Annotated in this window: 52 protein-coding genes, 4 tRNA genes and 1 other RNA gene (1 of these 57 cut by a window edge); 42 read left to right on the top strand and 15 right to left on the bottom strand. The window is 58.9% G+C overall.

Annotation, left to right across the window (positions count from 1 at the left end; genetic code table 11):
• The 9 genes from wzxE to C1Y43_RS18680 all read left to right on the top strand — a co-directional run.
• On the top strand, positions 1-804 hold the 3' portion of the coding sequence (gene wzxE, locus C1Y43_RS18720; protein WP_058758104.1) for a lipid III flippase WzxE. It extends 450 nt beyond the left edge of the window; only the last 804 of its 1,254 coding nucleotides appear in the window; its start codon lies off the left edge, out of view; it ends in the stop codon at positions 802-804.
• Entirely contained in the window at positions 801-1,871 is a 1,071-nt protein-coding gene (locus C1Y43_RS18715) for a TDP-N-acetylfucosamine:lipid II N-acetylfucosaminyltransferase (protein ID WP_104189207.1), read from the top strand. The genes wzxE and C1Y43_RS18715 overlap by 4 nt, the downstream gene beginning before the upstream one ends.
• Positions 1,868-3,211, top strand: a complete 1,344-nt coding sequence (gene wzyE / locus C1Y43_RS18710) for an ECA oligosaccharide polymerase (protein WP_104189206.1) — start codon at positions 1,868-1,870, stop codon at positions 3,209-3,211. Before C1Y43_RS18715 ends, wzyE begins: the two co-directional genes overlap by 4 nt.
• 28 nt (positions 3,212-3,239) lie before the next feature.
• On the top strand, positions 3,240-3,974 hold the full coding sequence (gene wecG / locus C1Y43_RS18705) for a lipopolysaccharide N-acetylmannosaminouronosyltransferase (RefSeq protein WP_021506979.1): 735 nt from the start codon (positions 3,240-3,242) through the stop codon (positions 3,972-3,974).
• 159 nt (positions 3,975-4,133) lie between these two features.
• Positions 4,134-4,210: transfer RNA gene (locus C1Y43_RS18700), tRNA-Arg, on the top strand.
• A gap of 90 nt (positions 4,211-4,300) precedes the next feature.
• A tRNA-His gene (locus tag C1Y43_RS18695) sits at positions 4,301-4,376 on the top strand.
• Between the two features lie 16 nt (positions 4,377-4,392).
• Positions 4,393-4,479: transfer RNA gene (locus C1Y43_RS18690), tRNA-Leu, on the top strand.
• Between the two features lie 36 nt (positions 4,480-4,515).
• Positions 4,516-4,592, top strand: a tRNA-Pro gene (locus tag C1Y43_RS18685).
• Between the two features lie 35 nt (positions 4,593-4,627).
• Positions 4,628-4,757: non-coding RNA, RtT sRNA (locus C1Y43_RS18680), on the top strand.
• A gap of 607 nt (positions 4,758-5,364) precedes the next feature.
• On the opposite strand, the gene hemY is transcribed toward C1Y43_RS18680, so the two are convergent.
• The 4 genes from hemY to hemC are packed head-to-tail and all read right to left on the bottom strand — an operon-like array spanning position 5,365 to position 9,396.
• Complete coding sequence (gene hemY / locus C1Y43_RS18675) at positions 5,365-6,561, bottom strand: protoheme IX biogenesis protein HemY (RefSeq protein ID WP_021506978.1); 1,197 nt, start codon at positions 6,559-6,561, stop codon at positions 5,365-5,367.
• 2 nt (positions 6,562-6,563) lie between these two features.
• Positions 6,564-7,694, bottom strand: a complete 1,131-nt coding sequence (gene hemX / locus C1Y43_RS18670; protein ID WP_104189204.1) for a uroporphyrinogen-III C-methyltransferase — start codon at positions 7,692-7,694, stop codon at positions 6,564-6,566.
• Positions 7,695-7,717: 23 nt separating this feature from the next.
• Entirely contained in the window at positions 7,718-8,458 is a 741-nt protein-coding gene (gene hemD, locus C1Y43_RS18665; RefSeq protein ID WP_058758110.1) for a uroporphyrinogen-III synthase, read from the bottom strand.
• The gene (hemC, locus tag C1Y43_RS18660) at positions 8,455-9,396 is read right to left on the bottom strand and encodes a hydroxymethylbilane synthase (protein WP_104189301.1); all 942 of its coding nucleotides are present in this window, start codon (positions 9,394-9,396) and stop codon (positions 8,455-8,457) included. Before hemC ends, hemD begins: the two co-directional genes overlap by 4 nt.
• A 316-nt stretch (positions 9,397-9,712) precedes the next feature.
• Here hemC and C1Y43_RS18655 point away from each other — a divergent pair, with 316 nt between their 5' ends.
• From C1Y43_RS18655 to C1Y43_RS18615, 9 genes are all read left to right on the top strand, one after another.
• Positions 9,713-12,271 carry a class I adenylate cyclase gene (locus tag C1Y43_RS18655; protein ID WP_021506974.1) on the top strand — a complete coding sequence of 853 codons (2,559 nt, stop codon included), beginning with the start codon at positions 9,713-9,715 and terminating at the stop codon, positions 12,269-12,271.
• 125 nt (positions 12,272-12,396) lie between these two features.
• Positions 12,397-12,603, top strand: a complete 207-nt coding sequence (locus tag C1Y43_RS18650) for a lipoprotein (protein WP_022548017.1) — start codon at positions 12,397-12,399, stop codon at positions 12,601-12,603.
• Positions 12,604-12,632: 29 nt separating this feature from the next.
• Positions 12,633-13,457 (top strand): diaminopimelate epimerase, encoded by an 825-nt coding sequence (dapF, locus tag C1Y43_RS18645; RefSeq protein ID WP_104189299.1) that lies wholly within the window; start codon positions 12,633-12,635, stop codon positions 13,455-13,457.
• Positions 13,454-14,158 (top strand): DUF484 domain-containing protein, encoded by a 705-nt coding sequence (locus tag C1Y43_RS18640; RefSeq protein WP_021506972.1) that lies wholly within the window; start codon positions 13,454-13,456, stop codon positions 14,156-14,158. The genes dapF and C1Y43_RS18640 overlap by 4 nt, the downstream gene beginning before the upstream one ends.
• Positions 14,155-15,066, top strand: a complete 912-nt coding sequence (gene xerC / locus C1Y43_RS18635) for a tyrosine recombinase XerC (RefSeq protein ID WP_104189202.1) — start codon at positions 14,155-14,157, stop codon at positions 15,064-15,066. The genes C1Y43_RS18640 and xerC overlap by 4 nt, the downstream gene beginning before the upstream one ends.
• Positions 15,063-15,779: a 5-amino-6-(5-phospho-D-ribitylamino)uracil phosphatase YigB gene (gene yigB, locus C1Y43_RS18630; RefSeq protein ID WP_104189200.1), complete on the top strand. Its 717-nt coding sequence runs from the start codon at positions 15,063-15,065 to the stop codon at positions 15,777-15,779. Before xerC ends, yigB begins: the two co-directional genes overlap by 4 nt.
• 173 nt (positions 15,780-15,952) lie before the next feature.
• On the top strand, positions 15,953-18,115 hold the full coding sequence (gene uvrD, locus C1Y43_RS18625) for a DNA helicase II (RefSeq protein ID WP_021506969.1): 2,163 nt from the start codon (positions 15,953-15,955) through the stop codon (positions 18,113-18,115).
• 321 nt (positions 18,116-18,436) lie between these two features.
• The gene (gene corA, locus C1Y43_RS18620; protein WP_010617090.1) at positions 18,437-19,390 is read left to right on the top strand and encodes a magnesium/cobalt transporter CorA; all 954 of its coding nucleotides are present in this window, start codon (positions 18,437-18,439) and stop codon (positions 19,388-19,390) included.
• A gap of 231 nt (positions 19,391-19,621) precedes the next feature.
• On the top strand, positions 19,622-20,674 hold the full coding sequence (locus C1Y43_RS18615) for an AbrB family transcriptional regulator (protein WP_104189198.1): 1,053 nt from the start codon (positions 19,622-19,624) through the stop codon (positions 20,672-20,674).
• Here the strand turns inward: C1Y43_RS18615 and rarD are convergent.
• Both rarD and C1Y43_RS18605 read right to left on the bottom strand, forming a co-directional pair.
• Complete coding sequence (gene rarD / locus C1Y43_RS18610) at positions 20,645-21,544, bottom strand: EamA family transporter RarD (protein WP_104189196.1); 900 nt, start codon at positions 21,542-21,544, stop codon at positions 20,645-20,647. The two genes, C1Y43_RS18615 and rarD, sit on opposite strands and share 30 nt — an antisense overlap.
• Before the next feature lie 43 nt (positions 21,545-21,587).
• Complete coding sequence (locus C1Y43_RS18605) at positions 21,588-22,058, bottom strand: thioesterase family protein (RefSeq protein WP_031279610.1); 471 nt, start codon at positions 22,056-22,058, stop codon at positions 21,588-21,590.
• Between the two features lie 164 nt (positions 22,059-22,222).
• Here C1Y43_RS18605 and pldA point away from each other — a divergent pair, with 164 nt between their 5' ends.
• From pldA to rhtC, 3 genes are read left to right on the top strand one after another with little or no spacing between them, the layout of a single operon-like run.
• The gene (gene pldA, locus C1Y43_RS18600) at positions 22,223-23,101 is read left to right on the top strand and encodes a phospholipase A (protein ID WP_021506965.1); all 879 of its coding nucleotides are present in this window, start codon (positions 22,223-22,225) and stop codon (positions 23,099-23,101) included.
• Between the two features lie 20 nt (positions 23,102-23,121).
• A complete protein-coding gene (recQ, locus tag C1Y43_RS18595) occupies positions 23,122-24,945 on the top strand; it encodes an ATP-dependent DNA helicase RecQ (protein ID WP_104189194.1) in 1,824 nt (607 codons plus the stop codon).
• Positions 24,946-24,957: 12 nt separating this feature from the next.
• Positions 24,958-25,581, top strand: coding sequence for a threonine export protein RhtC (gene rhtC, locus C1Y43_RS18590; protein WP_021506963.1), 624 nt, complete (start codon positions 24,958-24,960; stop codon positions 25,579-25,581).
• A gap of 81 nt (positions 25,582-25,662) precedes the next feature.
• Here rhtC and rhtB read toward each other — a convergent pair whose 3' ends face one another.
• On the bottom strand, positions 25,663-26,286 hold the full coding sequence (gene rhtB, locus C1Y43_RS18585; protein WP_021506962.1) for a homoserine/homoserine lactone efflux protein: 624 nt from the start codon (positions 26,284-26,286) through the stop codon (positions 25,663-25,665).
• A gap of 103 nt (positions 26,287-26,389) precedes the next feature.
• On the opposite strand from rhtB, the gene pldB reads away from it, so the two are divergent.
• Both pldB and yigL read left to right on the top strand, forming a co-directional pair.
• Positions 26,390-27,385, top strand: coding sequence for a lysophospholipase L2 (gene pldB / locus C1Y43_RS18580; RefSeq protein WP_058771070.1), 996 nt, complete (start codon positions 26,390-26,392; stop codon positions 27,383-27,385).
• Positions 27,386-27,417: 32 nt separating this feature from the next.
• Positions 27,418-28,218 (top strand): sugar/pyridoxal phosphate phosphatase YigL, encoded by an 801-nt coding sequence (gene yigL / locus C1Y43_RS18575; RefSeq protein ID WP_058758117.1) that lies wholly within the window; start codon positions 27,418-27,420, stop codon positions 28,216-28,218.
• Positions 28,219-28,252: 34 nt separating this feature from the next.
• Here yigL and glpT read toward each other — a convergent pair whose 3' ends face one another.
• The gene (glpT, locus tag C1Y43_RS18570; RefSeq protein ID WP_021506959.1) at positions 28,253-29,593 is read right to left on the bottom strand and encodes a glycerol-3-phosphate transporter; all 1,341 of its coding nucleotides are present in this window, start codon (positions 29,591-29,593) and stop codon (positions 28,253-28,255) included.
• 404 nt (positions 29,594-29,997) lie between these two features.
• Between glpT and C1Y43_RS18565 the strand changes: the two genes are divergently transcribed.
• Positions 29,998-30,876 (top strand): carboxylate/amino acid/amine transporter, encoded by an 879-nt coding sequence (locus tag C1Y43_RS18565; RefSeq protein WP_088516577.1) that lies wholly within the window; start codon positions 29,998-30,000, stop codon positions 30,874-30,876.
• On the opposite strand, the gene C1Y43_RS18560 is transcribed toward C1Y43_RS18565, so the two are convergent.
• Complete coding sequence (locus tag C1Y43_RS18560) at positions 30,873-31,355, bottom strand: DUF1456 family protein (RefSeq protein ID WP_021506956.1); 483 nt, start codon at positions 31,353-31,355, stop codon at positions 30,873-30,875. The genes C1Y43_RS18565 and C1Y43_RS18560 overlap by 4 nt on opposite strands.
• Positions 31,356-31,445: 90 nt before the next feature.
• Positions 31,446-32,378, bottom strand: a complete 933-nt coding sequence (gene metR, locus C1Y43_RS18555; protein WP_021506955.1) for an HTH-type transcriptional regulator MetR — start codon at positions 32,376-32,378, stop codon at positions 31,446-31,448.
• A 226-nt stretch (positions 32,379-32,604) separates the two neighbouring features.
• On the opposite strand from metR, the gene metE reads away from it, so the two are divergent.
• Complete coding sequence (gene metE, locus C1Y43_RS18550) at positions 32,605-34,875, top strand: 5-methyltetrahydropteroyltriglutamate--homocysteine S-methyltransferase (protein WP_104189192.1); 2,271 nt, start codon at positions 32,605-32,607, stop codon at positions 34,873-34,875.
• Positions 34,876-34,928: 53 nt separating this feature from the next.
• Here the strand turns inward: metE and C1Y43_RS18545 are convergent, their stop codons facing one another.
• Positions 34,929-35,768 carry a dienelactone hydrolase family protein gene (locus C1Y43_RS18545; protein ID WP_021506953.1) on the bottom strand — a complete coding sequence of 280 codons (840 nt, stop codon included), beginning with the start codon at positions 35,766-35,768 and terminating at the stop codon, positions 34,929-34,931.
• Positions 35,769-36,068: 300 nt separating this feature from the next.
• On the opposite strand from C1Y43_RS18545, the gene udp reads away from it, so the two are divergent.
• The 10 genes from udp to tatD all read left to right on the top strand — a co-directional run bounded on the left by udp (position 36,069) and on the right by tatD (position 45,461).
• Complete coding sequence (gene udp, locus C1Y43_RS18540) at positions 36,069-36,830, top strand: uridine phosphorylase (protein WP_021506952.1); 762 nt, start codon at positions 36,069-36,071, stop codon at positions 36,828-36,830.
• 100 nt (positions 36,831-36,930) lie between these two features.
• Positions 36,931-38,202: a hypothetical protein gene (locus C1Y43_RS18535; protein ID WP_104189298.1), complete on the top strand. Its 1,272-nt coding sequence runs from the start codon at positions 36,931-36,933 to the stop codon at positions 38,200-38,202.
• Positions 38,203-38,319: 117 nt separating this feature from the next.
• Positions 38,320-39,831 carry a DNA recombination protein RmuC gene (gene rmuC, locus C1Y43_RS18530; RefSeq protein ID WP_104189190.1) on the top strand — a complete coding sequence of 504 codons (1,512 nt, stop codon included), beginning with the start codon at positions 38,320-38,322 and terminating at the stop codon, positions 39,829-39,831.
• Between the two features lie 75 nt (positions 39,832-39,906).
• The gene (ubiE, locus tag C1Y43_RS18525) at positions 39,907-40,665 is read left to right on the top strand and encodes a bifunctional demethylmenaquinone methyltransferase/2-methoxy-6-polyprenyl-1,4-benzoquinol methylase UbiE (protein ID WP_021506949.1); all 759 of its coding nucleotides are present in this window, start codon (positions 39,907-39,909) and stop codon (positions 40,663-40,665) included.
• Positions 40,666-40,671: 6 nt separating this feature from the next.
• Positions 40,672-41,277: an SCP2 domain-containing protein gene (locus C1Y43_RS18520; RefSeq protein WP_058758122.1), complete on the top strand. Its 606-nt coding sequence runs from the start codon at positions 40,672-40,674 to the stop codon at positions 41,275-41,277.
• A complete protein-coding gene (ubiB, locus tag C1Y43_RS18515) occupies positions 41,274-42,911 on the top strand; it encodes a ubiquinone biosynthesis regulatory protein kinase UbiB (RefSeq protein ID WP_021506947.1) in 1,638 nt (545 codons plus the stop codon). Before C1Y43_RS18520 ends, ubiB begins: the two co-directional genes overlap by 4 nt.
• Positions 42,912-43,021: 110 nt before the next feature.
• Positions 43,022-43,264: a twin-arginine translocase TatA/TatE family subunit gene (gene tatA, locus C1Y43_RS18510; RefSeq protein WP_104189189.1), complete on the top strand. Its 243-nt coding sequence runs from the start codon at positions 43,022-43,024 to the stop codon at positions 43,262-43,264.
• A gap of 9 nt (positions 43,265-43,273) precedes the next feature.
• Positions 43,274-43,807: a Sec-independent protein translocase protein TatB gene (gene tatB / locus C1Y43_RS18505; protein WP_104189187.1), complete on the top strand. Its 534-nt coding sequence runs from the start codon at positions 43,274-43,276 to the stop codon at positions 43,805-43,807.
• A gap of 2 nt (positions 43,808-43,809) precedes the next feature.
• Positions 43,810-44,571 carry a Sec-independent protein translocase subunit TatC gene (gene tatC, locus C1Y43_RS18500; RefSeq protein ID WP_021506945.1) on the top strand — a complete coding sequence of 254 codons (762 nt, stop codon included), beginning with the start codon at positions 43,810-43,812 and terminating at the stop codon, positions 44,569-44,571.
• A gap of 107 nt (positions 44,572-44,678) precedes the next feature.
• Positions 44,679-45,461 carry a 3'-5' ssDNA/RNA exonuclease TatD gene (gene tatD / locus C1Y43_RS18495; protein WP_058758125.1) on the top strand — a complete coding sequence of 261 codons (783 nt, stop codon included), beginning with the start codon at positions 44,679-44,681 and terminating at the stop codon, positions 45,459-45,461.
• On the opposite strand, the gene rfaH is transcribed toward tatD, so the two are convergent.
• Entirely contained in the window at positions 45,458-45,946 is a 489-nt protein-coding gene (gene rfaH / locus C1Y43_RS18490) for a transcription/translation regulatory transformer protein RfaH (RefSeq protein ID WP_031279607.1), read from the bottom strand. The genes tatD and rfaH overlap by 4 nt on opposite strands.
• A gap of 209 nt (positions 45,947-46,155) precedes the next feature.
• On the opposite strand from rfaH, the gene pepE reads away from it, so the two are divergent.
• From pepE to fre, 3 genes are all read left to right on the top strand, one after another.
• Positions 46,156-46,887: a dipeptidase PepE gene (pepE, locus tag C1Y43_RS18485; protein ID WP_104189185.1), complete on the top strand. Its 732-nt coding sequence runs from the start codon at positions 46,156-46,158 to the stop codon at positions 46,885-46,887.
• A 73-nt stretch (positions 46,888-46,960) separates the two neighbouring features.
• A complete protein-coding gene (ubiD, locus tag C1Y43_RS18480; protein WP_021506941.1) occupies positions 46,961-48,445 on the top strand; it encodes a 4-hydroxy-3-polyprenylbenzoate decarboxylase in 1,485 nt (494 codons plus the stop codon).
• A 31-nt stretch (positions 48,446-48,476) separates the two neighbouring features.
• On the top strand, positions 48,477-49,178 hold the full coding sequence (gene fre, locus C1Y43_RS18475) for an NAD(P)H-flavin reductase (protein ID WP_021506940.1): 702 nt from the start codon (positions 48,477-48,479) through the stop codon (positions 49,176-49,178).
• Between the two features lie 88 nt (positions 49,179-49,266).
• On the opposite strand, the gene fadA is transcribed toward fre, so the two are convergent.
• Both fadA and fadB read right to left on the bottom strand, forming a co-directional pair.
• Positions 49,267-50,430, bottom strand: a complete 1,164-nt coding sequence (gene fadA, locus C1Y43_RS18470) for an acetyl-CoA C-acyltransferase FadA (protein WP_031279606.1) — start codon at positions 50,428-50,430, stop codon at positions 49,267-49,269.
• Positions 50,431-50,440: 10 nt separating this feature from the next.
• On the bottom strand, positions 50,441-52,624 hold the full coding sequence (gene fadB, locus C1Y43_RS18465; protein WP_104189183.1) for a fatty acid oxidation complex subunit alpha FadB: 2,184 nt from the start codon (positions 52,622-52,624) through the stop codon (positions 50,441-50,443).
• A 185-nt stretch (positions 52,625-52,809) separates the two neighbouring features.
• Here fadB and pepQ point away from each other — a divergent pair, with 185 nt between their 5' ends.
• The 4 genes from pepQ to hemG are packed head-to-tail and all read left to right on the top strand — an operon-like array spanning position 52,810 to position 56,803.
• The gene (gene pepQ / locus C1Y43_RS18460) at positions 52,810-54,141 is read left to right on the top strand and encodes a Xaa-Pro dipeptidase (protein ID WP_104189181.1); all 1,332 of its coding nucleotides are present in this window, start codon (positions 52,810-52,812) and stop codon (positions 54,139-54,141) included.
• Positions 54,141-54,758 carry an IMPACT family protein gene (locus C1Y43_RS18455; RefSeq protein WP_058758129.1) on the top strand — a complete coding sequence of 206 codons (618 nt, stop codon included), beginning with the start codon at positions 54,141-54,143 and terminating at the stop codon, positions 54,756-54,758. Before pepQ ends, C1Y43_RS18455 begins: the two co-directional genes overlap by 1 nt.
• A 27-nt stretch (positions 54,759-54,785) precedes the next feature.
• Positions 54,786-56,237 (top strand): Trk system potassium transporter TrkH, encoded by a 1,452-nt coding sequence (gene trkH / locus C1Y43_RS18450; RefSeq protein ID WP_021506935.1) that lies wholly within the window; start codon positions 54,786-54,788, stop codon positions 56,235-56,237.
• Positions 56,238-56,254: 17 nt separating this feature from the next.
• Entirely contained in the window at positions 56,255-56,803 is a 549-nt protein-coding gene (hemG, locus tag C1Y43_RS18445; RefSeq protein WP_104189179.1) for a menaquinone-dependent protoporphyrinogen IX dehydrogenase, read from the top strand.
• Positions 56,804-56,812: 9 nt separating this feature from the next.
• Here hemG and C1Y43_RS24165 read toward each other — a convergent pair.
• Positions 56,813-56,992 (bottom strand): hypothetical protein (locus C1Y43_RS24165; RefSeq protein WP_211077186.1); only part of this gene is annotated, 180 nt, incomplete at its 5' end.

Genomic DNA, 56,992 nt, shown 5'->3' with positions numbered 1-56,992 from the left:
GCGCTGATTGCCGGCAGCCTGATCGGCGTGGTGGGTTATGTGCTGTGCTGGTGGCTGGGTGGCTATGCCGGTGCGCTGGTCGGGCTGGCGCTGGTGCCGGCGCTGCTGGTCGGGCCGGCGCTGTGGATGCTGCGACGCCACCGCGAGGAACTGCCGCTGCGCTGGCTGATGCCGCAGTGGCAGCCGGCGCTGGCGCGTAATCTGGCCAAATTTACCCTGATGGCGCTGATGACGGCCGTGACCCTGCCGGTAGCCTGGGTGATGATGCGTAATCTGCTGGCGCAACAGCAGGGCTGGGCGCAGGTCGGGCTGTGGCAGGGCGTCACCAGCATCTCCGATGCGTATCTGCAATTTATCACCGCCACGTTCAGCGTCTGGCTGCTGCCAACGCTGGCGCGGCTGGAGCATAAAGCCGACATCGCGCGCGAAATTGGCCGTGCGCTGCGCTTTGTGTTGCCGGCGGTGGCGGCGGCCAGCTTTTGTGTCTGGCTGCTGCGCGATGTCGCCATCTGGCTGCTGTTTTCCCCGCAGTTCAGCGCCATGCGCGATCTTTTTGTCTGGCAGTTGTGCGGTGACGTCTTTAAAGTAGGCGCCTATGTTTTCGGATACCTGGTGATCGCCAAAGCCTCACTGCGCTTTTATATTCTCACGGAAATCAGCCAGTTTGTGCTGCTGACCGCCTTTGCGCACTGGCTGATCCCACTGCACGGAACGGCGGGCGCGGCGCAGGCTTATATGGCGACCTACGTGCTCTACTTTGCCCTTTGCTGTGGGGCTTTCTTGATTTATTGCCGGAAAAAATGACGCTATTTCACGTGCTGGGCTCCGATATCCCGCATCACAATCACACGCTGCTGCGCTTCTTTAACGACGTCATGAGCGTTGAATCGCCAGCCGACGCGCCGCGTCAGTTTATGGTGGTATCGGCCGCGCCGGATACCCTGCTGGCCTATCCTCAACTGCAGATCGACGTGTATCCCAGCAAGCGCGCGCTGGCGCAGGCGGTGATCGCACGCGCCGCCGATCGCCGTCAGCGCTTCTTCTTTCACGGCCAGTTCAATCCGCGCCTGTGGCTGGCGCTGCTCAGCGGCAAGCTGCGGCGACAGCAGGCGTTCTGGCACGTCTGGGGCGCCGATCTCTATGAAGAGGGCGCCGGGCTGAAGTACCGCTTGTTTTATCTGCTGCGGCGTATCGCCCAGGGGCGCATGGCGCAGGTGTTTGCCACGCGCGGCGATCTGCACTTTTTCCAGCAGCGCCATCCGCGCGTACCCACTTCGCTGCTCTATTTCCCAACGCGTATGCCGGAGGCCGCGATACCCGCACCTGCCGCCAGCGAAAGCTTTACCATTTTGCTCGGCAACTCGGGCGATCGCAGCAACCGGCACATTGAAGGATTGCAGGCGATTCGCCGCCAGTTTGGTGAGCAGGTTAACGTGGTGATCCCGCTCGGTTATCCGGCCAGCAACTATGAGTACATCGATGAGATTGATGCTGCCGCGCAGCGCCTGTTTCCGCGCGGCCAGGTGACGCTGCTGCGCGACAAAATCGACTTCACTGCCTATCTGCAATTGCTGAGTCGCTGTCAGCTCGGTTATTTTATGTTCGAACGTCAGCAGGGCATCGGTACGCTGTGCCTGCTGATTCAGGCCGGCATTCCGTTTGTGGTCAACCGTAAGAATCCGTTCTGGCGTGACCTGAGCGAGCAGGGGCTGCCGGTGTTATTTAGCGCTGATGCGCTGGATCGCACGCGCGTGGCGGAGGCGCAGCGTCAGCTGGCGCAGTGCGATCGTTCCGCTATCGCCTTTTTTGCCCCGGGCTATCTGGCGGGATGGCGCCACGCCCTGGTGGAGAGTGAAAGGGAGTCAACATGAGCCTGCTGCAGTTTAGTGGTCTGCTGGTGGTGTATCTGTTTTCGCTGGGCTTCATTCTGACGCTGACCTGGCGCGAATTTAAACGGGTGCGTTTTAATTTCCACCTGTTCTTTACCCTGCTGTTTTTACTGACCTTTTACTTTGGCTTTCCGCTGACCAGCGTGCTGGTGTTCCGCTTTAACGTCAGCGTGGTGCCGGCAGACTATCTGCTGCAGGCACTGCTGGCCGCTACCAGTTTCTACGCCATCTATTACGTCAGCTACAAAGTGCGGCTGCGGCCTGCGCAGGCGGCGCCGCGCAAACCCTGGCTGACGATGAACCGGGTGGAAACCCATCTGACCTGCCTGCTGCTGGCGCTGGTGGCGGTGGGAACCGTCACGGTGTTCTTTATGCATAACGGCCTGCTGCTGTTCCGGCTGTCGGCCTATAACCAGATCTTCTCCAGCGAAGTGTCCGGCGTGGCGCTCAAGCGTTTTTTCTACTTCTTCATTCCGGCGATGCTGATCCGCTATTTCCTTAATCCTACCCAGCGCCAGTGGCTGCTGTTTTTGCTGATCACGGTGGCGTTTGGTCTGCTTACCTATGCGCTGGTGGGCGGGACGCGCGCCAATATCATCATCGCCTTTGCGCTGTTCCTGTTCATCGGCATTACGCGCGGCTGGATTACGCTGTGGATGCTGGTGGGGGCCGGCGTGATGGCGATTGGCGGCATGTTCTGGCTGGCGCTGCGTCGTTACAATCTCGACGTGGTGGGTGATGAAGCGTTTTACACATTTCTCTATCTGACGCGCGACACCTTTTCGCCGTGGGAAAACCTTGCGCTGCTGCTGCAGAATTACGACAAAATCGATTTTCAGGGGCTGGCACCGATCTGGCGTGATTTCTACGTGTTTATCCCGGGCTGGCTGTGGCCGGATCGGCCATCGATGGTGCTCAACAGCGCCAACTATTTCACCTGGGAAGTGCTGAATAACCACTCCGGGCTGGCGATTTCGCCCACGTTGCTCGGTTCGCTGCTGATCATGGGTGGCGCAGGCTTTATTCCCCTTGGGGCGATAGCGGTCGGGCTGTTGATGAAAGTGTTTGATTCTCTCTACCAGCAGGGGCGCGAAGCCGGCAACCGCTACAGCGGTGCCATTTTGCAAAGCTTCTGCTTTGGCGCGGTGTTCAATATGATCGTGCTGGCGCGCGAAGGGCTGGATGCATTCGGCTCGCGCGTGGTGTTCTTTTGCCTGATTTTCGCCGCCTGCGTTGGGCTGGCGAAGTTACTTTTCTGGCTGTTAGCGCGTGCCGGGCTGATTCGCCCGCGCGCGGAGCCAGTTTTATCGCGCTCTGCTTAACCTCCGGGCCTGACGGGAAATACCGACCATGGAAACCGATCATCCGCGTTATACCCTGCGCGGCATCGATTTACACGCTTTCGCCGATATGGCGAGCTTTCTTCATTTTCTGCTGCCGGACGGCAAGCCGCGCAGCGGCACGCTGGTGGCGATCAACGCCGAAAAGATGCTGACGCTGGAAGAGGATGCCCAGCTGCGCGCGCTGATCGCCGCCGCGGAGATTAAATACCCGGACGGCATCAGCATTGTGCGTTCGCTGCGTAAAAAATACCCGCAGCTAACGGTGAACCGCATCGCCGGCGCCGATCTGTGGGAAGCGCTGATGGAACAGGCGGGCCGCAGCGGTATTCCGGTATTTTTAATCGGCGGGCGTGAGCAGGTGCTGCAGGAAACCTGCGATAAATTACGCCGTCAGTGGAACGTCAACATCGTGGGCAGCCAGAACGGCTACTTCGCCCCTGCCGAACGCGAGGCGCTATTTGCGCGCATTGCCGCCAGCGGGGCGCAGATTGTGACCGTGGCGCAGGGATCGCCGCGCCAGGAGCTGCTGATGCGCGACTGCCGCGAACACTGGCCGCACGCGCTATATATGGGGGTCGGCGGCACCTATGATGTCTTTACCGGCCACGTCACGCGTGCGCCACGCATCTGGCAGCAATTAGGGCTGGAGTGGCTGTATCGCCTGATACGCCAGCCATCACGCTGGCGCCGTCAGTTAAAACTGCTGAAATATTTACGCTATCACTGGCGCGGCGATCTGTAACGCGGCAGGAATAGTGCTGTAATTCCGGCAGGTTAAGCAGGCAGATTGCGTTATTTATCGACGGAATGCACAAAGCGTAAGCAAACGCGATTTTTTTATGAAAAAGCACTGGACAGCCTGGAGTCAAATACGTAGTATGCCCATCCGCAACGGCGCTACGCGCCCGTAGCTCAGCTGGATAGAGCGCTGCCCTCCGGAGGCAGAGGTCTCAGGTTCGAATCCTGTCGGGCGCGCCATTTAGTTTGTGCGCAAGAGCTTCGGTGGTTGGTTTAACCGCGTTATGCAGTGCATTAAGTAAGCGGTTACGCTTACGCACCAGAATTATGGTGGCTATAGCTCAGTTGGTAGAGCCCTGGATTGTGATTCCAGTTGTCGTGGGTTCGAGTCCCATTAGCCACCCCAGATTTTGCTGGGACATGCGAAGGTGGCGGAATTGGTAGACGCGCTAGCTTCAGGTGTTAGTGTTCTTACGGACGTGAGGGTTCAAGTCCCTCTCTTCGCACCAGGCAAAACAAGTAAGCAGTAACAGGCAGTACAAAATCGGCGAGTAGCGCAGCTTGGTAGCGCAACTGGTTTGGGACCAGTGGGTCGGAGGTTCGAATCCTCTCTCGCCGACCATATTCGAAAAGCCCGCTTTGCAAAAAGCGGGCTTTTTTCGTTCGTAGCAAAAGAGGATGAGAACCTCCGCAGGAGGTTTGAGCCGAGCGAAGCGAGACAACGTTGCGTCAGCAACGGCCCGCAGGGCGCTTCTCGCAGAGAAGCGTAATCCTCTCTCGCCGACCATCATTTAAGAAACCTGCTTTGCAAAAAGCAGGTTTTTTTCGTCTGTAGCAAAAGAGGATGAGAACCTCCGAAGGAGGTTTGCGACGGGCGTAGCGATTGTCGCTATTACACGACATATAACCTGCTGATTTTTAACAGCCTTACCTTTCCTTGCACAGCCTGTCGCTCAGCGGAGACAGCTTTAAACCGGTCTGTCGCGTTTTCACGACATCGTAACCGCTGTTAGCAGGCAGGGATTATCTAACTGACTGATATAAAATAACTTCCCGTGACTCATGCCATTCTGGCACGCTTTGTGCAATAATCTCAGCGTAGATGCTCATTCCACCTCTTATGTTTGCGGATGCAACATAAACCTGGGAATGATGCAGAGCCCCTTACGGTATCCGTTGTCCAGCTGGCAGTAACGTGCACGCGCTACTGCAGTAAGAAGGACATTACGTTGAGTCGGATACCATCAGTTGTCTTACCGACCTGATCTTACACCTGCTTCTGGCAGGTGTTTTTTTATCTGCCGTTTACGGATTGATGCCGTATTCCCTGCACTTTCTTTCAGGCAAAAAAAGCCGGGACTGGCCCGGCGTGCACAAAAATAACAACTGTAAAATCAGGCGCCAGGATTGTTCTTCAGCGTCAGTAACAGACCTTCGCGACGCATTTTAGCCGCGTCTTCCGGGCGATGCAGGCGATCGTAAACGTCCGCCAGCCAGGCGTAGTCAAAGCCATCCGGACGCTGTGCGAGCGCCTGCTGGAAGGCTTCTGCGGCCTGCTGCCATTCACCGTGACGCATCAGCAGCTGGCCGAGCGTGCTGTGCAACAGCGGCGTGGCGCCGTGCTGCTTAATCTGCTGACGCAGCGCTTTCTCCAGCGCCTGCGGGTCACCGCTTTTGATGCGCGGCATCAGCAGCACCAGCCGATCGTCATACTGACGCTTCAGCCCTTCCAGCACGATGCTTTGCGCGGTGTCCGGATCGTCGCACTCGATCAAATGCTCAGCCATCGCCACCTGCAGCGGGGTCTCCTGGCGGGTTTTGCGACTCTGGTTCTGCCACCATTTTTTCAGGCCTTCGCTGCCCTGATCGGCCATGGCCTGATTCATCAGACCCAGCCATGCCTGCTGCTGCAGCGCGTTACGCTGGTTCTCATCGTTAATCTGCGCCTTCTGCATAGAGGGCAGGATATCCAGCAGTGCGCCCCAGGCGCCGGTGCGGATATAAGCCTGCTCGGCCAGACGCAGCACTTCCGGATGGCGCGGCGCCACTTCCAGCAGGCGATCGATACCGTGACGTGCGGCGTGATCTTCGTTACGCGCCAGCTGCAGGCGCACGCGGGTGATCTCAACCGGAATGGTATCGTTCTCGGAAAGCTCAGAGGCGCGCTCCAGATGCTGGTTAGCACGGATTTCATCGCCACGCTGCTGCGCTGCTTCCGCCGCCAGCAGATAGTTCGCCACCGGCTGATCGGCGTGATCTGCATTCTTTGACAGCAGCTTTTCTACCTGACGATAATCGCCTTCCGCCAGCTTCATCAGCGCGCTTTGCGTGTGACGCTGGGCGCTGCGACGTTTCCGCCCGGTGAACCAGCCGCGGGTGCGGGCGCCGGTGCGGAACAGGCGACGCAGAATCCACTCGACCAGCAGAATCACCAGCAGGCTGAGAATCAGGATGATGGCCAGACCGGTGACGCTGGTCTCAATGTTCCAGTTATCGGTCTGGATCAGCACGTAGCCCTGATGGCCGGCAACCATCGGCCCCAGCACAATGCCGGCAATCAGCAGCAGGAAAAGCACCAATACTTTCAGCATGGTTAGCCTCCCTGTTGATCAGCCGCAGCCGATGGCTGCGCCAGCAGATTGCGCACGCGCGTTTGCATCAGTTTTTCCAGCAGCGCCTGGCTCTCCAGCGTGTCTGGCACTTCCATCGAAATACTCTGCTGACTCAGCTCGTCGAGCTGGGCGAGGAAGGCTTTGGTCGCCGCATCGTTAGTGTCATACCAGGCACGCACCCAGGTGGATACCGCATCGATAGACTGTTTGTAGATCTCATCCTGATGGCGCGGCACCGCCTGCGCGGCAATCAGCAGACGTGAACGGATGTTTTCGCGCAGATAAACATCCTGATTCGGTGCCAGCAGCGGCTGCGCGGTATTATCGCGGCGGCGGATGGTGATGAAATCATCCATGAAGTTGTGCCAGCTCTTCACCAGATTCTGACGCCATTCGTGCAGCGAGCTGGAGAGCTCACCGCTGTCGGCATCCATCGGCGATTCATCGCTGTCGTTATCGGCCAGACGCAGATTATCCACGCCGTTCGACAACTGGTTCAGCTTGAGGATGATGCCGTCGTAGTCGACCTGGCTGACCGCCGCCAGTGAACTGATATCCTGGGTCAGCGCGCGGCGCACGTTCATGATGCTGGGATCGTTCATCTCCGCCAGGCTGGTGTCCGCGCTTTTCAGCAGCGCTGCCGCGGTGGTGACGTCCTGATCGCTCCACAGTTTGCGACCCGCCAGTTTGACGAGGTAGTCGGCCTGCGCCAGCAGCCAGGTGCGGGTATCGTTGCCGGAAATAGTGGCCACTTTTTCACGCAGCGTCTCCAGCTCTTTCGCGCTGTTATCCTGCTGGCTGCGCGCTTCCTGCAGCGCGGTGTTGGCATCCGCCAGCTGCTGCGAGAGCTGTTGTTTATCGCTGCCCAGTTGCTGCTGCAGGGCGCTCAGCTGCTCGCTCAGGTTCTGGTTAGTCTGAGCCTGTAAGTCGGCCTGGTGTTTCCCATTCAGGTAAAGTCCCGCGCCAATCGCCAGTGCAATGACAATTGCCACCGCGCTCAGCACCTTGCCGTCGCTCTTTTTCGCGCGAGGCGGCTGGCTGGCTGGCGTCGGGGAAGTGTCCGCAGGGGTGGTTTCTTCAACCATGGCGGAGGAGTCTTTTTGTTCCGTCATTGTGGCTCATCCCAATGTTAAGTTCAGCGTAACGCACGCAGCAGCGCGTCGTTATCCGCACCATCGGCTACCTCAATCTCCTGCCAGCCTAATTCGGCGGCCTGGGTAGCCAAACGTTCACTGACGACCAGTAGTCGACAGTGCAGCAGCCATTCCCGCCGATCGATTGGCGGAAACAGCGCAAACAGTTGTTGTAACATTTCACCGCTGGTCACCACCAGCGTGGTAATACCGCGATCGCGCCAGCGACGGCCTTCAATCGCGCCGTCGTACTGCTTTTCACAGCGCTGATAGCACTCACAGTATTGCACGTCCGCGCCGCGGGCGATCAGCGTCTCCGCCAGCAGTTCACGGCCCGGACTGCCGCGCAGAATCAGCGCACGCTTGCCGCTGACCTGCTGCAGGCGATTCAGCCGCACCAGCTCTTCGCTGGTTTCCCGCGCATGCGGATAGTCAACTTTCAGATTACTGACGGTGTGCAGCGCCAGCGCGGTGCTGCGACCAATGGCATAATAGTCGAGAAATGCCGGCCACGCGCTGCGCTGCTGCTGTAAAGCGGGCTGGGCAAAGTGCACCACCTGCTGCGACAGCAGAAATACCAGGTCACCAGGCTGCAGGGCGGCCAGCTTTAGCGGCAGTTGGGGGAGATCGCGACCCGGCGTGAATTCAATCAGCGGAAACGACCACGCCAGTTTGCCCTGGCTGCGCAGGCGCGCGACCAGTTCGCTGGCGGCGGGTTCCGGACGGGTCACGAGGATAGTCATGCGGGCGGCTGTCCCTGATAAACTTCACGCAGAATGTCGCGCGCGCCGCCGTCCAGCAGCTCTTCGGCCAGTGAAATCCCCATCTGTTCGGCCTGTTCACGCGGGCCGCGACGTTCGCCCACCACCATCTGGCTGCCATCCGGCGCACCGACCAGGCCGCGCAGCCACAGCTGATCGTCTTCCAGCACGGCAAAACTGCCGATCGGCACCTGACAGCCGCCTTCGAGACGGGTATTCATGGCGCGCTCGGCGCGCACGCAGACGGCTGTGTCACTGTGGTTCAGCGCCTGCAGCAGCGTAATTAACGGCTGATCGTCGAGGCGGCATTCAATGCCGACCGCGCCCTGGCCCACCGCCGGCAGGGAAAACTCCGCCGGCAGCGCCTGGCGAATGCGATCTTCCAGTCCAAGGCGTTTCAGCCCGGCGGCAGCAAGAATGATGGCGTCATACTCGCCGGCGTCCAGTTTGCTGAGACGCGTACCGACGTTACCGCGCAGCGAGCGGATCACCAGATCCGGGCGCCGTGCGCTAATCTGGCACTGGCGGCGCAGGCTGGACGTGCCGACCACCGCGCCCTGCGGCAGCGCGTCGATCGAGGAATAATGATTCGAGACGAACGCGTCGCGCGGATCTTCGCGCTCGCAGATGGTCACCAGTCCCAGACCGTCGGGAAAATCGACCGGCACATCTTTCATGGAATGCACCGCCATATCGGCACGGTTTTCCAGCATCGCCAGCTCAAGCTCTTTGACAAACAGTCCCTTGCCACCTACTTTCGCCAGCGGCGTATCAAGGATGACATCGCCTTTGGTGATCATCGGCACCAGCTCAACCTGCAAGCCGGGATGCGCAGCCATCAGGCGCTGTTGGACATATTGTGCCTGCCACAAGGCAAGCGGACTTTGCCTGGTAGCAATTCTGAAAATTTTGTTTAACATGCTGTTAACCATTTTGATCGTTCATCGATTATCCTATCATTGATAGGGGAATGCTGTCAGTTTCAACGGATTGACCAGGCTGCAATCTCAGACCGGAGCCCGCTTTTACGGCGTCAGATTCTGAGGCTGGAGTCCGAAAATGCAGGGCTACGTTTGGAACGTGCTAAACTGTCAGGTAGCGCAACTTTCTTTACGGTCAATCTTCCAGGTGTTAGATTGATCACGTTTCCAGCAATAATTTGCCCGACATCTTTATTATTAAGCGGCAGATTTTGGAAACAGGGTGCTTAACACTGGGACAATCAGGCGAAACGTCTTGTACCTCTACATTGAGACACTGAAACAGAGACTGGATGCGATAAACCAGCTGCGTGTAGATCGCGCACTGGCTGCCATGGGACCTGCTTTCCAGCACGTCTACAGTCTGCTGCCAACATTACTGCATTATCATCATCCGCTGATGCCGGGTTACCTTGAAGGTAGCGTTCCCCATGGCGTCAGCTTCTTTGCGCCTGATGAAAACCAGCAGCAGCTGCTGCAACAGTTAGCGGGCGACCATCCGCTCGACCTCAGCAGCGCGGTGAAGGGTGAACTGCCTATCACCGGCATCTACTCGATGGGCAGCACCTCGTCCGTCGGCCAGAACAGCGTCTCCGATCTCGACATCTGGGTATGCCATCAGTCATGGCTGGATAACGAAGAGCGTCTCAATCTGCAGCGCAAGTGTACGCTCCTGCAAAAATGGTGTGTGTCGCTGGGTGTGGAAGTCAGCTTCTTCCTGATCGACGAAAACCGCTTCCGCCATAACGAGAGCGGCAGCCTCGGCGGTGAGGACTGCGGTTCCACTCAACATATTTTACTGCTGGATGAGTTCTACCGTACCGCCGTGCGCATGGCGGGCAAACGCATCCTGTGGAACATGGTGCCCGGTGAAGAGGAGCACCATTACGACGATTACGTGATGTCGCTCTATTCACAGGGCGTGCTGACGCCGAATGAGTGGCTGGATCTCGGCGGTCTCGGCACGCTGTCGGCGGAAGAGTATTTCGGTGCCAGCCTGTGGCAGCTGTATAAAAGTATCGATTCGCCGTACAAAGCGGTGCTGAAAACCCTGCTGCTGGAAGCTTACAGCTGGGAATACCCGAACACGCAGCTGCTGGCGATGGATATCAAACAGCGGCTGCACGACGGCGAAATTGTCTGCTTCGGTCTCGATCCCTACTGCATGATGCTGGAGCGCGTGACGCGCTATCTGACCAGCGTCGATGACACCGCGCGCCTCGACCTGGTGCGCCGCTGTTTTTACCTCAAAGTGTGCGAAAAACTCTCCAGCGAGGAGCAGCATCCGCGCGCGGGCTGGCGGCGTGAAATCCTGTCGCAGCTGGTGAAAGAGTGGGGCTGGGACGATGAGAAGCTGGCGGTGCTGGATAATCGCGCGCAGTGGAAAATCGAACGGGTGCGCGAGGCGCACAATGAGCTGCTGGATGCGATGATGCAGAGCTATCGCAACCTGATCCGTTTTGCCCGTCGCAACAATTTAAGCGTCAGCGCCAGCCCGCAGGACATCGGCGTGCTGACGCGTAAATTGTACGCCGCGTTTGAAGCGCTGCCGGGCAAAGTCACGCTGGTGAACCCGCAAATCTCGCCCGATCTGTCGGAAGAGAATCTGACCTTTATTCATGTGCCGGCCGGGCGCGCCAACCGTGCCGGCTGGTATCTGTATAACCAGTCGCCAGACATGAGCTCAATCATCAGCCATCAGCCGCTGGAATATAACCGCTATCTCAACAAGTTAGTGGCATGGGCGTGGTTTAACGGATTGCTGACGCGCAAAACCCGTCTGCACATCAAAGGCAACGAGTTCTGCGATCTGCCTCGCCTGCAGGAGCTGGTCAACGATGTCTCCAGCCACTTCCCGCTGCGCCTGCCGGCACCGACGCCGAAAGCGCTCTACAGCCCGTGCGAAATCCGGCATCTGGCGATCATCGTTAACCTCGAACACGATCCGACCTCAGCGTTCCGCAATCAGGTAGTGCACTTCGACTTCCGTAAGCTGGATGTGTTTAGCTTTGGTCAGCAGCAGCAGTGCCTGATCGGCAGCATCGATCTGCTGTACCGCAACTCATGGAACGAAGTGCGTACGCTGCACTTCAGCGGCGAGCAGGCGATGATTGAAGCGCTGAAAACCATTCTGGGCAAAATGCATCAGGACGCTGCACCGCCGGACACGGTAGAAGTATTCTGCTACAGCCAGCATCTGCGCGGTCTGATTCGCACCCGCGTGCAGCAGCTGGTGTCGGAATGCATTGAGCTGCGCCTGTCGAGCACGCGTCAGGAGCCGGGCCGCTTTAAAGCGCTGCGCATGGCCGGTCAGACCTGGGGGCTGTTTTTCGAGCGCATGAGCGTCTCGGTGCAGAAGCTGGAAAACGCAGTCGAATTTTACGGCGCGATTTCCAACAACAAGCTGCACGGTTTGTCGATTAAAGTTGAATCGAACCAGACGCCGCTGCCACCGGTGGTCAACGGCTACGCCAGCGAAGGCATCATTCAGTTCTTCTTTGAAGACACCAGTGACGATCGCGGCTTCAACATCTATATCCTTGATGAAAGCAACCGGGTGGAGGTGTATCACCATTGCGAAGGCAGCAAAGAGGAGCTGGTACGTGACGTCAGCCGCTTCTATTCGTCGTCGCACGATCGCTTTACCTACGGCTCGAGCTTTATCAATTTCAACCTGCCGCAGTTCTATCAGATTGTGCACGCCGGCGATCGCTTCCAGGTGATTCCGTTCCGCAGCCAGACGCTGACGCAGCTGTGCGCCACCCAGCCGGACAACGACAACGGCGACTTCCAGCCGCGCTACCAGATGCACTAAAGCCGCTGCGCTGTACGCAGTGGCCTGCCCCCGTTTCTGAACCTTCTGCCGGATATTTCCTGTTGCTTTTACAACGTCAACTGCGATGATAAGCAGCTGGGATTTGGATAAAAAGAGCAGACAGAATGATACGAGTGATGAGCCAGCTGGGTATGGCGCTGGCACTGGTCAGCCTGGTAGGCTGTGGCCTGAAAGGACCGCTGTATTTCCCGCCCAACGATCGGCCGCAACAGAAAAATCAGCCGGTGACTGAGCAGCAGCAGAAAGCGGCACAGGATGCGGATACCAGCGGCCTGGTCACCAGCAAACCGGCTGGCGTGCAGGCGAATTAAACCCGATGAGTCATCCGGCGGAGCAGAAAATGCAGTTCTCGAAAATGCACGGTCTCGGTAACGACTTTATGGTCGTCGATGCCGTGACGCAAAACGTCTTTTTTTCGCCGGAACTGATTCGCCGCCTGGCGGATCGGCATCTGGGGATCGGCTTCGATCAGTTGCTGATCGTCGAGCCACCTTACGATCCGGATCTCGATTTCCACTACCGCATCTTCAACGCTGACGGCAGCGAAGTGGCACAGTGCGGCAACGGCGCGCGCTGTTTTGCCCGCTTTGTTCGCCTCAAAGGGCTGACCAATAAAAGCGACATTCGCGTCAGCACTCAGACCGGCCGCATGGTACTGAGCGTCACCAGCGATGAGCTGGTACGCGTTAACATGGGCGAGCCCAACTTTGACCCGCAGCAGGTGCCGCTGCGCGCTAACAAGGCGGAAAACCTCTATCTGCAGCGCGTGGCCGAGCAGACCGTGATGTTTGGCGCGGTATCAATGGGCAATCCACACTGCGTGACTCAGGTTGAAAGCGTGAAAACCGCCGCGGTGGAGACGCTCGGTCCGGCACTGGAGAGCCATGAGCGCTTTCCCGAGCGCGTGAACGTCGGCTTTATGGAAGTGGTCAATCCGGAACACATCCGTCTGCGCGTGTATGAACGCGGCGCGGGCGAAACCCAGGCGTGCGGCAGCGGCGCCTGCGCCGCAGTGGCCTGCGGCATTCAGCAGGGCATTCTGGCGGAGAAAGTGCGCGTCGATCTGCCCGGCGGCACGCTGCATATCGCCTGGAAAGGGGCCGGTCAGCCGCTGTTTATGACCGGGCCAGCCACACACGTCTATGATGGGTTTATTCATCTATGAAAAATATCGAAGAGCAGACCGACAGCGCGGTTTTGCTGGACGATCAGGCGGTGAGCGCCTGGCTGCGTCACAACCCCGATTTCTTTATTCGCAATGCGCGCCAGGTTGAGCAAATGATGGTGCCGCATCCGGTGCGCGGCAGCGTATCGCTGGTGGAGTGGCATATGGCGCGTCAGCGCAACCACATCCAGCAGCTGGAAGAGGAGATTACGCTGCTGATGGAGCAGGCAACCGCCAATCATCAGCTGTTCGATCGCCTGCTGGCGTTGCAGAGCCATCTCGCGGCGGCCGATAGCCTGCAGGAGATGCTGACGCGCCTGCATCGCTGGGCGCGCGAGCTTGGCCTGGCGGGCGCTAATGTGCGGCTGTTCAGCGACCGCTGGCGCATCGGCGCACCCTCCGATTTCACCCAGCTTGGTCTGTCACGCCAGGCGTTTGAGCCGCTGCGCATCCAGCGCTTTGGTCAGCAGCATCACTACCTTGGCAGCCTGAACGGACCGGAGCTGCTGCTGCTGCTGCCGCAGGCGAAAGCCGTCGGATCGGTGGCGATGTCGCTGATGGGCGAGCAGGGCGATCTCGGCGTACTGATCTTCAGCAGCCGCGACAACCAGCACTATCAGGCGGGCATGGGCACGCTGCTGCTGCAGCACCTGGCACAAATGCTGCCCGACCTGCTGTCTCGCTGGGTGGAGCGCGCATGAGCAGCGCCAGCCCGCTGTTGCCGGCCGTTGAGGGCTTTCTGCGCTATCTGAAAGTCGAACGCCAGCTCAGCCCGCTGACGCAAAAGAATTACCAGCGCCAGCTGCAGGCGCTTATCGCCATGGCGGATGACATGCACATTACCGCCTGGTCGCAGCTGGAACCGGCACAGGTGCGCAGTCTGGCGGCGCGCAGCCGGCGCGGCGGTCTCGGTGCCAGCAGCCTGGCCCTGCGCATGTCGGCGCTGCGCAGCTTTCTCGACTGGCAGGTCAGCCAGGGCATGCTGAGCGCCAATCCGGCGAAAGGCATCGCCACGCCGCGCAACGCACGGCATCTGCCAAAAAATATGGATGTCGACGAAGTCAGCCAGCTGCTGGAGATCGACCTCGACGATTCGCTGGCGGTGCGCGACCGCGCCATGCTGGAAACCATGTACGGCGGCGGTTTACGTCTCGCTGAGCTGGTGGGCATCGACTGCCGTCATCTGGACCTGGAGAGCGGTGAAGTCTGGGTGCGCGGTAAAGGCAGTAAAGAGCGCCGCGTGCCGATTGGCGGCACCGCCGTCACCTGGCTGCAGCACTGGCTGCCGTTACGCAACAGCTTCGCGCCGCAGGATGATGCAGTTTTTGTGTCGACGCGCGGCAGCCGTATTTCGGCGCGCAATGTGCAGAAACGCTTCGCCGAATGGGGCATTAAGCAGGGCGTCGCCAGCCATATCCACCCGCATAAGCTGCGCCACTCGTTTGCTACCCATCTGCTGGAATCGAGCGGCGATCTGCGCGCGGTGCAGGAGCTGCTCGGCCACGCCAACCTCTCGACCACGCAAATCTATACCCACCTGGATTTCCAGCATCTGGCGTCGGTATACGATGCGGCACACCCGCGTGCCAAACGAGGAAAGTCTGAATGAAGTTTTATCGCCCGCTGGGCCCGATCAAAGCCATCACCTTCGATCTTGACGATACGCTGTATGACAACTATCCGGTGATCCGCAAAACCACGGCGGAATCGCACGCTGCGCTGCAGGCGTATCACCCGGCGCTGCACGAGTTTACGCCGGAAGATTATCAGGCGCTGCGCGATGAACTGCTGCTGCGTGAGCCGGAAATTTATCACGATGTCTCTGAGTGGCGTCGCCGCTCGGTAGAGCTGGCGCTGCTCAACGCCGGACTGCCGGCCGCGCAAGCCAGCGCAGGTGCCCGCGACGTGATGAGCGTGTTTCATCAGTGGCGCAGTGCGGTGGAGATGCCAGAAGAGACGCATCAGACGCTGGCCTGGCTCGGCGAGCGCGTGCCGCTGGTGGCGATCACCAATGGCAACGCCGACCCGCAAAAGCTCGGCATTGATCACTACTTCCAGTTCGCGCTGCGCGCCGGTCCGCACGGGCGCGCCAAGCCGTGGCAGGATATGTACCATCTGGCCGCCGAACGGTTGGGCATTGCGCCGCAGCATATTCTGCACGTCGGCGATGACCTGACCACCGACGTCGCCGGTGCGCTGCGCGCCGGTCTGCAGGCGTGCTGGATCAACCTGCGTGACGGCAATCTGATGAAGATTGATGACGCGCGCCTGTTGCCACACGTGGAAATTCATCAGTTGGCATCGCTGACCTCGCTGCTATAATGGCTGTAAATTTATCCAGTCGTATTCTGTATTCTGCAACGCGCGGCCGTGCAGGCTGTGTGTCACCAGCCTGATCGCTTAGCTGATTACGCCCTCGCAGATATCTGCCCTTGCCGCCAGGCGGCAACGCGAACGGTGCAGGATACGCATCCTACTTGCTTAAAACGGTGCTTATGGACGTTTCCGATCTGCTTAACGGCTTGAATGACAAACAGCGCGAAGCGGTCGCCGCGCCGCGCAGCAATCTGCTGGTGCTGGCCGGAGCAGGCAGCGGTAAAACCCGCGTGCTGGTGCATCGCATCGCCTGGCTGTTGTCGGTAGAGAACTGCTCGCCTTACTCAATCATGGCGGTGACCTTCACCAACAAGGCGGCGGCGGAGATGCGCCACCGTATCGACCAGCTGATCGGTACCAGCCAGGGCGGCATGTGGATTGGTACCTTCCACGGCCTGGCGCACCGTTTACTGCGCGCGCACCACCTGGATGCCGGGCTGCCGCAGGATTTCCAAATCCTCGACAGCGAAGATCAGTTGCGTCTGCTCAAGCGCCTGATCAAAGCCATGAACCTCGACGAGAAACAGTGGCCGGCGCGTCAGGGCATGTGGTACATCAACGGCAAAAAGGACGAAGGGCTGCGGCCTAAGCACATCGAAAGCTACGGCAACCCGGTGGAGCAGACGTGGCTGCGTATCTATCAGGCGTACCAGGAAGCCTGCGATCGCGCCGGGCTGGTCGACTTCGCCGAACTGCTGCTGCGGGCGCATGAGTTGTGGCTCAACAAGCCGCAGATTCTCAATCACTACCGTGAGCGCTTCAGCAATATTCTGGTGGACGAATTCCAGGACACCAACAACATTCAGTACGCGTGGATTCGCATGCTGGCAGGCGACAGCGGCCGGGTCATCATCGTTGGCGATGACGATCAGTCCATTTACGGCTGGCGCGGCGCGCAGGTGGAGAACATCCAGCGTTTCCTGCAGGATTTTCCTGGCGCGGAAACCATCCGTCTTGAGCAGAACTATCGCTCCACCAATAACATTCTGAAAGCAGCCAACGCCCTGATTGCCAACAACAATGGCCGTCTGGGGAAAGAGCTGTGGACCGACGGCAGCGACGGCGAAAAGATTTCGCTGTATTGCGCGTTCAACGAGCTGGATGAAGCGCGTTTTGTCGTCAATCGCATCAAAACCTGGCATGAAAACGGCAACGCGCTGCAGGATTGCGCCATTCTCTACCGCAGCAACGCCCAGTCGCGCGTGCTGGAAGAGGCGCTGCTGCAGGGCAGTATGCCGTACCGCATTTACGGCGGCATGCGCTTCTTCGAGCGCCAGGAGATCAAAGATGCGCTGGCCTATCTGCGGCTGCTGGCCAACCGCAACGACGATGCGGCATTCGAGCGCGTGGTCAACACGCCGGTGCGCGGCGTTGGCGATCGCACGCTCGATGTGGTGCGCCAGACCGCGCGTGAGCAGCAGCTGACGCTGTGGCAGGCCACGCGCGCACTGCTGCAATCCAAAGCGCTGGCTGGCCGTGCCGCCTCGGCGCTGCAGCGCTTCTGCGAGCTGGTGGATGCGCTGGCGACGGAAACCGCTGAGCTGCCGCTGCACGTACAGACCGATCGGGTGATTAAAGACTCCGGCCTGTGGCTGATGTACGAGCAGGAAAAGGGCGAAAAAGGCCAGGCGCGTATCGAAAACTTAGAGGAACTGGTCACTGCCACGCGCCAGTTCAGCTATCAGGACGAAGACGAAGATCTGATGCCGCTGCAGGCGTTTCTGTCGCACGCGGCGCTGGAAGCTGGCGAAGGCCAGGCGGACAAGTGGCAGGATGCAGTGCAGCTGATGACGCTGCACTCGGCGAAAGGGCTGGAGTTCAGCCAGGTGTTTATCGTCGGCATGGAAGAGGGCATGTTCCCGAGCCAGATGTCGCTGGACGAAGGCGGCCGGCTGGAGGAGGAGCGTCGCCTGGCGTATGTCGGCGTGACGCGTGCGATGGAGAAGCTGACGCTCACCTACGCCGAAACCCGCCGGCTTTATGGTAAGGAAGTGTATCACCGGCCATCGCGTTTCATTGGTGAACTGCCGGAAGAGTGCGTGGAAGAGGTGCGGCTGCGCGCCAGCGTGAGCCGGCCGGTGAGTCATCAGCGCATGGGCACACCAGTGGCGAAGAGCGACAGCGGCTTCGCGCTCGGGCAGCGCGTGCGCCACGCTAAGTTCGGCGAAGGCACCATTATCAATCTGGAAGGCAGCGGCGAGCACAGCCGTCTGCAGGTGGCCTTCCAGGGCCAGGGCATCAAGTGGCTGGTGGCGGCTTACGCCCGGCTGGAAACCGTGTAGCGCGGTTGCGCTACCTTGACGACTTTTTCGTCTCAGCGTAACATGCGCGCACTATTATCATGAGAGGACAATGCCTTGGACGCGCCCAGTCGATGCTGGCTCTATACCCTGGTTAACAGGGACAATTTCTAAGGCTACCTCTTTAACGCGGGTAGCCTTAGCGGTTATCAGCGACCTCCCTTTTTGATCCCGTCGCACGAGTCAGCACTGATTTACCCTTGAAGCGAAAGTTTCCGCGTTCAGGCTTTGCCGTGCCCGTGGTGCCAGCAGCACTGCGGTTCACCGCCTTGTCCCATGTCGTCTGCAATGGGGAGTATTGCTATGCTGAGCGCATTTAAACTGGAGCGCGATCGCCTGACGCGCATCGAGCTGGAAGACAACAACGACAAACTCAACACCTCGGTGTGGGTCGATCTGATCGAGCCGGACGACAGCGAGCGTGAGCGCGTGCAGTCGGAACTGGGGCAGAGCCTGGCAACGCGCCCCGAGCTGGAGGACATTGAGGCCTCGGCGCGTTTCTTCGAGGACGAAGACGGCCTGCACATCCACTCCTTTTTCTTTTTTGAAGATGCTGAAGATCACGCCGGCAACTCCACCGTGGCGTTTACCATCCGCGAAGATCGCCTGTACACACTGCGCGAGCGTGAGCTGCCGGCGTTCCGCCTGTACCGCATGCGCGCGCGCAATCAGCAGCTGACCGACGGCAACGCCTACGAACTGCTGCTCGATCTGTTCGAAACCAAAATCGAGCAACTGGCGGATGAGATCGAGAACATCTATAGCGCGCTGGAAAAACTCAGCCGCGTGATCATGGAAGGGCAGCAGGGCGAAGAGTACGACGACGCGCTGTCGCGCCTGGCGGAGCTGGAAGATATCGGCTGGAAAGTACGCCTGTGTCTGATGGATACCCAGCGTGCGCTGAACTTCCTGGTGCGTAAAGCGCGGCTGCCGGGCAATCAGCTGGAGCAGGCGCGCGAGATCCTGCGCGACATCGAATCGCTGCTGCCGCACAACGAATCGCTGTTCCAGAAGGTTAACTTCCTGATGCAGGCGGCGATGGGCTTTATTAACATCGAGCAGAACCGCATCATCAAAATCTTCTCGGTGGTGTCCGTGGTGTTCCTGCCGCCGACGCTGGTGGCCTCCAGCTACGGCATGAACTTTGAGTTTATGCCGGAGCTGAAGTGGAGCTTTGGTTATCCCGGCGCGATTGGCCTGATGATTCTCGCCGGGCTGGCGCCGTATCTCTATTTCAAACGGAAGAACTGGCTGTAATCGCACAGCATTGCATCATCGCACAGAACCGTAGCGGCGCGATTCATCGCGCTTTGTCTAACGGATGCTCAGCATATTGCGCCGTGGCATTCGCGTTATTAATACGCAAACCTGAGCGCAATAAATTGCGCCGCTACAACAGCGTGCGGTCTTTTGCTGGCGCCTTACCCCTGACGCGCCAGCGCTAATCTGCTAACCTGTTGCCTCAACTCACTTTCTGATTTCCACCTTATGGCGCGTTTCTCTTTGCGGCAGCAGTGGGCGCTGCTGCTGACGGCTTCGCTGGTGCTGGGCTGCCTGCTGCAGCTATTGCACCTGCCGGCTGCACTGCTGCTCGGTCCGATGATTGTCGGTACCATTATGGGTCTGAGCGGCGCAACTGTGCGCATCGACAAACGGCTGTTCGTGCTGGCACAGGCGGTGCTGGGCTGCATGATCGGCCAGAGCCTGTCGCCTGCGATCCTCTCGCCGCTGCTCGATGACTGGCCGGTGGTGCTGGCGGTGCTGCTGCTGACGCTGGCGGCCAGCGGGCTGTCCGGTTTTCTGCTGGTGCGCTTTAGCTCGCTGCCGGGACCCACCGGCGCGTGGGGATCGTCGCCGGGCGGCGCGTCCGCAATGGTGGCGATGGCGGGCGATTTTGGCGCTGACGTGCGGCTGGTGGCGTTTATGCAATATCTGCGCGTACTGTTTGTTGCTACCGCCGCGGCCGTGGTGGCCCGCATCGGCCTCGGCAACAGCGGTGCCGCCGCCCACATTGTCTGGCTGCCGCCGCTGCACAGTGGCTTCGCGCTGACGCTGCTGGTGATGGTGGCGGGCGCGTGGCTGGGGCAGAAACTGCGTATTCCGTCCGGCGCGCTGCTGCTGCCGGCGCTGATGGGTGCCACGCTGCACGGAACAGGTGTCGCGACGCTGCAGGTGCCGGAGTGGCTGCTGGCACTGGCCTATGCGCTGATCGGCTGGAGCGTTGGCCTGCGCTTTACCCGGCCGATCTTTTTGCTGGCGCTGCGCACGCTACCGCAAATGATCGCCTCGATTATCGGCCTGATGCTGTTGTGCGGGGGGCTGGCGTGGATGCTGACGCGCGTGCTGCACGTCGATCTGATGACCGCTTATCTGGCAACCAGCCCGGGCGGGCTGGATACGGTGGCGATTATTGCTGCTGGCAGCCGGGTCGATATCGCGTTTGTTATGGCGCTGCAGACGCTGCGTCTGTTTACCATTCTGCTCACTGGCCCGGCGATGGCCCGTTTTATCTCACGCTATGCGTACGCGCGTGCGGGCTGAAAACAGCAGCGCGTCCAGAATGAAGATCGCCAGCGCCAGCCAGATGAAGCCGAAGGTCACCATTTTATCCGGCGTCAGGCTCTCACCGTAAAACAGCACCGCCAGCAGGAACATCAGCGTCGGCCCGAGGTACTGAAAGAAACCGACCGTCGACAGGCGCAGGCGCGCGCAGGCGGCGGCAAACAGCATCAGCGGAATGGTGGTAATGATGCCGGCGGCGATCAGCTTGAGGTTCAGGCTGAGCGGATTGGCGCTGAGGTGGCTGGTGGTGCTGTCAGCAAAGCCAAACAGATAGATGGCCGCCAGCGGGAACAGCCACGCGGTTTCAATCAGCATACCGCTCTGTGCATCAACCTGAATCTTCTTGCGCACCAGCCCGTACAGCGCGAAGCTCAGCGCCAGGCCGAGACCGATGATCGGCAGCGAACCGAACTGCCACAGCTGCACCAGCACGCCGGTGGCCGCCAGCAGCACCGCCAGCCACTGCAGACGACGGAAGCGCTCGCGCAGAAACAGCATGCCAAACACCACGTTAATCAGTGGGTTGATAAAGTAGCCGAGGCTGGCCTCCAGCATATGCTGATTATTCACCGCCCAGATAAACAGCAGCCAGTTGCCGCCGATAGTCAGTGCGGTCAGCGCCAGCAGCAGCACTTTTTTCGGCTGGGCCAGCACGCTGCGTACCTGACGCCAGCTGCGGCTCAGGGTAATCAGTCCCAGCATAAACAGGGCCGACCAAATCACACGGTGGGTCATAATTTCCGTCGGTGGCACCTCTTTGACCAGCTTGAAATAGGCCGGCGCGATGCCCCAGATAAAGTAAGCGCCCAGCGCATAAAAAATGCCCTGACGCGTTTGTTGCGTATCCATCATCTATTCCAGAAAAGCGGCGAGTGTCGCAGGCCGCGCGAAGTTAACCAATAAGATAGGTCGCAGTCGCAGTGGCGATGTAATCGCCCTGCTGATTGTGCAATTCGACGCGCGCTACTGCGACTTTATTCCCGGCGCGCAGCAGACTGCTGGTGGCGACAAAGCGCTCGCCGCGGCCCGGGCGCAGGTAGTCGACGCGCATATCAATGGTGCCCATGCGCGACAGGCGCTGACGCAGCTCCTCTTCGCTGATGCTCTGCTGGCGCGACAGCGCATGGCTGACGCACACCAGCCCGGCGGCAACATCCAGCACTGAGGCAATCACGCCACCGTGCAGAATCTGCTGCGCGGCGTTACCCACCAGCATGGTTTTATTGGCAAAGCCGAGTTCGGCGTAATCGGCTTCAAGGCGATCCAGCTCAAGGCCCAGTGCCTGATTAAACGGCATGTGATAGACAAAAATTTCGCCAATCAGCCGGCGCGCTTCCTGCTGTGTCAGCATCGGGGATGACATTTTTCCTGCCTTAAGATGTTAAAGAATTGTGTATATTATGCCGCGTTCGCGCCGCTTTCCAGTTTCAGAAATCCGCGCTAATCAACCACCGGGTTTGCGTGTAGAATGGCGTGCTTTTTGAACCGTCGCCCGACGATAACTTTTGCAGCGCTCTGGAGAATTCTATGCGTAAGCAGTACGCCTTGCTGGCCGCGGCATTTATGGTTCCTGCGCTGGCGCAGGCCGATGAAGCCACCGTGAAAGAGGTTCATGACGCACCAGCAGTGAAGGGCAGTATTATCGCTAACCTGCTGGAAAAACACGATAACCCATTCGTGCTTTATCCCTATGAAAATAACTATCTGCTTTACACCTACACCAGCGACATGAATAAAGAGGCGATTTCCTCTTACAACTGGGCAGACAAAGCGAAAAAGGATGAAGTAAAATTCCAGCTCAGCCTGGCGTTTCCGCTGTGGCGCGGCATTTTGGGTGACAACTCGGTGCTGGCCGCGTCGTATACTCAGCGCTCCTGGTGGCAGCTGTCGAACCGGGGGGCTTCATCACCGTTTCGTGAAACCAACTATGAGCCGCAGATTTTTCTCGGCTGGGCCACCGACTATTCGCTGGGCGGCTGGACATTACGCGACGTCGAGCTGGGTCTGAATCATCAGTCAAATGGCCGCAGCGATCCCACGTCACGCAGCTGGAACCGCGCTTACGCCCGTCTGATGGCGGAGAACGGCAACTTCCTGGCGGAAATCAAACCCTGGTATCGTCTGCCGGAAAGTGCCAGCAACGACGATAACCCGGACATCACCAAGTACATGGGCTACTACCGCGCGAAGCTGGGCTATATGCTCGGCGACAGCATTTTCAGCGTGGAAGGCAACTACAACTGGAATAGCGGCTACGGCGGTGCAACCTTCGCGTGGAGCTATCCGATTTCTGAACACGTGCGCTTTTACACGCAGCTGTTCAGCGGTTATGGTGAATCCCTTATTGACTATAACCATCGCCAGACGCGTCTTGGCGTCGGCGTAACGCTTAACGATCTGTTCTAACCAGTCAAAACAGGATTACCGTGGCAACATCGGCAGTGCTTAATCAGGAAATGCTGGCGCAGCAGGTATTACAGGATACCTTCGGCTATCAGCAGTTCCGTCCGGGTCAGCAAACCATCATCGAAACCGCGCTGTCAGGGCGTGACTGCCTGGTGGTGATGCCGACCGGCGGCGGCAAATCGCTGTGCTATCAAATCCCGGCGCTGGTGCGCGACGGGCTGACGCTGGTGGTTTCGCCGCTGATTTCACTGATGAAAGATCAGGTCGATCAGCTGCTGGCGAATGGCGTGGCGGCGGCGTGCCTTAACTCGACGCAGACGCGTGAGCAGCAGCAGCAGGTGTTTGCGGACTGCCGCAGCGGCAAACTGCGGCTGCTGTACATCGCGCCGGAACGTCTGATGATGGATAACTTCCTCGACACCCTGCAGCACTGGAATCCGGTGATGCTGGCCGTCGATGAAGCGCACTGTATTTCGCAGTGGGGCCACGATTTCCGTCCGGAATATGGCGCGCTCGGTCAGCTGCGCCAGCGCATTCCGCAGCTGCCGGTGATGGCGCTGACCGCCACCGCCGATGAAGCCACGCGTAACGACATCGTGCATCTGCTGCAGATGCACGATCCGCTGATTCAGATCAGCAGTTTTGACCGTCCCAACATTCGCTACACGCTGGTGGAGAAGTTTAAGCCTACCGAGCAGCTGCTGCGCTATGTGCAGGATCAGCGCGGCAAAAGCGGCATCATCTACTGTAACAGCCGCGCCAAAGTGGAAGACACCGCTGCGCGTCTGCAGAGTCGCGGCATCAGCGTTGGCGCTTATCATGCCGGCATCGACAGCGAGCAGCGCGCACGCGTGCAGGAAGCCTTTCAGCGTGACGATTTGCAAATCGTGGTCGCGACCGTGGCGTTCGGCATGGGCATCAACAAGCCCAACGTGCGTTTTGTGGTGCACTTCGACATTCCGCGCAATATCGAATCCTACTATCAGGAGACCGGCCGCGCCGGGCGTGATGGCCTGCCGGCAGAAGCGATGATGCTGTACGACCCGGCCGACATGGCGTGGCTGCGTAAGTGTCTGGAAGAGAAAGCGCCCGGGCCGCTGCAGGATATTGAACGCCACAAACTCAACGCCATGGGCGCGTTTGCCGAGGCGCAAACCTGCCGTCGTCTGGTCTTGCTTAACTACTTTGGTGAAGGTCGCCAGCAGCCGTGCGGCAACTGCGATATCTGCCTCGATCCGCCGCGTCGCTATGACGGCCTGGTCGAAGCGCAAAAAGCGCTGTCGGGCATTTATCGTACCGGGCAGCGTTTTGGGATGAGCTATATTGTTGAAGTTTTGCGCGGCTCAACCAACCAGCGCATCCGCGATAACGGCCACGACAAACTGCCGGTGTACGGCCTCGGGCGCGAGCAGAGTCAGGAGCACTGGGTCAGCGTGCTGCGCCAGCTAATCCATCTGGGCATGGTGACGCAAAACATCGCCATGCACTCGGCGCTGCAGCTCACCGAGGCCGCGCGCCCGGTGCTGCGTGCTGAAGTGCCGCTGATGCTGGCGGTACCGCGCACCGTGACGGTGAAAAGCCGCAGCAGCGCGCCAAAAGTCTACGGCGGCAATTACGATCGCAAGCTGTTCGCCAAGCTGCGTAAGCTGCGTAAAGCCATCGCCGACGAAGAGAATATTCCGCCTTACGTGGTGTTTAACGACGCCACGCTGATTGAAATGGCAGAACAAATGCCGGTCAGCGCTTCAGAGATGCTGAGCGTGAACGGGGTCGGTCATCGCAAACTGGAGCGCTTCGGTAAGCCGTTCCTGCTGATGATCAAAGAACATCTTGATGAAGAATAAGGGAAATAAACCATGCTGATGTTATTTGCCACCGTCGCGCTGGTGCATCTGGTTGCGCTGATGAGTCCGGGACCGGACTTCTTTTTTGTCTCACAGACCGCCGCCAGCCGCTCGCGCAAAGAAGCGATGATGGGCGTGCTCGGCATTACGCTGGGGATTGTGATTTGGGCCGGTGTCGCGCTGATGGGCCTGCATCTGATTCTGGAGAAAATGGCGTGGCTGCATGAAATTATCATGGTCGGTGGCGGGCTGTATCTGCTGTGGATGGGCTGGCAGCTGCTGCGCTCGGCGCGTCAGCGTCACAAGCAACCTCATACGGAAGCGCCGGTGGTTGAGCTGCCAAAGCGTGGCATGAGCTTCCTCAAAGGGTTTCTCACCAACCTGTCTAACCCGAAAGCCATCATCTACTTCGGCAGTGTGTTTTCACTGTTCGTGGGTAACGATGTGGGCGCGATTGAGCGCTGGGGCCTGTTCCTGTTGATTGTCGGTGAAACCTTTGCCTGGTTTACCCTGGTGGCGGCGATTTTTGCCCTGCCGTGGATGCGCGATAAGTATCAGCGGATGGCGAAGTGGGTGGACGGTATGGCGGGCGTGCTGTTTGCCGGGTTTGGTATTCACCTCATCATCTCCCGATAAGATCCCGAACCGTAGCGGCGCAATTTATTGCGCGTTTCAACTGGGCGCGACAAAGCGTGCCGCTACGATCAGTGCCAATCGTTACGCCATTTTACGTGCGCTGGCCAGCAGTGCGCCGACCGCCATAAACAAGCCACCAAACACCCGGTTCAGCAGCTTCATCTGCTTCGGACCTTTGATCCAGCCAGCGATGCGCGTCGCCAGCGTGGCGTAACCAATCATCACAATGATGTCGACCACGATGGTGGTCACGCCGAGCACCAGATACTGCATCAGCTGCGGCTGGTGCGGCACGATAAACTGCGGAAACAGCGCGGCGAGAAACACAATGCTCTTCGGATTGGTGAGATTCACCAGCAGCGCGCGCTGAAACAGACGACGACGCGGCATCGCTTTGGCCACCGCATTGAGATCGATTCCGCCCGCTGAGCGCCACTGCTGAATGCCAAGCCACACCAGATAGGCCGCGCCCGCCCATTTCAGTACCTCAAACGCCAGCACCGACTGCGAAAACAGCGCGCCCAGACCGGCGCCCACCAGCACAATATGCACGGCAAGACCCAGCTGTAATCCGGTAATTGAGGCTGCCGCACCGCGATAGCCGTGGCTGATGCCGGTGCTCATGGTGTTGATCGCGCCGGAACCGGGCGAGAGGCTGAGGATGGTCGTGGTTAACAGGTAGGTTAACCACCATTCAATGGTCATGGGTGACATTCCCTGAAGAGAGTGAAGTGTGACACAATACGCCAGAAAATCGCGCTGCGCTATTAAGTGCAGAGCCGCGTTTGACGTTTTTTCAGGGGGACGGATGCAGCAGCATAAACAGAGTTGGCTCGGACGTGAGCACGCTTTTTCAGCCTTTGCTACCGGTCCGCTGCTCGACTTCTGGCGTCAGCGTGAAGAGTGTGAATTCAGCGGCGTGGGCAATCTGACCATTCGCTATGTGCGCTTCACCTCACCGCAACACCACCGTGTCATCCTGATTGTGCCCGGACGCATCGAAAGCTACATCAAATACCCCGAGCTGGCCTATGACCTGTTCCACTGCGGCTACGATGTGGTGATTATCGACCATCGCGGTCAGGGGCGTTCAGACCGGCTGCTGGCCGACTCGCATCGCGGTCACGTGGTGGAGTTCAGCGATTATGTCGACGATCTGGAAACGCTGTATCTGAAAGAGATCGTCAGCCATCACTATCAGCAGCGCTACGTGCTGGCGCACTCGATGGGCGGCGCAATTGTGGCGCTGTTTCTGGCGCGCCAGCCGCAGGCCTTCCACGCGGCGGTGTTTTGTGCGCCGATGTTTGGTATCGTGCTGCCGCTGCCGCCGTTTCTGGCGCACCGCATTCTCGACTGGGCGGAAAAGCTGCCCGCGCTGCGCGACGGCTACGCGCTGGGCACCGGACGCTGGCGCGCCAGCCCGTTTGGCATTAACCGGCTGACGCACAGTCGCGAACGCTATCGTCGCAATCTGCGCTTTTACGCTGACGATCCGGCGATTCGCGTCGGCGGCCCGACCTATCACTGGGTGCGGGAAGGGATTCAGGCCGGACGCCATATCCTTAATCAGGTGGCGCAGATTACGACACCGATTCTGCTGCTGCAGGCCAGTGAAGACGACGTGGTGGATAACCGCGCGCAGGATCTGTTTTGTGAGGCCATGGCGGCAGCGGGACATGCGGTGGAAGGCACCACGCCTTACATCATTCAGGGCGCGCGTCACGAGATCCTGTTTGAAACAGACGCCATGCGCGCCGAAGCGCTCAATGCGGTGGTCGACTTTTATCAGCGCCACCGTGACTAATGTATTCTTAGACATCAATACCAGAGGCCTACATGTACCACATCGTTGCATCCGACCTGGATGGCACGCTGCTTTCTCCGCAACATCGTCTGACGCCGTTTGCCCGCACCACGCTGCAGGAACTGGTGGCGCGCGATGTGCATTTTATCTTTGCCACCGGACGCCACTACATCGACGTCGGTCAGATGCGCGATAAGCTCGGCATTCCGGCGTATATGATCACCTCAAACGGCGCGCGCGTGCACAACGCCGACGGCGAACTGGTGTTCAGCCACAATCTGGACAGCGATATCGCCAGCGAGCTGTATGGCCTGAAGTATCACGATGAGAAAATCCTGACGCACGTTTACCGCGACGATGAGTGGCACATCAGCCGCCATAATCCGCAGGAAGCGGAGTTTTTCCAGGAATCGGTGTTCACCTATCAGGTGTATCAGCCCGGCATGCTGGCCACCGACGGCATCAGCAAAGTGTTCTTCACCTGCGACGATCCGGAGCATCTGGTTCCGCTGGAACAGGCGATTGAAGCGCGCTGGGGTGACCGGGTTAACGTCAGTTTCTCGCTGCCCACCTGTCTGGAAGTGATGGCTGGCGGCGTCTCGAAAGGGCACGCGCTGGAAGCGGTGGCGAAACAGCTGGGCTATTCGCTGAAAGAGTGCATCGCGTTTGGCGACGGCATGAATGATGTCGAGATGCTGAGTATGGCGGGCAAAGGCTGCATCATGCGTAACGCCCATCAGCGCCTGAAAGATACCCTGCCGACGCTGGAAGTGATTGGCAGCAACGCCGATGACGCGGTGCCGCAGACGCTGCGCAAATTGTTCCTCGCCTGAATAAAACGGGCCGGTATGCACCGGCCCGCTCAGATTACGCCTGCTGCTGCTTGTGGCGATGCTCGCTGACCATGGTCAGCAGCAGTAACACCACCGCCAGCACCGATCCGACAATCATCACTAAGAAACCGCCGTCCCAGCCGAAGAAATCCACGGTGTAACCGACAATCGCACTGGCTGCCACCGATCCGCCGAGATAGCCGAACAGACCGGTAAAGCCTGCCGCAGTGCCGGCCGCTTTTTTCGGTGCCAGCTCCAGCGCGTGCAGACCAATCAGCATCACCGGACCGTAGATCAGGAAGCCAATGACGATCATGCAGATCATATCTATGCCCGGATTGCCCGGCGGGTTCAGCCAGTAAATGATGGTGGCGATGGTCACCAGCGTCATGAAAAACACCCCGGTGGCGCCGCGATTGCCGCGAAATACCTTGTCCGACATCCAGCCGCACAGCAGCGTGCCCGGGATCCCGGCGTATTCGTACAGGAAATAGGCCCACGAGGATTTATCCAGCGTGAAGTGCTTCACCTCTTTCAGATAGGTCGGTGACCAGTCGAGGATGCCGTAGCGCAGCAGATAAACGAACACGTTGGCCAGCGCGATGTACCACAGCAGCTTATTCGGCAGCACGTACTGCATGAAAATCTGCTTCGCCGTCAGCTCCTGTTCGTGGTTCTCGCTGTAATCCGGCGGATAGTCATTCTTCCATGCCTCAATCGGTGGCAGCCCGCACGACTGCGGCGTATCGCGCATCAGCGCAAAAGCGATGATGGCGACGAGGATGGCACCAAACGCCGGCATATAGAGCGCGGCTTTCCAGTCGTTAAACCACGCCATGCCGAGCAGGAACAGCAGCGGAGGAATGCCGCCACCCACGTTGTGCGCGCAGTTCCATACCGACACAATGCCGCCGCGCTCTTTCTGCGACCACCAGTGCACCATGGTGCGTCCGCACGGTGGCCAGCCCATGCCCTGGAACCAGCCACACAGAAACAGCAGCACGAACATCACCATGATGCTCGAGGTTGCCCACGGCACGAAGCCCATTACCAGCATCACGGCGGCGGCGAGAATCAGGCCGGCGGGCAAAAAGACCCGCGGGTTGGAGCGATCCGAGACCGATCCCATGATGAATTTGGAAAAACCGTAGGCGATGGAGATGCCGGAGAGGGCAAAGCCAAGGTCGCCGCGGGAAAAGCCCTGTTCGACCAGGTAAGGCATCGCCAGCGCAAAGTTTTTGCGCACCAGATAATAGGCGGCGTAGCCAAAGAAAATGCCGAAGAAGATCTGCCAGCGCAGACGACGATAGAGCGGATCGACGCGATCATCCGCCACCTGGGGCTGGTGTGGTGCAGGTTTAAAAATACTCAACATCAGAATGGCCCTCCAAGGGCGCAATATAGTTATCGATTCCCAGCAGGTTGGGGCAAAAAAAGTACGACAGCGAACAGAAAGCAACCTTTCCATTTCGCGCACAGAATAGTGATGGTTACGCGCAGTTACTGTGACGTGTGACACATATGTTACAGTTTTATGACAATAAAGAGCGATATAAACCAGTAAATGTTGGATTTCGCGCATTTCTGTCAGAGAAAACGGCGCGCTGCCTCATAAAAATCGCCGCCCGTCGGTCAACCCGCCATGCGGACGCGTGCCTGCTGACCGGGCAGGGAAGATGCGATCGTGTTTAATTTCATCACATGTCAACCAGATTATCCCGCCAGCGCGCTGTAGTTTGTTTACACTAGCGCCAGTGTTGAACTTTAGGATACATAACCGTGCTGTTGCTGATCGTTACCACCATTCTGTGGGCTTTTTCTTTTAGTTTAATCGGGGAGTATCTGGCGGGGCAGGTGGATACCTGGTTCTCGGTGCTGATGCGTTTAGGCCTGGCGGCGCTGGTCTTTCTGCCGTTTCTGCGCTGGCGCGGTTACCGCGCCTCAACGTTGCTGCTCTATATGCTGGTGGGCATGCTGCAATTAGGCATCATGTATCTGATCAGCTTCGAGGCTTATCTCTATCTCAGCGTGCCGGAATTCCTGCTGTTTACGGTGATGACGCCGCTGTATGTCACGCTGATTTATGATCTGCTCAGCAAGCGCCCGCTGCGCATTGGCTATGCCTTTAGCGCGCTGCTGGCGGTGCTCGGTGCGGCCATTATCCGCTACGACAAAGTCAGCGATGATTTCTGGTTCGGACTGCTGCTGGTGCAGGCGGCTAACATCTGCTTTGCGATTGGCATGGTGGGCTATAAGCGCCTGCAGGAAGTCCGTCCGATGCCGCAGCACACCGCGTTCTCGTGGTTCTATCTCGGCGCAGTGCTGATCGCGGTGATCGCCTGGTGCATCTGGGGCAATCCGCATAAGCTGCCGACCACCACGCTGCAGTGGGGTGTGCTGGTATGGCTGGGCGTGGCCGCGTCCGGGCTGGGTTACTTCATGTGGAACTACGGCGCGACCCAGGTCGATGCCGGGACGCTGGGCATTATGAACAACATGCACGTGCCGGCAGGATTACTGGTGAATTTGGCGATCTGGCAGGAGAAGCCGCACTGGCCGAGCTTTATCGCCGGGGCGATAGTGATTTTTGCGTCCCTGTACGTGCATAAACGCTGGGTACTGGGACACACGGCCAAAAGCGGCAGTTCAGGCGCTTAGCTTTTTTTCGCGGGTGTCGATGGCCGCTGAATCAGCGTTAAGCCTTTCAGGAAGTTACGCAGAATCTGGTCACCGCACTCGCGATAATTTTTATGATCCGGGTTGCGGAAAATCGCGCCGATTTCAGCCTGTGACACCTTGAAGTTAGCCTTCAGTAAGATATCCGGGATATCGGTGGTTTTCAGCGCGAAGGCGATGCGTAACTTCTTGAGAAAGATATTATTATTCATGCGGCGCTCAACCGACGGGGCCGGCGCGTCTTCGCTTTTGCCGCGACGGTAGAAAATCAGACCGTTGAGGAAGTAGCCCATCAGCACATCCGGCAGTTTACGAAACGCCTCATCGTCATCTTTCTTCAGCCACGCCTGCACATCTTCACGCGGTACTTCACTGCCCGCCAGCGCAAAAATCTCCACCACTTTGCTGTCGCTCAAATCCAGCATATAGCGCACGCTGCGCAGCACATCATTATTGGTCATGGTGAAACTCTCCGGTAGCGGTTAAGGCGGCGCATTATAGAGCAGGCAGGGCAGGGATAACAGCACGGGCGCCATTGGCCGCCCGCGGCATCAGGACGAGACCGGCTGCAGGGAGCCGGGGCGCGAGGCATCGCGCACGTAAGGCAGGTGCTCGCAGGCGTGCTGACGGGCAAAGCGCACAAAGGCCTCCAGCACCGGCTGCCGCTGCTCGCCATCGCGCATCGCCGCGTATAAACGGCTCCACAATCCGTCGCCCAGCGTGCGTGTCACCACCAGCCCCTGGTGCTCAAAGCTCTCTACCACCCAGTGCGGCAGCGCGGCAATGCCCATGCCGGCCGACACCATCTGGATCAGCAACAGCGTATTATCCACGCTCTTCAGCGCCGGGCTGACGCCGGCTGGCTGTAAGAAGTTACGCCACACGTCCAGCCGCTGACGCTGTACCGGATAGATCATCAGCACCTCATCGGCCAAATCTTCCGGCGTGATGTGAGCCAGTTGCGCCAGACGGTGATCCGGCGCCAGCACCAGCCGCACCTCAAAATCAAACATCGGCGCATAGAACAAACCGCTGCGCGGCAGAATATCGGACGTCAGCACCACGTCCAGTTCGCCCTGCTGCAGCGCCGGCTGCGGATCAAAGGTCACGCCGGATTTGAAGTCCATCACTACCTGCGGCCAGCTCTGACGGAAATTGTTCAGGGCCGGCGTCAGCCACTGGATGCAGCTGTGGCATTCGATAGCGATGCGCAACGTGGTCTGATGCGGCTCATGACAGGCCTGCAGCGCCTGCTGGATCTGCGGCAGAATCTGCTCCGCCAGCTGCAACAGAATCTCTCCCTGCGGCGTAAAACGGAGCGGCTGGCTCTTACGCACGAACAGCCGAAAGCCCAGCCGCTGTTCCAGGTCGCTGAACTGGTGAGACAACGCCGATTGCGTCTGATGAAGCTGGGCGGCGGCGGCAGCCAGCGAGCCGGTGTGCCGTAACGCCTGCAGCGTCCGCAGGTGTTTGAGTTCGATCATGAGAGTCCTTCACATCGAGATTGAACAAATTGCGCTTGAGACACATACAGTACCCGCAGATTATAGCGGTGTAAACATCTGGACGGCTAAACATCTCAGTCAGACGCGACGGCCACTTTACCTTTGTCCAGCTAACACGCTCAGCGTACGGCAGGATTGCCCGCTGGATGAACGTAAATCGGTTGCTGCGACTGTCGCACAGTGAATAACTTCTGGAGAATCTCACATGACCATTCTGAACCATACTCTCGGTTTCCCTCGCGTCGGACTGCGCCGCGAACTGAAAAAAGCGCAGGAAAGCTACTGGGCCGGGAACAGCTCACAGGACGAACTGCTGGCGGTGGGTCGTGAACTGCGCGCCCGTCACTGGCAGCAGCAGAAAGACGCCGGTGTTGATCTGCTGCCGGTCGGCGATTTTGCCTGGTACGATCACGTACTGACCACCAGTCTGCTGCTCGGTAACGTACCGGCACGGCACCAGAATAAAGACGGCTCGATTGACCTCGACACCCTGTTCCGCATCGGCCGCGGTCGGGCGCCCAGCGGCGAACCTGCGGCGGCAGCAGAGATGACCAAATGGTTTAACACCAACTATCACTATATCGTGCCGGAATTTACCCAGGGTCAGCAGTTCCGTCTCAGCTGGACGCAACTGCTGGACGAGGTGGATGAAGCGCTGGCGCTCGGCCACACCATCAAACCGGTGCTGCTGGGGCCGGTGACGTATTTGTGGCTGGGTAAGGTGAAAGGTGACGCCTTTGACCGCCTGTCGCTGCTGCAGGCCATTCTGCCGGTGTACCGTCAGGTGCTGGCAGAACTGCGTCAGCGCGGCATCGAATGGGTGCAGATTGATGAGCCGGCGCTGGCGCTGGAACTGCCGCAGGCGTGGCGCGAGGCGTTTAAACCGGCGTACGACGCGCTACAGGGCGAAGTGAAACTGCTGCTGACCACCTACTTCGACAGCATTGGTCAGAATCTTGATGTCATCAAAACGCTGCCGGTGCAGGGCCTGCATGTTGATCTGGTGCACGGCAAAGACGATCTCCAGCAGCTCAACCAGCAGATCCCGGCGGACTGGCTGCTGTCGCTGGGGGTAATCAATGGTCGTAACGTCTGGCGCGCCGATCTCACCCGCTGGTTAGAGCGCCTGCAGCCGCTGACCGGCCAGCGTCAGCAGCTGTGGATCGGTTCCTCCTGTTCGCTGCTGCACAGCCCCATTGATCTGAGCGTGGAAACCCGCCTCGACGACGAGGTAAAAAGCTGGTTCGCCTTTGCGTTACAGAAGTGCACGGAGCTGTCGCTGCTGAGTCAGGCGCTGAACCAGCACGATGCCGCTGCGCTGCACGCCTGGAGCGCGCCGATTCGCGCCCGGGCAAACTCTGCTCGCGTGCACAACCCCGCCGTGGCGCAGCGTCTGGCGCAAATCCAGGCCAGAGACACTGAGCGCAACAGCAGCTACACCGTGCGTGCTCAGGCGCAGCGTCAGCGCTTTAACCTGCCAGCGTGGCCCACCACCACCATCGGTTCTTTCCCGCAGACCACCGAGATTCGCGGCCTGCGCCTCGACTTCAAAAAAGGCAACATTGACGGCGGCCACTACCGCACCGGTATCGCGGAACACATCCGGCAGGCGATTGCGGAGCAGGAGCGTCTGGGGCTCGACGTGCTGGTGCATGGCGAAGCCGAGCGTAACGACATGGTGGAGTACTTCGGCGAAAACCTCGACGGCTTTGTTTTCACGCAGAACGGCTGGGTACAGAGCTACGGCTCGCGCTGTGTTAAGCCGCCGGTGATCATCGGGGACGTCAGCCGCCCGCAGCCGATTACCGTCGAGTGGGCAAAGTATGCGCAGTCGCTGACCGACAAACCGGTGAAGGGCATGCTGACCGGACCGGTCACCATCCTGTGCTGGTCGTTCCCGCGGGAAGACGTGACGCGCGAAACCATCGCTAAACAGATTGCGCTGGCGCTGCGCGACGAAGTGCAGGACCTGGAAAAAGCCGGTATCGGCATCATTCAGATTGACGAACCGGCGCTGCGTGAAGGCTTGCCGCTGCATCAGTCTGACTGGGCAGCCTATCTGCGCTGGGCGGTGGACGCGTTCCGCCTTAACGCCGCGGTGGCGCAGGACGAGACGCAGATTCACACCCACATGTGTTATTGCGAGTTCAACGACATCATGGATTCGATTGCCGCGCTGGACGCCGACGTGATCACTATCGAAACCTCACGTTCTGATATGGATCTGCTGGATGCGTTTAAAGCGTTTGAATATCCCAATGAAATCGGGCCGGGCGTGTATGACATCCACTCACCCAACGTACCGAGCGTGGAGTGGATGGAAGATCTGCTGCGCAAAGCGGCGCAGAGTATTCCGCAGCAGCGCCTGTGGGTGAACCCGGACTGTGGCCTGAAAACGCGCGGCTGGAGTGAAACGCGTCAGGCGCTGGCCAACATGGTGAAAGCGGCGCAGAAGCTGCGCGCCGAAACCGTTTGATGGCAGGATAATACGTTGTGTTGTTGAGTTGGGGCGCGCTGGCGCCCCTTTTTTTATTCCGCGTTTGGCGCGACGCCATACTGCTTAAACCACGCCAGCATGCGCTGCCAGCCATCCTGTGCGGAATCGGCGTGGTAGCTCGGACGATAGTCGGCGTTAAAGGCGTGGCCAGCTTCCGGATACACCACAATCTCGGCTTTGGCATTGGCCGCGTGCAGGGCCTGGCGCATCTTATCGATACTTTCCAGTGGAATGCTTTCATCCTGGCCGCCATACAGGCCCAGCACCGGTGCATTCAAATCTACTGCAATATCAATGGGATGTTTCTGCTGCTTCAGCGTTTTCTCGCCCTCCAGGCGACCGTACCAGGCGGCAGCGGCGCGCACCTGCGGATTATGGGCGGCAAACAGCCAGCTGATGCGACCGCCCCAGCAGAAACCGGTGATCGCCAGACGACGGATATCGCCGCCGTGGCGCGCCGCCCAGTTGGCCACGTGGTCGAGATCCGACAGTACCTGCGAATCCGGCACTTTGCTCACCAGCTCTTTGAACAGGGTGGGGATATCGTTGTAATCGTTGGGATCGCCTTCGCGGAAATAGAGCTCCGGCGCCACGGCGAGATAGCCTTCCAGTGCCAGACGGCGGCACAGATCGCGGATGTGCTCGTGCACGCCGAAAATTTCCTGCACCACCAGCACGACCGGCAGCGTGCCGCTAAACTGTTGCGGACGAGCATAATAAGCCGGCAGGTTCTCACCCTGGCTCGGCACGGATGTCTCGCCCGCGTGAATGGCATCGCTGGCGGTAATGATGGTGCTGGCTGCGGTGGGCTGCACCGCTGGCGCAAAGCCGTCGGTGGCGGATTTTTGTGCCATATTGTCTTCGGTTTTCATGGTTCTCTCCATGCTAGCAAGTGCGCAATCACGTAACTATAGCCTGGCCTTACGGCAAGGCTGGCGTAGGGTACGAGGGATGGTTAACCTGATCTGCTTCTCTATTAACACTGCCTTTTACGGTTACACAGCACCGCTTGTAGCAATTCAGCGCAGCAGACCGCTAATATGTGATTAGAGTCACACAATATCTTTAGTTCAATGTAACTTTCATTATTGATAGTGAATTCAGTCACATATTTATCCGGGCCGCTGACGTAAAGTGGCGCGCTTATTCCCCTTATCTTCCAGGAGTCTGATATGGCCCAGTCTGACGTTTTCCACCTTGGCATCACCAAAGCCGATTTGAAAGGAGCCACGCTGGCGATTGTTCCTGGCGATCCGGAGCGCGTGAAGAAAATTGCGGCGCTGATGGAGAATCCTCAGCACCTCGCGTCGCACCGTGAATTCACCACCTGGCTGGCGGAGATCGACGGCAAACCGGTGGTTGTCTGTTCCACCGGTATTGGCGGTCCGTCCACCTCTATCGCCGTTGAAGAGCTGGCGCAGCTGGGCGTGCGTACCTTCCTGCGTGTAGGTACCACCGGCGCGATTCAGCCACACATCAACGTGGGTGATGTGCTGGTGACCACCGCCTCGGTCCGTCTGGACGGTGCCAGCCTGCATTTTGCGCCGATGGAATTCCCGGCGGTGGCTGACTTCGCCTGCACCACCGCGCTGGTGGCCGCGGCAGAAGCCTGCGGCGCGACCACGCATATTGGTGTCACTGCCTCGTCAGACACCTTCTATCCTGGCCAGGAGCGCTACGACACCTTCTCCGGACGCGTGGTGAGCCGCTTCCAGGGCTCGATGAAAGAGTGGCAGCAAATGGGCGTACTTAACTATGAAATGGAATCCGCTACACTGTTAACCATGTGCGCCAGTCAGGGACTGCGTGCCGGCATGGTGGCTGGCGTCATCGTGAATCGCACGCAAAAAGAGATCCCGGATGCGGCCACTATGAAGCAGACAGAAAGCGATGCGGTGAAAATTGTGGTGGATGCCGCGCGTCGCTTACTTTAGCGCGCCAGTCAGGGAATGATTTCGAGACCAGGCTTATAGGGAGCTCAGCAATTGCCTGATTAGAATGCGCGCAATTTCAGCCGATTCTGAGAAATTTCCTATGCGCAAAACGATCTCTGTCCCACGTCCGGGTTTTACCAGCCGCCCTGCTGCAATGCAGGCCCGCGTTGAGAGTGCCGCCGCGCGGTTTCGTCAGGCAATGGCCGCGTCAGATTATCCTCTGGCGCGCCAGTGCTGCGAAGAAGTGCTGCGCGTCATGCCTAACCAGATGCAGGTGCTCAGCGACTACGCGCTGACGTTGATGCGCGTCGGCGAACATAAAAAATCCTACAAGATTTACCAGAAAATCTATCAGGCACCGGCGGCGCAGCGCGCGCAGGCGTCGGAAACCTGGCTGGATGGCCTGACGGAAGTGTGTGGCTGGCTGGATAAGAAAGATGAAGTGGCGCGTTATGGCCTGGAATCGCTCACCCAATCCGACGTGCGTTTCAGTCAGGGCGCGAAAGCGACTTTTCCCGCACCGGCACCTGCGCCGATTAACCGCAGCAATCCGGCAGAAAATATCATCTCCTTCAGCCTGTATGGCGGTCAGCCGCGCTATTGCGAAACCCTGATCAAAAACGTTGAAGTGGCGCGCGAGCTCTATCCGGACTGGATGTGCCGCATCTATCTCGACGACAGCGTGCCGCAGCACGTGTGGCAGCGCCTGACCCAGCCAAACACCCAACTGGTGGATATGTCGCAGGAGAAAACCATTTTCCCTACGCTGTGGCGTTTTCTGGTGATGGACGATGTCAGCGTAAAACGCTACATCGTGCGGGATGCGGATTCGCTGCTGTCAGAGCGCGAAGTGGCAGCCGTCGACGCCTGGCTGGCTTCGCCATTCTGGTTCCACCACATGCGCGATTATTATTCGCACACCGAGCTGTTACTGGCCGGCATGTGGGGCGGCTGTCACGGCGTGTTTCACAACGTGGAGCAGCAGATGCGCGACTTTATCGCGCAGTATGACGGCAGCGAGCGCTTTACCGACCAGTACTTCCTCAAGGTAGCGCTGTGGCCGACGGTGCGCGACAGCATCCTCAATCACGACGATATCTTTCACTTCCACCACGCGCAGCCGTGGCCGGCGCATGCGCCGATTCGCTGGCAGACCGACAGCTTCCACGTCGGCAGCAACGCCGGTTTCGCCAGCATGGCCGGCAAAGTGGCCAACGCCGAAAATGGCCAGCAGCAGGTGGAGCTGACCTACGGCGGCAACAGCTGGTGCTATCCGGCGAAGGTGAAAAGCGACAGCGAATGGGTGCTGCCGATGCCGTTTTTCCTGATCGACGCCTGGAAAGCGGGCGACCTGACCGTGCGCGCCCTGTAGTTGCCCGGACGGTGCCCATCGCGCCCGCGATAAAATCCGCGGGTTGCCATGAATGTTCTGGACATTCATACAGTGGCGCTCTACCTTCTCCTCAGCGAGACGATCCGCGGGGGGATTATGGATCAGCAACTTATCATCAGCGGCGCGCTGGCGCTGGCCGGTTTGGGTATTGGCTGGATTATTGCCCAGCTGCGCGCCGGCCATCAGCACGCCAGCTTCACCACCGAACGCCGCCTGCTGGAACAGGCGCAGCAGCGTCAGCAGCAGCAGCTGGAACAGCTGCAACAGCAACTGCAGCAGCGCGAACAGGAGCTGCGCCAGCTACACGGCACGCTAAGCGGCGCGCAGGAGCGCCTGCAGCAGCTGGATTACTGGCGGGCCGAGAGTGAACAGCTCAGCCGCGAGCTGCGTAATCAGCTGGAAGTTAACAGCGCGCAGGAAGCCGAACTGCGGGAAGTCACCATTCGATTAGAAGAGACGCGTTTCGCCGCTGAGGAGAAGCAGCGTCTGCTGACCAACAGCGAACAGCGCCTGAGTGCGCAGTTTGAAAACCTCGCCAACCGAATCTTCGAAAATAGCGGAAAACGCGTCGACGAGCAGAACCGGCAGAGCCTCAACAGCCTGATCGGCCCGCTGCGCGAACAGCTGGACGGCTTCCGCCGCCAGGTCAACGACAGCTTCGGCCAGGAAGCGCGTGAACGCCACACGCTGGCGCACGAGATTCGTCAGCTGCAGCAGCTCAACGCGCAGATGGCGCAGGAAGCGATCAACCTCACCAAAGCGCTGAAGGGCGACAATAAAATTCAGGGCAACTGGGGCGAAGTGGTGCTCAGCCGGGTGCTGGAGGCCTCAGGCCTGCGCGAAGGCTACGAGTACCAGACTCAGGTCAGCGTACAGCTGGAGCAGCAGGGCCGTATGCAACCGGATGTGATTGTGCGTCTGCCGCAGGGTAAAGATGTGGTAATTGACGCCAAAATGACGCTGATTGCCTATGAGCGCTACTTCAACGCCGACGATGAGCTGACGCGCGAACAGGCGATTCAGGAGCACATCAACGCGGTGCGCGGCCATATCCGGCTGCTGGGGCGTAAAGATTATCAACAATTGCCCGGTTTACGCTCGCTGGATTATGTGCTGATGTTTATTCCGGTCGAACCGGCGTTTCTGCTGGCGATCGACCGTCAGCCGGAGCTGATCAGCGAAGCGCTGCAGCAAAACATTATGCTGGTCAGCCCGACCACGCTGCTGGTGGCGCTGCGCACCATTAATAATCTGTGGCGCTATGAGCATCAGAGCCGTAATGCCCAGCGCATCGCCGACCGCGCTGCGCGCTTGTACGACAAGATGCGGCTGTTTGTCGATGACATGAGCGGCATCGGGCATAGCCTCGACAAAGCGCAGCAGAGTTATCAGCTGGCGATGAAAAAGCTGGCGCAGGGGCGCGGCAACCTGATCGCCCAGAGCGAGTCGTTTCGTGCGCTTGGCGTAGAGATCAAACGGCCCATCAACCCCCAGCTGGCAGAGCAGGCGCAGCCCGACGCGGCGGATGATACATGGGACGATGATAGCGAGCCCGCTGAAAATGCGGCAGATTCTTCCGCCGCATCCCTGCGCCGCATCAACGAATAACACGCCGGTGGCGTGCTCGGATCGCCCGACTCTGATACACTTCGGGAAGTATTGTTTGTGGAACAGGTAAAACCGATGGCAGATGAATCACAGCAGGAAACTACCCATTTTGGCTTTCAGACCGTCGCCAAAAGTGAAAAGGCCGATAAAGTCGCGGACGTGTTTCACTCCGTCGCGGCGAAATATGACCTGATGAACGATCTGATGTCGTTCGGCATCCATCGCGTCTGGAAGCGTTTTACCATCGACAGCAGCGGCGTGCGCCGCGGTCAGCGCGTCCTGGATCTGGCCGGCGGTACCGGCGATCTGACGGCAAAATTCTCGCGCCTGGTCGGTGAAACCGGTCAGGTGGTGCTGGCGGACATCAACAGCTCAATGCTGAAGATGGGACGCGAAAAGCTGCGCAATCTCGGCGTAACCGGCAACGTCAGCTACGTGCAGGCTAACGCAGAAGCGCTGCCGTTCCCGGATAACTACTTCGACTGCATCACCATCTCCTTCGGCCTGCGTAACGTGACCGAAAAAGAGAAGGCGCTGGCGTCGATGTTCCGCGTGCTCAAGCCGGGCGGCCGTCTGCTGGTGCTGGAGTTCTCTAAACCGGTTTTCGATCCGCTGAGCAAAGCCTACGACACTTACTCTTTCCACATTCTGCCGCGCATCGGCCAGCTGGTGGCAAAAGACGCGGAGAGCTATCGCTACCTGGCGGAGTCGATTCGTATGCATCCGGATCAGGAAACCCTGAAGGCGATGATGAACGACGCTGGCTTTGAAAATACCAGCTACTACAACATGACCGGCGGCATTGTGGCGCTGCATCGTGGCTTTAAGTTCTGATTAATCATGACTTTTACCCCTCTCATCACCGGCGGTCTTGAGACCGCCCTGAACCGTGTGTTGTACCGCGATCGCAGCCTGAAAACCGCACGCCAGCGTCTGGCCGGCAAAGTCCTGCTGCTGCGCCTGCAGGAGCTGGATTTTCCGCTGGTGCTGGTGTTCAGTGAAAACCAGCTGGATGTGCTGAGTGACTGGCAGGACCGCAGCGACTGCAGCGTCAGCCTGCGTTTCAGCACGCTGCCTAAGCTGCGCGATCGTCAGCAGCTGACCAGCCTGATTCGCAGCGGTGAGCTGGACGTGGAAGGCGATCTGCAGGTGGTACAGCAATTCTCCGCGCTGATGGATCTGGCTGAACTCGACCCGGCGGAATATCTCGCGCCGTGGGTGGGCGACATCGCGGCACAGGGCATCAGCCAGGCCGCTCAGCGTGCGCTGGCCCAGCTCAGACAGCAGGTCACCCGCCGTCAGGATTATCTGGGGCAGGTGCTGACCGAAGAGTGGCGCGTGGCACCGGGGGCGCTGGAGCAGGCGTGGTTTTGTGAGGAGGTAGAAGCGATGGAACGTGCGCTTAATGCGTTTGAGGCGCGTTTGGCACAGCTGGAGGCGAAATGACGCTGGGAGAAATTCGGCGCTTATACTTCATTATCAAAGTTTTTCTGACCTACGGGCTGGATGAACTTATTCCGCATATGCGCATTACGCTGCCGCTGCGGCTGTGGCGGCGCTGTGTTTTCTGGATCCCCAACCGGCACAAAGAAGCCGAGATGGGCATCCGTCTGCGTCTCGCCATGGAGCAGCTCGGTCCGGTTTGGATCAAGTTCGGTCAGATGCTCTCGACGCGCCGCGACCTGTTCCCGCCGAAAATTGCCGATGAGCTGGCGATTTTGCAGGACCGCGTGGCGCCGTTCGACGGCGTGAAAGCCAAAGCGCAGATTGAGCGTTCGATTGGCGGCCCGGTGGAAACCTGGTTCGACGACTTCGATATCAAACCGCTGGCATCGGCTTCGATCGCCCAGGTGCATACCGCGACGCTGAAATCCAACGGCCGCGAAGTGGTGATCAAAGTGATTCGCCCGGATATCCTGCCGGTGATCAAAGCTGACATGAAGCTGATTTACCGCCTGGCGCGCTGGGTGCCACGTCTGCTGCCGGACGGTCGCCGTCTGCGTCCGATGGAAGTGGTGCGCGACTACGAAAAAACGCTGATTGATGAACTCAATCTGCTGCGTGAAGCTGCCAATGCGATTCAGCTGCGCCGCAACTTCGACCAGAGCCGCATGCTGTACGTGCCGGAAGTGTTCTCCGACTACTGCAGCGAAACGATGCTGGTAATGGAGCGCATTTACGGCATTCCTATCTCCGACGTTGCCACGCTGGAGCAGCACGGCGTCAACATGAAGCTGCTGGCCGAACGCGGCGTGCAGGTGTTCTTCACCCAGGTGTTCCGCGACAGCTTCTTCCACGCCGATATGCATCCCGGCAACATCTTCGTCAGCTACGAGCATCCGGAAGATCCGCAGTATATCGGCATTGACTGCGGCATCGTTGGCTCGCTGAACAAAGAAGATAAGCGCTACCTGGCGGAAAATTTCATCGCCTTCTTCAACCGCGACTACCGCAAAGTGGCCGAGCTGCATGTCGACTCGGGCTGGGTACCGCCGGATACCAACGTGGAAGATTTTGAGTTCGCGATTCGCACCGTGTGCGAGCCGATTTTCGAAAAGCCGCTGGCGGAAATCTCCTTTGGTCACGTGCTGCTCAATCTGTTCAACACCGCGCGCCGTTTCAATATGGAAGTGCAGCCGCAGCTGGTGCTGCTGCAGAAGACCCTGCTGTACATCGAGGGCATCGGCCGTCAGCTCTATCCGCAGCTCGATCTGTGGAAAACCGCCAAGCCGTTCCTGGAGGACTGGATTAAGGATCAGATTGGCATTCCGGCCATCCTGCGGGCGGTGAAAGAGAAGGCGCCGTTCTGGGCGGAGAAACTGCCGGAGCTGCCGGAGCTTTTTTACGACAGTATGCGCCAGCACAAGTTATTGCAGCACAGTGTCGATAAACTCGTCACCGATTTAAACGCGCAGCGCACCCGGCATCATCAGGCACGTTATCTGTTTGGCGTCGGGGCTACACTGTTATTAAGTGGCACCGCGGTGCTGTTGAGCCGGCCTGACTGGGACTTCTTCCCGGCACTGTTAATGGCCGCCGGCATCGTCACCTGGCTCATCGGCTGGCGCAAGACAAACTGATTGTCTGCCTGGTGCAAATCGCGTAATGTCGCAGGCTTAAGTCCGGGTAAAAACGGACTTTCTGTGCGTTACAGTTAACCGTTTTTCACAGAATATTAGAGGCATATCTCATGGGCGGTATCAGTATTTGGCAATTGTTAATCATTGCCGTCATTGTTGTACTTCTGTTCGGTACCAATAAGCTTCGTAACCTGGGTTCGGATTTAGGCTCTTCCATTCGTGGCTTCAAAAAAGCCATGGGCGATGAAGACGAGAAAAAGGATCAACCGAAAGAGCAGGACGCTGACTTTAACGCCAAACTGGCAGACAAACAGCACAACCCGGCGAGCAAAGACGACGCCCGGGACAAGTAAGGTAAAACTGTGTTCGATATTGGTTTTAGTGAACTGGTATTGGTGTTCGTGATCGGGCTGATTGTACTGGGCCCGCAGCGCTTACCGGTTGCGGTGAAAACCGTTGTTGGCTGGATCCGGGCCATTCGCTCGCTGGCTGCTAATGTGCAGAACGAACTGGCCCAGGAGCTGAAACTGCAGGAGCTGCAGGACAGCCTGAAAAAGGTCGAAGAGGCAGGACGCGGCACGCTGTCGCCGGAGCTGAAGCAATCCATGGAAGAGCTGCGTAAAACCGCGGACTCCATGAAGCGCTCGGTGCAGCAAAGCATCGATATCGAAAAAGCGGAAGATGAAGCCAACACCATTCATCAGCCGCCCGCTGCCGCGCCACAGTCCGCTGCCGCACCGCAGCCCGCAGAGCCGCACAGCGTTGTGACGCCGGCCAGCGCGGCACATCAGGCCAGCGCCCCGGCGCAGGCGCCGCAGCCTGCACCAGCCACCAGCCACACCGATTCCGTCGCGCCTGCGACCACGACCACTCCTCCCGTAAAAGATGAACGATAAACATGGCCGTTGAAGATACCCAACCGCTCATCAGCCACCTGATTGAGCTACGCAAGCGTCTGCTGAACTGCATCATCGCGGTGTTTGTTATCTTCCTGTGTCTGGTTTACTTCGCCAACGACATCTATCACGCGGTGGCAGCGCCGCTGATTAGCCAGATGCCCGCCGGCGCCAGCATGATCGCCACCGACGTGGCCTCACCGTTCTTTACGCCGATCAAACTGACCATCATTGTGTCGGTGTTTCTTGCGGTGCCGGTGATTCTTTATCAGGTCTGGGCGTTTGTCGCCCCCGCGCTGTATCGCCATGAGCGCCGCCTGGTGATGCCGCTGCTGTTCTCCAGTACGCTGCTATTTTATGTCGGCGTGGCCTTTGCCTACTTCATTGTATTCCCGCTGGCATTTGGCTTCTTCGCCAAAACCGCGCCGCAGGGCGTCACCATCGCCACGGACATCACCAACTACCTCGACTTTGTCATGACGCTGTTCATGGCGTTTGGCGTGGCGTTTGAGGTGCCGATTGCCATCGTGCTGCTGTGCTGGACCGGCATTACCAGCCCGGACGATCTGAAAAAGAAGCGGCCGTATATTCTGGTCGGCGCGTTTGTGGTTGGGATGTTGCTCACACCGCCGGACGTTTTCTCGCAAACTTTGCTCGCTATTCCGATGTACTGCCTGTTTGAAGTCGGCGTATTCTTCTCCCGCTACTATGTGGGTAAAGGACGTCAGGCGGCAGACGATGAGGAACAGAACCCCGACGCCTGATGTCTTTTATGCAGGGCATCCCGCTGATGGGGTGATGATGAATCTTAACCGCCCGCCTGCCGGGCGGTTTTTCTATCCGTCGCTTTAAGACGGAATGGGGAGCAAACATGTTTGATATCGGTGTAAACCTGACCAGCACGCAATTCGCAAAAGATCGCGATCAGGTGGTAAAACGCGCGCGCGAAGCAGGCGTCACCGGCCTGTTAATCACCGGCACCAATGCCCTGGAGAGCCAGCAGGCGCGTCAGCTGGCGACCCGGCACGCGGGCTACTGCTGGTCGACCGCCGGCGTGCACCCGCATCATGCCAGCGAGTGGTCGGCGGAAACCGCCAGTACGCTGCGCCGCCTGGCTGACAGCGAGCAGGTGGTCGCGATTGGTGAATGCGGGCTCGACTTCAACCGGAACCTTTCCGCGCACGAGCAGCAGGAGTACGCGTTTGATGCGCAGCTCCAGCTGGCGGCGGAACTGCAGCTGCCGGTGTTTTTACACTGTCGTGAGGCACATGAACGTTTTCTGGCGGTGCTGCAGCCGTGGCTGCCGAAACTGGTGGGCGCGGTGGTGCACTGTTTTACCGGCACGCGTGACGAGCTGGAAGCCTGCCTGGCGCTGGGGTTATCGGTGGGCATTACCGGCTGGGTGTGCGATGAACGGCGCGGAATGGCGCTGCGTGACATGCTGCCGCTGATTCCGGCAGATCGTCTGCTGCTGGAGACGGACGCGCCCTATCTGCTGCCGCGCGATATGCGTCCGCGTCCGACCTCGCGCCGTAACGAACCCTGCTTTCTGCCGCATATCGTTCAGCAGGTGGCGCACTGGCGTGGTGAACAGCCAGACGCACTGGCGGCACGCGTCGACCACAATGCGCGTCAGCTATTCAGACTGGCTTAAACCTTACGGAACTGCTTGTTGTCCACGCTGCGCATCACCTGTTTATTCAGCAGGTTAAGCAGCAGGATTGAGCGGGTTTCACCATCGGGCTCGGCAAAGATAGCGCGCAGCCCTTCAAAGGTGCCGTCGGTGATCAGCACTTCATCACCGACCTGCGGCGTTTCCGGATCCAGCAGGATCTGCGGCGCATCGGTTTGCAGCGCTTCGATCACTTCATACGGCACCGTCGCGGGCATGGCGCCAAAGCGCACAAAGTGGCTGACGCCGCGCGTGCTGCTGATGGTGGTGGTGTGAATCGCTTCCGGATCGAATTCGATAAACAGATAGTTGGGAAACAGCGGCTCACTCACGGTGGTGCGTTTGCCGCGCACAATCTTCTCCAGAGCGATCATCGGGCTGAGGCAATTCACCTCCTGCCGCTCAAGATGCTCCTTCGCGCGCAACAGCTGACCACGTTTGCAATAGAGTAAGTACCAGGATTCCATAACTGCTCCCAAATAATGGACGCTAAGAATAACAAACCTGTTGTCAGAGTTATAGCGCATCGGCGGCCGGAAACCCGGTCACACAAGAAAAATCTCTACGAATTTTCCGATTGGTGCGGCGAACTAACGCTTTTCAGCAAGAAAATTGACGTCTGGCGATCATCTGTATCAGACTGCCAACCCATTAGACGAAGAAAAAGGACGGGCTGATGGAACTGTTTTTACTGAGCAATGGCAAAGTGGCCGACGATGCGCCGCTGCTGAGCTATGCGCATCCGCAGCTGCACGCGATGATTGCCCAGCGCGGTATCACTTCGGCGGTGCTGGTGCCCTACGCCATTATTCGTGACGATCACGCCCAGCGTGCGCAGGCGTTGTCTCAGTCACTGGGCATTCCGGTGCGCACGGTACACGAGTTCGAGACACCGGTTGCGGCCATTGAGCAGGCGGAGCTGATTCTGGTAAGTGGCGGCAATACCTGGTTGCTGAACCAGATGCTGCACGAGCAGGGGCTGATCGTGGCGATTCAGCGCGCAGTGCGCGAGCGCGACGTCCCTTACGTTGGCTGGAGCGCGGGCTGCAACGTGGCGACACCGTCGATTCGCACCACCAATGATATGCCGGTACGCAGCAGCGTGGTGCTGCCTGCGCTGGGGCTGTTCCCGGTGCAAATCAATCCTCACTATCTTGATGCGCATGTCAGCGGCCATATGGGCGAAACCCGTGATGAGCGTCTGGCCGAATTCTGCGCGGTGAATCCGCAGGAGTCGGTGATTGCGCTGCGTGAAGCCAGCTTCCTGCACGTCAGTGAGAACCGTCTGCGCTACTACAGCGCGCGCGGTGAAGATTTCAAAGTGTTCCGTCAAGGTGAAGCGATTGCCGCTTATCACGATGTGCTGGCCCTGCAGTCGCTGGTGCCGTTTTCCTGTCAGCCCGCCTGACGCAGAAACTCAAACACGCTGGCGTGAACAAACTTATAATGACGCTTCACTCTGGCCGGAAGACTAACGCCGCATGAAATATCAGGATTTACGAGACTTTCTCGCGCTGCTGGAACAGCGCGGCGAGTTAAAGCGCATCACTCAGGAGATCGATCCTGTCCTCGAGATGACCGAAATCGCCGACCGCACGCTGCGGGCCGGTGGCCCGGCGCTGCTGTTCGAAAACCCGAAGGGCTACAGCATGCCGGTGCTGTGCAACCTGTTTGGCACGCCGAAGCGCGTGGCAATGGGTATGGGCCAGGAAGAGGTCAGCGCGCTGCGCGAAGTGGGTAAGCTGCTGGCGTTTCTGAAAGAGCCGGAGCCGCCTAAGGGGTTCCGCGATCTGTTCGATAAGATGCCGCAGTTCAAACAGGTGCTGAACATGCCGACCAAACGGCTGCGTAATGCGCCGTGTCAGGAAGAGATTTTCAGCGGTGACGAGGTCGACCTGGCACGCATCCCGGTCATGAAATGCTGGCCGGGCGATGCGGCCCCACTGATCACCTGGGGTTTAACCGTCTCGCGTGGACCGCATAAAGAGCGGCAGAATCTCGGCATTTATCGTCAGCAGGTGATTGGTAAAAATCGGGTGATTATGCGCTGGCTGTCGCATCGCGGTGGCGCGCTGGATTTCCAGGAGTGGTGCAAAGCACATCCCGGTGAACGCTTCCCGGTAGCGGTGGCGCTGGGCGCCGATCCGGCCACCATTCTTGGCGCGGTGACGCCAGTGCCGGATACGCTATCGGAATATGCGTTTGCCGGTCTGCTGCGCGGCAACAAAACCGAGGTGGTGAAGTGCGTCTCGAACGATCTGGAAGTGCCGGCCAGCGCCGAAATCGTGCTGGAAGGCTACATCGAACCGGGTGACATGGCGCCGGAAGGGCCGTACGGCGATCACACCGGCTACTACAATGAAGTAGACAGCTTCCCGGTGTTTACCGTGACGCACGTGACCCAGCGGCGCAACCCGATTTACCACTCCACCTACACCGGCCGTCCGCCGGATGAGCCCGCGGTACTGGGCGTGGCGCTGAACGAAGTGCTGGTGCCGATTCTGATCAAACAGTTCCCGGAGATTGTGGATTTCTATCTGCCGCCGGAAGGCTGCTCTTATCGCCTCGCGGTAGTGACGATTAAAAAACAGTATGCCGGTCACGCCAAGCGCGTGATGTTCGGCGTGTGGTCGTTCCTGCGCCAGTTTATGTACACCAAGTTTGTGATTGTGTGTGACGATGACGTCAACGCGCGTGACTGGAACGACGTGATTTGGGCCATCACCACGCGGATGGATCCGGCGCGTGATACGGTACTGGTAGAAAACACGCCGATTGACTATCTCGACTTCGCTTCGCCGGTTTCCGGACTTGGCTCGAAGATGGGACTGGATGCCACCAACAAGTGGCCGGGTGAAACCCAGCGTGAATGGGGGACGCCGATTGTGAAAGATCCTGCGGTTACGGCGCGTATTGATGCAATCTGGGATGAGTTAGCGATCTTTGCCGAGCCGCCGCAGCGCTGATGGCGGCTGAGAACCATAAAAAAGGGCACCTATGACGACGTTAAGCTGCAAAGTGACTTCGGTTGAAGCAATTACGGACACGGTTTACCGCGTGCGGTTAATTCCGGCGGCGGATTTTAGCTTCCGCGCCGGCCAGTATCTGATGGTGGTGATGGATGAGCGCGACAAGCGCCCGTTTTCGCTGGCATCGACGCCAATGGAAAAGGACATCATTGAGCTGCACATTGGTGCCTCAGAGCTGAACCTGTACGCCATGGCGGTGATGGATCGCATCAAAAACGATCGGCAGATCACCGTGGATATGCCGCACGGCGACGCCTGGCTGCGTGAAGACAGCGCGCGGCCGATTGTGCTGATTGCCGGCGGCACCGGCTTCTCCTATGCGCGTTCGATTTTGCTGACCGCGCTGGCGCAGCAGCCGGATCGCGATATCGCTATCTACTGGGGCGGCCGCGAGCTGAGACATCTGTACGATCTGGATGAACTCAATGCGCTGGCGGTGAAGCATCCGAACCTGAAAGTGATTCCAGTGGTGGAGCAGCCGGCAGAGGACTGGCAGGGGCGCAGCGGCACGGTGCTGACTGCGGTGATGCAGGATTATGCCAGCCTGAGCGGTCACGATATCTACATTGCTGGCCGGTTTGAGATGGCAAAAATTGCCCGCGAGCGCTTCTGTGCCGAACGTGGTGCGTTAGAAGCGCAGATGTATGGCGATGCGTTTGCCTTTATCTGATGTGTGACGCGGTGCGCATGCACGTGCCGCTGCAAAAAAAAGCCCGCCCGGTTGGGCGGGAACACGTGCAAGTGTAGTGGTCAACGTATTAAACCCGTTCAAATACCGTCGCGATGCCCTGGCCTAAGCCAATGCACATGGTTGCCAGACCAAACTGTGCATCGCGACGCTCCATCAGATTCAGCAACGTCGTGCTGATACGCGCGCCGGAACATCCCAGCGGATGCCCGAGTGCGATTGCGCCGCCGTTAAGGTTCACTTTCTCATCCAGCTGCTCCAGCAGCCCTAAATCTTTCAGGCACGGCAGCGTCTGCGCGGCGAAGGCTTCATTGAGCTCGAACAGATCGATATCCTGCACGCTCAGCCCGGCGCGCTTCAGCGCCAGCTTACTGGCCGGTACCGGACCGTAACCCATGATCGACGGATCGCAGCCAACCACCGCCATGCTGCGGATGCGTGCGCGCGGCGACAGCCCCAGTTCGCGCGCCCGGCTTTCGCTCATGATCAGCATGGCGGCCGCGCCGTCGGACAGCGCCGACGAACTGCCGGCGGTGACCGTGCCGTTGACCGGATCGAACGCCGGACGCAGCGCGGCTAAGCCTTCAAGGCTGGTGTCCTCGCGAATCACTTCATCGCTGTCATAGCGTTTCAGCACGCCATCGGCATCGTGGCCGTAGGTCGGCACGATTTCGCGTTTGAAATCACCGCGCTGAGTGGCGGCCGCAGCGCGCTGGTGTGAACGCAGCGCGAAGGCGTCCTGCTGTTCACGGCTGATGTGGTGCATGCGCGCCAGCATCTCGGCGGTCAGCCCCATCATACCCGCCGCTTTCGCCACGGTGCGCCCCAGGCCAGGATGAAAATCCACGCCGTGGTTCATCGGTACGTGGCCCATATGTTCCACGCCGCCAATCAGACAGCTGTGGGCATCGCCGACCATAATTGCGCGCGCCGCATCGTGCAGCGCCTGCATGGACGAGCCGCACAGGCGATTGACGGTGCTGGCCGGCACGCGATGCGGGATCTCCGCCAGCAGCGCGGCGTTGCGGGCGATATTAAAGCCCTGTTCCAGTGTCTGCTGCACGCAGCCCCAGATAATGTCATCCAGCGCGGCGGCATCGACGGCCGGATTGCGGCTGAGGAGTTCGCGCATCAGATGGGCGGAGAGATCCTCGGCGCGCACCTGGCGAAAGGCGCCGCCTTTGGAACGGCCCATCGGCGTGCGCACGGCATCAACAATCACTACGTTTTCCATGTTCATTACCTCAGGCAGTTTGCAGCGCCGCTGCGTCAATCGGTTGAGCGACGGGATACCAGCTCTGATGCTGGTGGGCTTTCTGAACCAGCAGCTCAGGCAGCGCGTACAGCGGGCCGAGCGCGAGGTAGCGTTTAGCCTGATCGACGACATTGCTGATGCCCAGCGTGTCCATATAGCGGAACGCGCCACCGCGGAACGGCGGGAAGCCTAAGCCATACACCAGCGCCATATCCGCCTCGGCGGGGGAAGCGATGATGTTTTCTTCGAGGCAGCGCACCACTTCGTTGAGCATCGGCAGCATCATGCGGTTGGCGATCTCTTCATCGCTGAATACCCGCTTCGGTTCACATACCGGCTCCAGCAGCGCATCGACATCTGCATCGGCGCGCTTCTGCGCTTTGCCTTTTTTGTCCTGTTCCCAGCGGTAAAAGCCCTGGCCATTTTTCTGGCCGTAGCGTTTGGCTTCAAACAGCACATCAATGGCATCGCGGTAATCTTTCTGCATCCGCGACGGGAAGCCCTGCGCCATCACCTGTTGCGCATGATGCGCGGTATCAATGCCCACCACGTCCAGCAGCCACGCCGGCCCCATCGGCCAGCCAAACTGCTTCTCCATCACTTTATCGATCTGGCGGAAGTCCGCGCCGTCGCGCAGTAGCAGGCTGAAGGCGGCAAAGTAGGGGAACAGCACGCGGTTCACAAAGAAGCCGGGACAGTCATTCACCACAATCGGTGTTTTGCCCATCTTGCTGGCCCACGCCACCACTTTGCTGATGGTGGCTTCAGAGGTTTGCGTACCGCGAATCACTTCGACCAGCGGCATACGCGGCACCGGATTAAAGAAGTGCATGCCGCAGAAATTTTGCGGACGCTGCAGTGCCTGCGCCAGCTGGCTGATTGGAATGGTGGAGGTATTCGAGGCCAGCACGGCATCATCCCGCAGCTGCTGCTCGGTTTCAGCCAGCACTTTAGCTTTGATTTGCGGGTTCTCGACCACCGCTTCGACCACCACATCGGCGCGATCAAAGCCGCTGTAATCCAGCGTCGGCTGAATGCTCGCCAGCACGCTCGCCAGCTTCGTGCCGTCGATTTTGCCGCGCTCCAGCTGCTTATTAAGCAGCTTGCTGGCTTCATTCATGCCCAGCGTCAGCGCCTGCGGATTAATATCTTTCATCTTCACCGGCACGCCTTTCCAGGCCGACTGCCAGGCGATGCCGCCGCCCATGATGCCTGCGCCCAGTACCGCCGCCTGCTCTGGCGTGCCGGCCGCGCTGCTGTGTTTCTTCGCCAGGCCTTTTACGTACTGGTCATTGAGGAAGATGCCGACCAGCGCACGTGCCACATCGCTCTGCGCCAGCGGCACAAAGGCAGCGGTTTCCAGCTTCAGCGCATCATCACGACCTAAGCCCGCTGCCGCTTCGATGGTTCGCACCGCGGCGATCGGCGCTGGATAGTGTTTACCGGCGGTTTGCTGCACCATGCTTTTGGCGAGGGTAAAACTCATCGCAGCTTCAATCGGGCTGAGCTTAAGCGGTGCCAGCTTCGGCGCGCGACGCGCCTGCCAGCTGCCCTGGGCTATGGCATCCTGCAGCATGGTCAGCGCCGCGCTGCGCAGCTTCTCGCTGCTGACCACCGCATCCACCAGACCGAGCTTCAGCGCGCCCGGGCCATCAATATCTTTACCGGCGGCGATGATCTCCAGCGCGCTGTCGGCACCGAGCAGGCGCGGCAGACGCACGCTGCCGCCGAAGCCCGGCATAATGCCGAGTTTGGTTTCCGGCAGGCCAATGCGCGCGGTGGGCGTGGCCACGCGGAAGTCGGTCGCCAGCACACACTCGCAGCCTCCGCCCAGTGCGTAGCCGTCAATGGCGGCGATCGTCGGCACCGGCAAATCTTCCAGACGATTAAAGATGCTGTTGGCAAATGTCAGCCACTGGCTGAGCTGCTCAGCGGGCGCATCAAACAGTGACAGGAATTCTGTGATATCCGCCCCGACAATAAACGCCGGTTTGGCGGAAGAGAGCAGCAGGCCGCGCAGCGTGCTTTGCTGCTCCAGTACGCTCAGCGCCTCGCCTAAGGCGGCGACGGTTTTGGTATCAAGTTTGTTCACCGAACCGGGCGCATCAAAAACCAGCTCGGCGATGCCATCGTCAAGCCAGTGCACTGAAAGGGTATCGCCTTGGTAGAGCATGTCCGTCTCCTGAAACGCGAAAGGTGATCTGGTCATACCAGATGATCAGGAGTGTGGGTGTCATGTTAATTTTTTGCAAACGAGAGTTTGCTTATTTGATACGGCGATCACAGCGCGCGCAGCACGGCATCCCCCGCGCGGCTGTGCTACACTGCCGCCACTTTCGCGACATCGGAGACAAGTCCATGGATTCACTGAAAACCCTGTATCACGCGCATATCTCAACGCTGCAGCAGCGTGCGCAACAGGTGCTGGCGCGCTTTAAGCTGGACGCCATGCTGATTCATTCAGGCGAGTTGCTGACCGTATTTCTTGACGATCATGACTATCCGTTTAAGGTGAATCCCCAGTTTAAAGCCTGGGTACCAGTGACCCAGGTGCCCAACTGCTGGCTGTGGATCGATGGCGTGAATAAACCCAAACTGTGGTTCTACTCGCCGGTCGATTACTGGCACAACGTCGAGCCACTGCCGGACAGCTTCTGGACCCAGGATGTTGAGGTCATCGGCCTGAAAAACGCTGACGATATCGCTCAGCTGTTGCCGGCACAGCGCGACAATGTGGCCTATATCGGGCCGGTACCGTCCCGCGCCACCCAGCTGGGCATCCGCAGCGAGGGGATCAATCCTCAGGGCGTGATCGACTTACTGCATTATCATCGCAGCATCAAAACCGATTACGAGCTGGCCTGTATGCGCGAAGCGCAGAAGCTGGCGGTGGCTGGCCATCGCGCAGCGAAAGAGGCGTTCTTCTCCGGCATGAGCGAGTTTGATATCAATCTTGCCTATCTGACCGCCACCGGCCACCGTGACATTGATGTACCGTATGGCAATATCATCGCGCTGAATGAACATGCTGCGGTGCTGCACTACACCCGGCTTGACCATCAGCCGCCGGCGAAACGTCACAGCTTCCTGATAGATGCCGGCGCAGAGTATCTTGGCTATGCGGCAGACCTGACGCGCAGTTACGCGGCGCAGAGCAAAACGCGCTACGCGGAAATGGTTGCTGCGATGAATAAAGAAGAGCTGGCGCTGATCGCCACGCTGAAAGCCGGCGTGCGCTATACCGATTACCATCTGCAAATGCATCAGCGTATCGCGCGTCTGCTGCTGAAGTTTGAACTGGTGCAGGGGCTGAGCGAAGAGACGCTGGTGGCGGAAAACCTCACCGGGCCGTTTATGCCGCACGGCCTCGGCCATCCGCTGGGCCTGCAGGTGCACGACGTTGCCGGGTTTATGCAGGACGACAGCGGCACGCATCTGGCGGCGCCATCGCAGTATCCTTATCTGCGCTGTACGCGGGTGCTGCAGCCGGGCATGGTGCTGACCATTGAACCGGGCTTCTATATTATCGATTCACTGCTGGCGCCGCTGCGCAGCGGTAAGTTCAGTCAGCACTTTGACTGGCAGGCGATTGATGCCCTGAAGCCGTACGGGGGCATTCGTATCGAGGATAATGTGGTGATACACGCCAGCCGCATCGAAAACATGACGCGTGACTTGCATCTGGCCTGATGGACGCTTACGACATTCCCGCTGAGGCCGTCAGTCTCAGCGAGGAGACCATCAAAAAGAGCCGCTTTATTACCCTGCTGGCGCATACCGATGGGGTGGCCGCTGCGCGCGCCTTTGTGCAGCAGGTAAAGCACGAACACCCGACCGCGCGGCATCACTGCTGGGCCTGGGTGGCGGGCGCGCCCGATGATTCACAACAGCTGGGGTTTTCTGACGATGGCGAACCCTCCGGCACGGCCGGTAAGCCGATGCTGGCGCAGCTGATGGGCAGCGGCGTGGGCGAGATCACCGCCGTGGTGGTGCGCTATTATGGCGGTATCATGCTGGGCACCGGCGGGCTGGTGAAAGCCTACGGTGGCGGCGTGCAGCAGGGGCTGAAGCTGCTGGCGCGCCAGCGTAAAGTGCCGATGCAATGTTTCACCCTGCAGTGTGACTATGCGCAGCTGAGCGATATAGAGCGCCTGCTGCAGCGTTTTGACGGCAGCATTGAACAGAGCCATTATCAGGATCGCATTACGCTACGTCTGGCGTTGCCCCATCCGCAGATTGATGGCTTCAGGCAAAACCTTTCTGATTACAGCCGGGGCGCTTTGGCGCTGATCCCGCTGGACAACTAACCGCATCTGTTTAAAGGAAACGGCTGAATGCATTTTCGCGCCATTACCCGCATCGTGGGCCTGCTGGTGATTCTGTTCTCGGTAACCATGATCCTGCCAGGCTTAGTGGCCCTGATTTATCGCGACGGTGCCGGGCGCGCGTTCAGTCAGACGTTTATGATGGCGATCGTCATCGGTTCGCTGCTGTGGTGGCCCAACCGCAAACAAAAAAGTGAGCTGAAACCGCGTGAAGGCTTTCTGATTGTGGTGCTGTTCTGGACCGTACTGGGCAGCGTGGGGGCAATGCCGTTTATCTTCGCCGAGCAGCCACATCTGTCAGTGACCGACGCCTTCTTCGAATCCTTCTCGGGCTTAACCACCACCGGAGCCACCACGTTGGTGGGGCTCGACTCGCTGCCGAAAGCGATTCTGTTCTATCGTCAGATGCTGCAGTGGCTTGGCGGTATGGGGATCATTGTGCTGGCGGTGGCCATTCTGCCGATTCTTGGCGTCGGCGGTATGCAGCTGTATCGCGCCGAGATGCCGGGACCGCTGAAAGATAACAAAATGCGCCCGCGCATTGCCGAAACGGCGAAAACCCTGTGGCTGATTTATGTGCTGCTGACGGTGGCCTGTGCGCTGGCGCTGTGGCTGGCGGGCATGCCGATGTTTGATGCTATCGGCCACAGCTTCTCGACCATCGCCATCGGCGGTTTTTCTACCCATGATGCCAGCATCGGCTACTTCAATAGCCCGACCATTAATACCATCGTGGCGATTTTCCTGCTGATCTCCGGCTGTAACTACGGCCTGCACTTCTCGTTGCTCAGCGGGCGAAACCTGAAAGTCTACTGGCGCGATCCGGAATTCCGCATGTTCATTGGCGTGCAGCTGACGCTGGTGCTGATTTGTACCCTGGTGCTGTGGTTCCATAATGTCTATTCCAGCGGCTGGCAAACCCTCAATCAGGCGTTTTTCCAGGTGGTATCGATGGCGACGACGGCGGGCTTTACCACCGACAGTATTGCGCGCTGGCCGCTGTTCCTGCCGGTGCTGCTGCTGTGTTCAGCCTTTATCGGCGGTATGGCGGGTTCGACTGGCGGTGGCCTGAAGGTGATTCGTATTCTGCTGCTGTGCAAGCAGGGGTCGCGCGAACTGAAACGCCTGGTGCATCCCAATGCGGTCTATACCATTAAACTGGGGAACCGTGCGCTGCCGGAACGTATTCTCGAAGCGGTGTGGGGCTTTTTCTCGGCTTACGCGCTGGTGTTTCTGGTCAGCATGCTGGCGATTATCGCCACCGGTGTGGATGACTTCTCGGCCTTCGCCGCGGTGGCGGCAACGCTGAATAACCTTGGCCCGGGTCTGGGTGTGGTGGCAGATAACTTCACGTCGATGAATGATGTCGCCAAGTGGATTTTAATCTCCACCATGCTGTTTGGACGCCTTGAAGTGTTCACGCTGCTGGTGCTGTTCACGCCCACCTTCTGGCGCGAATAATAAAACAGGAATGAGTGATGAAAGCGTTAATTCTTTATTCCAGCCGTGACGGGCAAACCCGTGAAATCGCGGCGCGTATTGCCCGCACGCTGACACCGCAGCAGCTGTGTGATGTGCTGGATCTGGCGCAGGCATCGCAGGTGGAGTGGGCACAGTATGATCGCGTGCTGATTGGCGCCTCGATTCGCTATGGTCACTTCCAGCCCGAGCTGATGAAATTCGTCACGCAATATAAGGCGGCACTGCAGCAGCGCGTCAGCGGCTTTTTCAGCGTCAATCTTACTGCGCGCAAAGCCGATAAGTGCACGCCGGAAACCAATGCCTATACGCGTAAATTCCTGGCGCAGTCACCGTGGCAACCGGATCGCTGTGCGGTGTTTGCCGGTGCGCTGCGCTATCCACGCTATCGCTGGTTCGATCGCATCATGATTCAGTTCATTATGCGTATGACCGGCGGCGAAACGGATACATCGAAGGAAGTTGAATACACCGACTGGGAGAAAGTCACGCGTTTTGCCCAGGATTTCGCACAGTTACCAGGCAAATTGCCGCAAAATAACGCGTAGTGGTGAAATTTAGGCCGAACGATCATTTTTTTGCAATAAACCCTTGTCAGCCAGAATTAACTCCCTATAATGCGCCACCACTGAGACGGCAAAGCGGCAACGCAGACGGCTCAGCAGGGCGTGAAGCGATTCACCCCGCCGGAGAAAAACGCTGAAAAAAGTGTTTGACTCTGAAGGAGGAAAGCGTAA

Source organism: Pantoea sp. ICBG 828, assembly GCF_002928355.1.
Lineage (GTDB): Bacteria > Pseudomonadota > Gammaproteobacteria > Enterobacterales > Enterobacteriaceae > Pantoea > Pantoea dispersa.
The sequence above is the reverse complement of the archived record's forward strand: the minus strand, read 5'-3'. Positions and strand labels throughout refer to the sequence as shown.

Coding starts and splice junctions, on each gene's coding strand:
- C1Y43_RS18715 (WP_104189207.1), top strand. CDS start 801: ATGACGCTATTTCACGTGCTGGGCTCCGATATCCCGCATCACAATCAC.
- wzyE (WP_104189206.1), top strand. CDS start 1,868: ATGAGCCTGCTGCAGTTTAGTGGTCTGCTGGTGGTGTATCTGTTTTCG.
- wecG (WP_021506979.1), top strand. CDS start 3,240: ATGGAAACCGATCATCCGCGTTATACCCTGCGCGGCATCGATTTACAC.
- hemY (WP_021506978.1), bottom strand. CDS start 6,561: ATGCTGAAAGTATTGGTGCTTTTCCTGCTGCTGATTGCCGGCATTGTG.
- hemX (WP_104189204.1), bottom strand. CDS start 7,694: ATGACGGAACAAAAAGACTCCTCCGCCATGGTTGAAGAAACCACCCCT.
- hemD (WP_058758110.1), bottom strand. CDS start 8,458: ATGACTATCCTCGTGACCCGTCCGGAACCCGCCGCCAGCGAACTGGTC.
- hemC (WP_104189301.1), bottom strand. CDS start 9,396: ATGTTAAACAAAATTTTCAGAATTGCTACCAGGCAAAGTCCGCTTGCC.
- C1Y43_RS18650 (WP_022548017.1), top strand. CDS start 12,397: ATGATACGAGTGATGAGCCAGCTGGGTATGGCGCTGGCACTGGTCAGC.
- dapF (WP_104189299.1), top strand. CDS start 12,633: ATGCAGTTCTCGAAAATGCACGGTCTCGGTAACGACTTTATGGTCGTC.
- C1Y43_RS18640 (WP_021506972.1), top strand. CDS start 13,454: ATGAAAAATATCGAAGAGCAGACCGACAGCGCGGTTTTGCTGGACGAT.
- xerC (WP_104189202.1), top strand. CDS start 14,155: ATGAGCAGCGCCAGCCCGCTGTTGCCGGCCGTTGAGGGCTTTCTGCGC.
- yigB (WP_104189200.1), top strand. CDS start 15,063: ATGAAGTTTTATCGCCCGCTGGGCCCGATCAAAGCCATCACCTTCGAT.
- uvrD (WP_021506969.1), top strand. CDS start 15,953: ATGGACGTTTCCGATCTGCTTAACGGCTTGAATGACAAACAGCGCGAA.
- corA (WP_010617090.1), top strand. CDS start 18,437: ATGCTGAGCGCATTTAAACTGGAGCGCGATCGCCTGACGCGCATCGAG.
- C1Y43_RS18615 (WP_104189198.1), top strand. CDS start 19,622: ATGGCGCGTTTCTCTTTGCGGCAGCAGTGGGCGCTGCTGCTGACGGCT.
- rarD (WP_104189196.1), bottom strand. CDS start 21,544: ATGGATACGCAACAAACGCGTCAGGGCATTTTTTATGCGCTGGGCGCT.
- C1Y43_RS18605 (WP_031279610.1), bottom strand. CDS start 22,058: ATGTCATCCCCGATGCTGACACAGCAGGAAGCGCGCCGGCTGATTGGC.
- pldA (WP_021506965.1), top strand. CDS start 22,223: ATGCGTAAGCAGTACGCCTTGCTGGCCGCGGCATTTATGGTTCCTGCG.
- rhtC (WP_021506963.1), top strand. CDS start 24,958: ATGCTGATGTTATTTGCCACCGTCGCGCTGGTGCATCTGGTTGCGCTG.
- rhtB (WP_021506962.1), bottom strand. CDS start 26,286: ATGACCATTGAATGGTGGTTAACCTACCTGTTAACCACGACCATCCTC.
- pldB (WP_058771070.1), top strand. CDS start 26,390: ATGCAGCAGCATAAACAGAGTTGGCTCGGACGTGAGCACGCTTTTTCA.
- yigL (WP_058758117.1), top strand. CDS start 27,418: ATGTACCACATCGTTGCATCCGACCTGGATGGCACGCTGCTTTCTCCG.
- glpT (WP_021506959.1), bottom strand. CDS start 29,593: ATGTTGAGTATTTTTAAACCTGCACCACACCAGCCCCAGGTGGCGGAT.
- C1Y43_RS18560 (WP_021506956.1), bottom strand. CDS start 31,355: ATGACCAATAATGATGTGCTGCGCAGCGTGCGCTATATGCTGGATTTG.
- metR (WP_021506955.1), bottom strand. CDS start 32,378: ATGATCGAACTCAAACACCTGCGGACGCTGCAGGCGTTACGGCACACC.
- metE (WP_104189192.1), top strand. CDS start 32,605: ATGACCATTCTGAACCATACTCTCGGTTTCCCTCGCGTCGGACTGCGC.
- C1Y43_RS18545 (WP_021506953.1), bottom strand. CDS start 35,768: ATGAAAACCGAAGACAATATGGCACAAAAATCCGCCACCGACGGCTTT.
- udp (WP_021506952.1), top strand. CDS start 36,069: ATGGCCCAGTCTGACGTTTTCCACCTTGGCATCACCAAAGCCGATTTG.
- C1Y43_RS18535 (WP_104189298.1), top strand. CDS start 36,931: ATGCGCAAAACGATCTCTGTCCCACGTCCGGGTTTTACCAGCCGCCCT.
- rmuC (WP_104189190.1), top strand. CDS start 38,320: ATGGATCAGCAACTTATCATCAGCGGCGCGCTGGCGCTGGCCGGTTTG.
- ubiE (WP_021506949.1), top strand. CDS start 39,907: ATGGCAGATGAATCACAGCAGGAAACTACCCATTTTGGCTTTCAGACC.
- C1Y43_RS18520 (WP_058758122.1), top strand. CDS start 40,672: ATGACTTTTACCCCTCTCATCACCGGCGGTCTTGAGACCGCCCTGAAC.
- ubiB (WP_021506947.1), top strand. CDS start 41,274: ATGACGCTGGGAGAAATTCGGCGCTTATACTTCATTATCAAAGTTTTT.
- tatA (WP_104189189.1), top strand. CDS start 43,022: ATGGGCGGTATCAGTATTTGGCAATTGTTAATCATTGCCGTCATTGTT.
- tatC (WP_021506945.1), top strand. CDS start 43,810: ATGGCCGTTGAAGATACCCAACCGCTCATCAGCCACCTGATTGAGCTA.
- tatD (WP_058758125.1), top strand. CDS start 44,679: ATGTTTGATATCGGTGTAAACCTGACCAGCACGCAATTCGCAAAAGAT.
- rfaH (WP_031279607.1), bottom strand. CDS start 45,946: ATGGAATCCTGGTACTTACTCTATTGCAAACGTGGTCAGCTGTTGCGC.
- pepE (WP_104189185.1), top strand. CDS start 46,156: ATGGAACTGTTTTTACTGAGCAATGGCAAAGTGGCCGACGATGCGCCG.
- ubiD (WP_021506941.1), top strand. CDS start 46,961: ATGAAATATCAGGATTTACGAGACTTTCTCGCGCTGCTGGAACAGCGC.
- fre (WP_021506940.1), top strand. CDS start 48,477: ATGACGACGTTAAGCTGCAAAGTGACTTCGGTTGAAGCAATTACGGAC.
- fadA (WP_031279606.1), bottom strand. CDS start 50,430: ATGGAAAACGTAGTGATTGTTGATGCCGTGCGCACGCCGATGGGCCGT.
- fadB (WP_104189183.1), bottom strand. CDS start 52,624: ATGCTCTACCAAGGCGATACCCTTTCAGTGCACTGGCTTGACGATGGC.
- pepQ (WP_104189181.1), top strand. CDS start 52,810: ATGGATTCACTGAAAACCCTGTATCACGCGCATATCTCAACGCTGCAG.
- C1Y43_RS18455 (WP_058758129.1), top strand. CDS start 54,141: ATGGACGCTTACGACATTCCCGCTGAGGCCGTCAGTCTCAGCGAGGAG.
- trkH (WP_021506935.1), top strand. CDS start 54,786: ATGCATTTTCGCGCCATTACCCGCATCGTGGGCCTGCTGGTGATTCTG.
- hemG (WP_104189179.1), top strand. CDS start 56,255: ATGAAAGCGTTAATTCTTTATTCCAGCCGTGACGGGCAAACCCGTGAA.